General features: G+C 64.2%; 52 protein-coding genes (2 of these 52 only partly in view). 36 read left to right on the top strand and 16 right to left on the bottom strand.

Annotated features, from left to right (window positions below; genetic code table 11):
* The 3 genes in view from NLN62_RS28350 to uxuA are tightly spaced (at most 15 nt apart) and all read left to right on the top strand, a layout consistent with a single transcriptional unit that may run on beyond the window.
* Positions 1–976 carry the 3' portion of a TRAP transporter large permease gene (locus NLN62_RS28350; RefSeq protein WP_254111070.1) on the top strand. 431 nt of this gene lie to the left of the window's left edge, so the window shows 976 of its 1,407 coding nt (coding positions 432–1,407); its start codon lies beyond the left edge, outside the window; it ends in the stop codon at positions 974–976.
* On the top strand, positions 973–2,022 hold the full coding sequence (locus NLN62_RS28355) for an L-idonate 5-dehydrogenase (protein ID WP_027524736.1): 1,050 nt from the start codon (positions 973–975) through the stop codon (positions 2,020–2,022). The genes NLN62_RS28350 and NLN62_RS28355 overlap by 4 nt, the downstream gene beginning before the upstream one ends.
* A gap of 15 nt (positions 2,023–2,037) precedes the next feature.
* Positions 2,038–3,228, top strand: a complete 1,191-nt coding sequence (gene uxuA / locus NLN62_RS28360) for a mannonate dehydratase (RefSeq protein WP_254111072.1) — start codon at positions 2,038–2,040, stop codon at positions 3,226–3,228.
* Here the strand turns inward: uxuA and NLN62_RS28365 are convergent.
* On the bottom strand, positions 3,222–4,160 hold the full coding sequence (locus NLN62_RS28365) for a LysR family transcriptional regulator (protein WP_254111074.1): 939 nt from the start codon (positions 4,158–4,160) through the stop codon (positions 3,222–3,224). The two genes, uxuA and NLN62_RS28365, sit on opposite strands and share 7 nt — an antisense overlap.
* Positions 4,161–4,371: 211 nt before the next feature.
* Here NLN62_RS28365 and NLN62_RS28370 point away from each other — a divergent pair, with 211 nt between their 5' ends.
* The 6 genes from NLN62_RS28370 to NLN62_RS28395 all read left to right on the top strand — a co-directional run bounded on the left by NLN62_RS28370 (position 4,372) and on the right by NLN62_RS28395 (position 10,317).
* Positions 4,372–5,451 carry an ABC transporter ATP-binding protein gene (locus tag NLN62_RS28370; RefSeq protein ID WP_027524733.1) on the top strand — a complete coding sequence of 360 codons (1,080 nt, stop codon included), beginning with the start codon at positions 4,372–4,374 and terminating at the stop codon, positions 5,449–5,451.
* A 35-nt stretch (positions 5,452–5,486) separates the two neighbouring features.
* Positions 5,487–6,200, top strand: coding sequence for an HAD family hydrolase (locus NLN62_RS28375; RefSeq protein ID WP_254111076.1), 714 nt, complete (start codon positions 5,487–5,489; stop codon positions 6,198–6,200).
* 14 nt (positions 6,201–6,214) lie between these two features.
* Positions 6,215–7,522 carry an FAD-binding oxidoreductase gene (locus tag NLN62_RS28380; protein WP_254111083.1) on the top strand — a complete coding sequence of 436 codons (1,308 nt, stop codon included), beginning with the start codon at positions 6,215–6,217 and terminating at the stop codon, positions 7,520–7,522.
* A gap of 29 nt (positions 7,523–7,551) precedes the next feature.
* Entirely contained in the window at positions 7,552–8,613 is a 1,062-nt protein-coding gene (locus tag NLN62_RS28385; protein WP_371933033.1) for an ABC transporter substrate-binding protein, read from the top strand.
* A gap of 109 nt (positions 8,614–8,722) precedes the next feature.
* Positions 8,723–9,535, top strand: a complete 813-nt coding sequence (locus NLN62_RS28390) for an ABC transporter permease (RefSeq protein ID WP_254111086.1) — start codon at positions 8,723–8,725, stop codon at positions 9,533–9,535.
* Positions 9,532–10,317: an ABC transporter permease gene (locus tag NLN62_RS28395; protein ID WP_027524728.1), complete on the top strand. Its 786-nt coding sequence runs from the start codon at positions 9,532–9,534 to the stop codon at positions 10,315–10,317. The genes NLN62_RS28390 and NLN62_RS28395 overlap by 4 nt, the downstream gene beginning before the upstream one ends.
* Positions 10,318–10,699: 382 nt before the next feature.
* Here the strand turns inward: NLN62_RS28395 and NLN62_RS28400 are convergent, their stop codons facing one another.
* Together NLN62_RS28400 and NLN62_RS28405 are read right to left on the bottom strand one after the other, a co-directional pair.
* Positions 10,700–11,287: a hypothetical protein gene (locus NLN62_RS28400; RefSeq protein ID WP_051389866.1), complete on the bottom strand. Its 588-nt coding sequence runs from the start codon at positions 11,285–11,287 to the stop codon at positions 10,700–10,702.
* Between the two features lie 334 nt (positions 11,288–11,621).
* Positions 11,622–12,278: a TetR/AcrR family transcriptional regulator gene (locus NLN62_RS28405; RefSeq protein ID WP_254111088.1), complete on the bottom strand. Its 657-nt coding sequence runs from the start codon at positions 12,276–12,278 to the stop codon at positions 11,622–11,624.
* Positions 12,279–12,495: 217 nt separating this feature from the next.
* Between NLN62_RS28405 and NLN62_RS28410 the strand changes: the two genes are divergently transcribed.
* Complete coding sequence (locus tag NLN62_RS28410) at positions 12,496–13,836, top strand: MFS transporter (protein WP_027524726.1); 1,341 nt, start codon at positions 12,496–12,498, stop codon at positions 13,834–13,836.
* A gap of 18 nt (positions 13,837–13,854) precedes the next feature.
* Positions 13,855–15,417, top strand: coding sequence for a carboxylesterase/lipase family protein (locus NLN62_RS28415; protein ID WP_254111089.1), 1,563 nt, complete (start codon positions 13,855–13,857; stop codon positions 15,415–15,417).
* Positions 15,418–15,563: 146 nt separating this feature from the next.
* Here NLN62_RS28415 and NLN62_RS28420 read toward each other — a convergent pair whose 3' ends face one another.
* Positions 15,564–16,514: a LysR substrate-binding domain-containing protein gene (locus tag NLN62_RS28420; protein WP_035663188.1), complete on the bottom strand. Its 951-nt coding sequence runs from the start codon at positions 16,512–16,514 to the stop codon at positions 15,564–15,566.
* Positions 16,515–16,566: 52 nt separating this feature from the next.
* Between NLN62_RS28420 and NLN62_RS28425 the strand changes: the two genes are divergently transcribed.
* Entirely contained in the window at positions 16,567–17,970 is a 1,404-nt protein-coding gene (locus tag NLN62_RS28425) for an MFS transporter (RefSeq protein ID WP_254111093.1), read from the top strand.
* Positions 17,971–18,034: 64 nt separating this feature from the next.
* Here NLN62_RS28425 and NLN62_RS28430 read toward each other — a convergent pair whose 3' ends face one another.
* On the bottom strand, positions 18,035–18,241 hold the full coding sequence (locus NLN62_RS28430) for a hypothetical protein (protein ID WP_254111094.1): 207 nt from the start codon (positions 18,239–18,241) through the stop codon (positions 18,035–18,037).
* A gap of 193 nt (positions 18,242–18,434) precedes the next feature.
* Here NLN62_RS28430 and NLN62_RS28435 point away from each other — a divergent pair, with 193 nt between their 5' ends.
* Positions 18,435–18,863: a universal stress protein gene (locus NLN62_RS28435; RefSeq protein WP_027524723.1), complete on the top strand. Its 429-nt coding sequence runs from the start codon at positions 18,435–18,437 to the stop codon at positions 18,861–18,863.
* Between the two features lie 89 nt (positions 18,864–18,952).
* Here the strand turns inward: NLN62_RS28435 and NLN62_RS28440 are convergent, their stop codons facing one another.
* The 3 genes from NLN62_RS28440 to NLN62_RS28450 all read right to left on the bottom strand — a co-directional run bounded on the left by NLN62_RS28440 (position 18,953) and on the right by NLN62_RS28450 (position 21,708).
* Positions 18,953–19,903, bottom strand: coding sequence for an alpha/beta hydrolase (locus tag NLN62_RS28440; RefSeq protein ID WP_051389863.1), 951 nt, complete (start codon positions 19,901–19,903; stop codon positions 18,953–18,955).
* A 135-nt stretch (positions 19,904–20,038) separates the two neighbouring features.
* A complete protein-coding gene (locus NLN62_RS28445; protein ID WP_254111095.1) occupies positions 20,039–20,767 on the bottom strand; it encodes an aspartate/glutamate racemase family protein in 729 nt (242 codons plus the stop codon).
* 104 nt (positions 20,768–20,871) lie between these two features.
* Positions 20,872–21,708, bottom strand: coding sequence for a transporter substrate-binding domain-containing protein (locus NLN62_RS28450; RefSeq protein ID WP_027524721.1), 837 nt, complete (start codon positions 21,706–21,708; stop codon positions 20,872–20,874).
* Between the two features lie 116 nt (positions 21,709–21,824).
* Here NLN62_RS28450 and NLN62_RS28455 point away from each other — a divergent pair, with 116 nt between their 5' ends.
* From NLN62_RS28455 to NLN62_RS28475, 5 genes are all read left to right on the top strand, one after another.
* Complete coding sequence (locus NLN62_RS28455) at positions 21,825–22,742, top strand: NAD(P)-dependent oxidoreductase (RefSeq protein WP_254111096.1); 918 nt, start codon at positions 21,825–21,827, stop codon at positions 22,740–22,742.
* Positions 22,743–22,890: 148 nt separating this feature from the next.
* Entirely contained in the window at positions 22,891–24,555 is a 1,665-nt protein-coding gene (locus tag NLN62_RS28460) for a thiamine pyrophosphate-binding protein (RefSeq protein WP_254111097.1), read from the top strand.
* Complete coding sequence (locus tag NLN62_RS28465) at positions 24,555–25,820, top strand: FAD-binding oxidoreductase (protein ID WP_027524718.1); 1,266 nt, start codon at positions 24,555–24,557, stop codon at positions 25,818–25,820. The genes NLN62_RS28460 and NLN62_RS28465 overlap by 1 nt, the downstream gene beginning before the upstream one ends.
* A gap of 9 nt (positions 25,821–25,829) precedes the next feature.
* Positions 25,830–26,573, top strand: a complete 744-nt coding sequence (locus NLN62_RS28470; RefSeq protein ID WP_027524717.1) for an aspartate/glutamate racemase family protein — start codon at positions 25,830–25,832, stop codon at positions 26,571–26,573.
* Between the two features lie 17 nt (positions 26,574–26,590).
* Complete coding sequence (locus NLN62_RS28475; RefSeq protein WP_027524716.1) at positions 26,591–27,307, top strand: GntR family transcriptional regulator; 717 nt, start codon at positions 26,591–26,593, stop codon at positions 27,305–27,307.
* A gap of 212 nt (positions 27,308–27,519) precedes the next feature.
* Here the strand turns inward: NLN62_RS28475 and NLN62_RS28480 are convergent, their stop codons facing one another.
* On the bottom strand, positions 27,520–29,043 hold the full coding sequence (locus NLN62_RS28480) for a hypothetical protein (RefSeq protein ID WP_254111098.1): 1,524 nt from the start codon (positions 29,041–29,043) through the stop codon (positions 27,520–27,522).
* Between the two features lie 224 nt (positions 29,044–29,267).
* Between NLN62_RS28480 and NLN62_RS28485 the strand changes: the two genes are divergently transcribed.
* The 8 genes from NLN62_RS28485 to NLN62_RS28520 all read left to right on the top strand — a co-directional run bounded on the left by NLN62_RS28485 (position 29,268) and on the right by NLN62_RS28520 (position 38,775).
* On the top strand, positions 29,268–30,617 hold the full coding sequence (locus NLN62_RS28485) for a PotD/PotF family extracellular solute-binding protein (RefSeq protein WP_254111099.1): 1,350 nt from the start codon (positions 29,268–29,270) through the stop codon (positions 30,615–30,617).
* A gap of 76 nt (positions 30,618–30,693) precedes the next feature.
* Positions 30,694–31,572 carry an ABC transporter permease gene (locus tag NLN62_RS28490; protein WP_027524714.1) on the top strand — a complete coding sequence of 293 codons (879 nt, stop codon included), beginning with the start codon at positions 30,694–30,696 and terminating at the stop codon, positions 31,570–31,572.
* The gene (locus NLN62_RS28495) at positions 31,569–32,459 is read left to right on the top strand and encodes an ABC transporter permease (RefSeq protein ID WP_027524713.1); all 891 of its coding nucleotides are present in this window, start codon (positions 31,569–31,571) and stop codon (positions 32,457–32,459) included. Before NLN62_RS28490 ends, NLN62_RS28495 begins: the two co-directional genes overlap by 4 nt.
* Positions 32,460–32,471: 12 nt before the next feature.
* The gene (locus tag NLN62_RS28500) at positions 32,472–33,578 is read left to right on the top strand and encodes an ABC transporter ATP-binding protein (RefSeq protein WP_254111100.1); all 1,107 of its coding nucleotides are present in this window, start codon (positions 32,472–32,474) and stop codon (positions 33,576–33,578) included.
* Positions 33,579–33,607: 29 nt separating this feature from the next.
* Positions 33,608–34,096 (top strand): (2Fe-2S)-binding protein, encoded by a 489-nt coding sequence (locus tag NLN62_RS28505; protein WP_254111101.1) that lies wholly within the window; start codon positions 33,608–33,610, stop codon positions 34,094–34,096.
* A gap of 2 nt (positions 34,097–34,098) precedes the next feature.
* Positions 34,099–36,486, top strand: coding sequence for a xanthine dehydrogenase family protein molybdopterin-binding subunit (locus tag NLN62_RS28510; protein ID WP_254111102.1), 2,388 nt, complete (start codon positions 34,099–34,101; stop codon positions 36,484–36,486).
* A 12-nt stretch (positions 36,487–36,498) separates the two neighbouring features.
* Positions 36,499–37,293: a xanthine dehydrogenase family protein subunit M gene (locus tag NLN62_RS28515; RefSeq protein ID WP_254111103.1), complete on the top strand. Its 795-nt coding sequence runs from the start codon at positions 36,499–36,501 to the stop codon at positions 37,291–37,293.
* A gap of 15 nt (positions 37,294–37,308) precedes the next feature.
* On the top strand, positions 37,309–38,775 hold the full coding sequence (locus NLN62_RS28520) for an amidase (protein WP_254111104.1): 1,467 nt from the start codon (positions 37,309–37,311) through the stop codon (positions 38,773–38,775).
* 33 nt (positions 38,776–38,808) lie between these two features.
* Here the strand turns inward: NLN62_RS28520 and NLN62_RS28525 are convergent, their stop codons facing one another.
* Positions 38,809–39,708: a LysR substrate-binding domain-containing protein gene (locus NLN62_RS28525; RefSeq protein WP_027524707.1), complete on the bottom strand. Its 900-nt coding sequence runs from the start codon at positions 39,706–39,708 to the stop codon at positions 38,809–38,811.
* Positions 39,709–39,896: 188 nt separating this feature from the next.
* Here NLN62_RS28525 and NLN62_RS28530 point away from each other — a divergent pair, with 188 nt between their 5' ends.
* Positions 39,897–40,697, top strand: coding sequence for a fumarylacetoacetate hydrolase family protein (locus NLN62_RS28530; RefSeq protein ID WP_027524706.1), 801 nt, complete (start codon positions 39,897–39,899; stop codon positions 40,695–40,697).
* 151 nt (positions 40,698–40,848) lie between these two features.
* On the top strand, positions 40,849–41,292 hold the full coding sequence (locus NLN62_RS28535) for a hypothetical protein (RefSeq protein WP_084801523.1): 444 nt from the start codon (positions 40,849–40,851) through the stop codon (positions 41,290–41,292).
* Positions 41,293–41,295: 3 nt separating this feature from the next.
* Here NLN62_RS28535 and NLN62_RS28540 read toward each other — a convergent pair whose 3' ends face one another.
* From NLN62_RS28540 to NLN62_RS28550, 3 genes are read right to left on the bottom strand one after another with little or no spacing between them, the layout of a single operon-like run.
* A complete protein-coding gene (locus tag NLN62_RS28540; protein ID WP_027524705.1) occupies positions 41,296–42,036 on the bottom strand; it encodes an IclR family transcriptional regulator in 741 nt (246 codons plus the stop codon).
* Positions 42,037–42,048: 12 nt separating this feature from the next.
* Positions 42,049–42,900, bottom strand: a complete 852-nt coding sequence (locus NLN62_RS28545) for a CoA ester lyase (RefSeq protein ID WP_027524704.1) — start codon at positions 42,898–42,900, stop codon at positions 42,049–42,051.
* Positions 42,900–43,352, bottom strand: a complete 453-nt coding sequence (locus NLN62_RS28550) for a MaoC family dehydratase (protein WP_027524703.1) — start codon at positions 43,350–43,352, stop codon at positions 42,900–42,902. The genes NLN62_RS28545 and NLN62_RS28550 overlap by 1 nt, the downstream gene beginning before the upstream one ends.
* Positions 43,353–43,568: 216 nt before the next feature.
* Between NLN62_RS28550 and dctP the strand changes: the two genes are divergently transcribed.
* From dctP to NLN62_RS28575, 5 genes are read left to right on the top strand one after another with little or no spacing between them, the layout of a single operon-like run.
* On the top strand, positions 43,569–44,591 hold the full coding sequence (gene dctP / locus NLN62_RS28555; protein WP_027524702.1) for a TRAP transporter substrate-binding protein DctP: 1,023 nt from the start codon (positions 43,569–43,571) through the stop codon (positions 44,589–44,591).
* Between the two features lie 29 nt (positions 44,592–44,620).
* The gene (locus tag NLN62_RS28560; RefSeq protein WP_027524701.1) at positions 44,621–45,175 is read left to right on the top strand and encodes a TRAP transporter small permease; all 555 of its coding nucleotides are present in this window, start codon (positions 44,621–44,623) and stop codon (positions 45,173–45,175) included.
* A gap of 11 nt (positions 45,176–45,186) precedes the next feature.
* The gene (locus NLN62_RS28565) at positions 45,187–46,476 is read left to right on the top strand and encodes a TRAP transporter large permease (protein ID WP_254111105.1); all 1,290 of its coding nucleotides are present in this window, start codon (positions 45,187–45,189) and stop codon (positions 46,474–46,476) included.
* A 30-nt stretch (positions 46,477–46,506) separates the two neighbouring features.
* Positions 46,507–47,673, top strand: a complete 1,167-nt coding sequence (locus NLN62_RS28570) for an acyl-CoA dehydrogenase family protein (protein ID WP_027524699.1) — start codon at positions 46,507–46,509, stop codon at positions 47,671–47,673.
* A gap of 3 nt (positions 47,674–47,676) precedes the next feature.
* Positions 47,677–48,927, top strand: a complete 1,251-nt coding sequence (locus NLN62_RS28575) for an acetyl-CoA hydrolase/transferase family protein (protein ID WP_027524698.1) — start codon at positions 47,677–47,679, stop codon at positions 48,925–48,927.
* A 2-nt stretch (positions 48,928–48,929) separates the two neighbouring features.
* Here NLN62_RS28575 and NLN62_RS28580 read toward each other — a convergent pair whose 3' ends face one another.
* From NLN62_RS28580 to NLN62_RS28590, 3 genes are all read right to left on the bottom strand, one after another.
* Entirely contained in the window at positions 48,930–49,460 is a 531-nt protein-coding gene (locus NLN62_RS28580) for a hypothetical protein (RefSeq protein ID WP_254111106.1), read from the bottom strand.
* A gap of 14 nt (positions 49,461–49,474) precedes the next feature.
* The gene (locus tag NLN62_RS28585; protein WP_027524696.1) at positions 49,475–50,785 is read right to left on the bottom strand and encodes a hypothetical protein; all 1,311 of its coding nucleotides are present in this window, start codon (positions 50,783–50,785) and stop codon (positions 49,475–49,477) included.
* 65 nt (positions 50,786–50,850) lie between these two features.
* Entirely contained in the window at positions 50,851–53,283 is a 2,433-nt protein-coding gene (locus tag NLN62_RS28590) for a hypothetical protein (RefSeq protein WP_035663180.1), read from the bottom strand.
* Positions 53,284–53,797: 514 nt separating this feature from the next.
* On the opposite strand from NLN62_RS28590, the gene NLN62_RS28595 reads away from it, so the two are divergent.
* The 3 genes from NLN62_RS28595 to fliD all read left to right on the top strand — a co-directional run.
* Entirely contained in the window at positions 53,798–54,493 is a 696-nt protein-coding gene (locus tag NLN62_RS28595) for an RNA polymerase sigma factor (protein WP_027524695.1), read from the top strand.
* 144 nt (positions 54,494–54,637) lie between these two features.
* A complete protein-coding gene (locus NLN62_RS28600; RefSeq protein ID WP_027524694.1) occupies positions 54,638–55,462 on the top strand; it encodes a flagellin in 825 nt (274 codons plus the stop codon).
* Positions 55,463–55,526: 64 nt separating this feature from the next.
* Positions 55,527–56,873, top strand: the 5' portion of a protein-coding gene (fliD, locus tag NLN62_RS28605) for a flagellar filament capping protein FliD (protein WP_027524693.1). The gene runs 354 nt beyond the window's last position; only the first 1,347 of its 1,701 coding nucleotides appear in the window; it begins with the start codon at positions 55,527–55,529; its stop codon lies beyond the right edge, outside the window.

The raw sequence follows: 56,873 nt of genomic DNA on the forward strand, positions 1-56,873 counted from the left end.
TGGTCCGATCATTCCGCCGTCGCTGCCTTTCGTGATCTACGGCATGATGGCCAACGTCTCGATCGGCGCGCTGTTTCTCGGAGGCGTGATCCCGGGTGTCGTCATGACGCTGTTCATGATGGCGACGGTTGCCTATTTCGCCCACAGGAATCGCTGGGGCAGCGACACGCCATTCTCCTGGCCGCAGCTCGGCTCGGCAGGACTCGAGGTCATCATCGTCTTCAGCTTCCCGCTCGCGATCTGGCTGATGACGCTCGCCGGCGTCTCGACCAACACGGCCGTCGTCATCGGCCTCGGTGCGCTGCTCGCGATCGACTGGTACTTCGACTTCTCGGCGGTGATGGCGCTGATGGCGCCAGTGATCCTGATCGGCGGCATGACGCTCGGCTGGTTCACGCCCACGGAAGCAGCCGTCGCGGCGGTGATCTGGTCGCTGTTCCTTGGCATGGTGCGCTATCGCACCATGACGTTCAAGACGGTGGCGAAGGCGACCTTCGACACCATCGAGACAACGGCCTCGGTGCTGTTCATCGTCACAGCAGCCTCGATATTTGCCTGGTTGTTGACGGTGTCGCAGGCGGCGCAGACGCTCTCCGACTGGATGCTCAGCGTCACCCACAACAAATGGGTGTTTCTGCTGCTGGCCAACATCCTGATCCTGTTCGTCGGCTGCTTCATCGATACCATCGCGGCGATCACCATCCTGGTGCCGATCCTGCTGCCGATTGTGCTCAAGCTCGGCATCGATCCGATCCATTTCGGCTTGATCATGACGCTGAACTTGATGATCGGCCTGTTGCATCCGCCGCTCGGCATGGTGCTGTTCGTGCTTGCGCGGGTGGCAAAACTCTCCGTGGAACGCACCACCATGGCGATCCTGCCCTGGCTGGTGCCGCTGATCCTGGCGCTCATCGCCATCACCTACATTCCGGAGCTGACGCTCTGGCTGCCTAAATATATGGGACTCTCCAAATGACCTCAGTCGCTCTCGCTGCAACCCTGTTCGGACCCGAAGACCTGCGCATGATCGAGCACCCGCTCGAGAAGCTTGGCGAAGGCATGGTGCGCATCCGCTTCGGTGCCGGTGGCATCTGCGGTTCGGACATGCACTACTTCCGCCACGCCCGCACCGGCGATTTCGTCGTGAAGTCGCCGCTGGTGCTGGGACATGAGATCTCCGGCGAGGTCGTGGAGATCGCCGGAGCCGCGCCGAACCTGAAGGTCGGCGACCGTGTCGCCGTCAATCCGTCGCGCTGGTGCGGCCATTGCGTCGCCTGCCGCGAGGGCCGGCCGAACCTCTGCGAAAATATCTTCTTCATGGGCTCGGCGTCGAAAACTCCGCACATGCAGGGCGGCTTTGCCAATTACTTCGATGCGATCCCGGCACAGTGCGTGAGGATCCCGGATCACGTCTCCTATCAGGCCGCGGCGCTCGCCGAGCCGCTCGCGGTCTGCCTCCACGCCGTCGCGCGCGCCGGTGACGTCAAGGGCAAACGCGGTATCATCTTCGGCGCCGGGCCGATCGGACTGCTCACCATGCTCGCGGCGCGCCGCGCCGGCATGGCGGACGTCACGGTCGCCGACATCGCGCCCGCGCCGCTTGCCTTCGCAACCCGGCTCGGCGCATCCCACGTCGAGAACGTCTCGGGCGGCGAGGAAGGCCTGAGGGCGCAGGCCGCTGTGCGTCCCTATGACGTCGCGTTCGAGGTTTCGGGCACGGCTGCGGGCCTTGCCAGCGCCATTGGCATCGTGCGTCGTGGTGGCACGGTGGTGCAGATCGGCAACCTGCCGGGCGGCCAGATTCCGACGCCGGCAAATGCCGTGATGGCCAAGGAGATTGACCTGCGCGGCTCGTTCCGCTTCGGTTTCGAATTCGCAACCGCGGTGGAACTGATTTCCAATGGCAGCGTCGATGTGCTGTCGCTGGTCACGGCCGAGCGCCCCTTGTCGACGGCGCCCGATGCGCTCAGGCTGGCGCTCGACCGCTCGCAGAGCGTCAAGGTCGTGCTGACCGCGAACTGAGCCGGGAGGAATGTCATGATGCTGCAGGGATGGCGCTGGTACGGGCCCGATGATCCCGTGTCGCTCGATGATGTCAGGCAGGCCGGCGCGACGGACATCGTCTCCGCACTGCATCAGGTGCCGATCGGCGAGGCATGGACGCGCAAAGGCGTCGAGGAGCGCAAGAATTTCATCGAAAAGGGCCAGCCCGGCCGCACGCAACTGACCTGGTCGGTCGTGGAATCCATCCCGATCCCCGACGACGTCAAGCGGCTTGGGGCTAAGGCAACCCGCTCCATCGAGGCGTGGATCGCGAGCCTGGAAGCGGTCGCCGCCTCCGGCATCAAGATCATCTGCTACAACTTCATGCCGGTGGTCGACTGGTGCCGCACCGATCTCGAATGGGAATTGCCGAACGGCGCCCGCGCCATGCGCTTCGATCAGGATCGCTTTGCAGCATTCGAGCTGCACATCCTGAAGCGGCCAGCGGCACCTCAGGAATATTCGCCCGAAGCGCAGGCGCGTGCGAAAAAGCTCTTCGAAAAGATGAGCCAGGCGGACATCGATTATCTCATCACGGCCATCGCCAGCGCGCTGCCCGGTTCGACCACCGAGCCGATGACCATCCCGCAATTCCGCGACCGGCTCGAGCAGTATCGCGACATCACGCCCGAGATCCTGCGCCAGCATCTCGCCGAATTCCTCGCGCGCGTCGCGCCGGTGGCGGAGCAGTTGGGCGTGTCGCTGACGCTGCACCCCGACGATCCGCCGCGTCCGTTGTTCGGCCTGCCGCGCGTCGCCTCCACGGCTGACGATTATCAGGCGCTGTTCGATGCCGTGCCGTCAAAGGCCAACGGCATCTGCCTGTGCACGGGCTCGCTCGGCGTGCGCGCCGACAACGACCTGCCGGCGATGGCGGAGCGCTTCGGCCCGCGCATCGCATTCGCGCATCTGCGTGCGACCAAACGCGAGGCCGACGGCCTGTCCTTCTACGAGTCCGATCATCTCGATGGCGACGTCGACATGGTCGCCGTGCTCAAGGCACTCCTGAAGGAGAACGCGCGGCGCGCGCCGGACAAGCAGATCGTCTTTCGCCCCGACCACGGCCATCGCATGCTCGATGATCTCGCCGCGACCAAGCGCACCAATCCCGGCTACACCGCGATCGGCCGCCTGCGCGGCCTCGCCGAGCTGCGCGGTGCGATCCGCGCGATCACGCATCAATAGCAGGCGGTCATCAGATCGAGCTTGGGATACAGCTGGTCGATCGCCGCGATCTCGCTGCGCATCTGGCCGATGATCCAGTCGCGGATTTCGGCGGCAAGGGGCCGCATCGGTCGGTTGCGCGGCGGCAGGAATTCGCAAATGCGGCGCGTGGTGGTGAGCGCGTCGGACGCGGGGACCAGGGCGCCGGTGAGCAGCCAGTGCGAGGTGACGGTCAGCCAGCCGAGCGCGATGCCCTGGCCGAGCAGCGCGGCCTGCACCACGACGGCATAATCGGTGAAGCTCAGCGCCTTGGATGGGCCACGGCGCTTCGTGAGAAACTTTGGATAATCCGCCGCCCAATCGCCCGGCGTCTCGGCGAGACGAATGACGGTATTGCCTTCCGCAGGCTCCACCTCGCTCATGTAAGTGGGGCTGCACACCGGCAACATGACTTCTTTCATGACCAGCGTGCCGCCGGAGTAAGGCTCCTCGCTGTCGCGAAAGCGCATGCCGAGATCGACATTCTCGACGGGCCCGCGCAGCGCCCCCGAGATGAGCTGGAAGCGAAGGTCGACTTGAGGAAAATGCCGCTGCAGCTTGTCGATGCGCGGCATCAGCCAATGCGTGGTGAAGGCGGAAGAGACGGAGAGGGTGACCGTCTCGGTACCCTTGCGCCGTCGCTCGATCTCGATCAGCCCGGTCTCGATGCTGCGAAAGCCCTCGAGCACGCGGCGATACAGCAGTTCGCCTTCCTCGGTGAGCACCGCGCGCCCCGCCTTGCGGTCGAACAGGCGAACGCCGAGATGCTCCTCGAACTGGCCGAGCATGCGGCTCACCGCAGGCTGCGTGACGTTCAACTCCGCCGCCGCAGCAGTGAAGCTGCCGTTGCGCGCCGCTGCGTCGAAGACGAACAGGGCGTTTGAGGAGGGCAGCATTCGGCGGAGCTCGGGCATAACTTGATGTTATGCGGCCGGTAAGAATTTGGCAATTGCCGAGTTTTGCCAACTCTGGTGTCATTGGCATGACAGGCTAAAGACAAGGCTTGGGAGAGAAGATTGCGTGCTCATGAAGCTGCAATCGCAAGCTGATCCTACGGCCAGTCTATAAAACAAGCTTATGGCGTGCAGTGAGGCGCGCCGCCTAGGGTGTGACGAGGATCGATCGTTGGACAAACGAGCGGAAAGCGTCGAGATCAGGTCCGCAAGCAAGGCTTACGGCGCGGTTCGCGCCCTCGATGACGTGTCACTCAATGTCGGCGCCGGGGAGTTCGTCTCGCTGCTCGGCCCGTCCGGTTCCGGCAAGACCACGCTGCTCGGCATCCTCGGCGGCTTCATCCTGCCTTCCTCCGGCTCGATCCATTTCGGCGGCCGCGACGTCACCTACATGCCGCCGCACAAGCGCGAGATCGGCGTCGTCTTCCAGAACTACGCGCTGTTCCCGCATATGAGTGTCGGCGAGAACGTCGCCTTTCCCTTGCGCGCCCGCCGCCTGCCGAAATCGACCTGGCCCGACAGGGTGCGCGCCGCACTCGCCATGGTGGGGCTGTCCGGCTATGAGCATCGCGGCATTGCGCAGCTCTCTGGCGGCCAGCGCCAGCGCGTGGCGCTGGCGCGCGCCATGATTTTCGAGCCGCAACTGATCCTGATGGACGAGCCGCTCTCAGCGCTCGACAAGCAGCTCCGCGAATCCATGCAGATCGAGCTGCGCACGCTGCACAAGCGCATCGGCGCCACCATCATCTACGTCACCCATGACCAGCGCGAGGCGCTGACCATGAGCGACCGCGTCGCCGTGATGAAGGACGGCAAGCTGATACAGATCGACGAGCCCGCGCGCCTGCACGACCATCCAGCGGATTCCTTCGTCGCGAGCTTTATCGGCGAAGCCACGCTCTTGCCCGTCCGCCGCATTGATTCATGCAGCGTCGCGCTCGGCAATTCCGTGCTGCGCAGTGCCCGAGCTATCCCACCGGGCGATGCGCTGATGCTCGCCGTGCACAGCGAGAAGCTTCTGATCGACGATGGCGCGGGCGATGGGGCCTGCAACCGGCTGACCGGTACCGTCACCGACATCGTCTACCAGGGTGAGAGCCTGCGTATCTTCCTCAGCCTTGCCGACGGCTCTGCGCTCAGCCTGCGCCAGCCGACCTATCACGAGGCCTATCGCCGCATTCCGCCGGTCGGCGGCAATCTCATCGTCACCCTCCACCCCGAGGACACCATCGTCGTGCCGAGGGTGGACTAGATCCCACCTCGTTCCAACCAAAGAGAAGAAGCCCAATGTCATCCCAAGCCTCGTTCAACAATTTCAAGGTCCTCACCTTCGACGTCGTCGGCACCTTGATCGATTTCGAGGCCGGTGTGCTATCGGCGGTGCGCAGGATCTCGGGCAAGACGCCGGCCGAGCTCAGCGACGACAAGATCTTCGCCTCCTACAAGCGCGGCCGCGATGCGCATCCCGAACGCTCGAGCGAGGTGATGTTCCACGTCTATCGCTATCTCGCCAAGGAACTGGGCCTGCCGGCCGACGATGCATCCTGCGACGTGTTCCAGCTCGCGGTGCTGCGCTGGGCTCCGTTCGCGGATTCAGTCGAGGCCTTGAAGCGCCTGCGCACGAAATTCCGCCTGGTCGCGATGACCAATGCCGATCGCGTCGCGCTGTCCTGCTACGCGCATGCGCTCGGCAATCCCTTCGACGACACCGTCTGCGCCGACGAGACTGGTGTTGCAAAGCCAAATCCGGAATTCTTCGCCTACAATAAAGGCCGTCAGTCGGCGTTCGGCTACAAGCAGTCGGACATCCTGCACGTCGCGCAGAGCCAATACCACGACATCGGGATCGCGCGGAAACTTGGCTACAAGGTGTGCTGGATCGAGCGGCGCCAGGGGCTCGCCGGCTTCGGCGGAACGCCGGAGGTGCCGACGCTGACCAAGCCCGACTTCCATTTCCCAACCATGAAGGCCTTTGCCGACGCCGCCATCGGCGCAGTGTGAGCATGAGCGGACGCATGACAGGGAATTGGACCGCGCAGCCATCCGCCAACTCGCTCTGGGCGAGCACGGCGGAGCCTGCTCGCGAGTTTCCGGTCCTGTCAGGCGAGCATCAGGCGGATGTGGTGATCATCGGCGCGGGCTACACCGGCCTGTCCGCGGCGCACCACATTGCCAAGAGCGGTCTGTCGCCGGTCGTGCTGGAGGCGAACCGCCCCGGCTGGGGCGCGAGCGGGCGCAACGGCGGGGTGATCACCGCAAAGTTTCGCCTGTCGTTCCGCGAGATCGACGCCGCGCATGGCCGCGCCATGGCCAAGCGAATGTACGAGATCGCGCATGAATCCACCGACATCGTCGAGAAGCTGGTTGCTGAATTCGGCATCACCAGCGCGGCGTTGACGCGGACCGGTCAGGTCAAGGCCGCGCACAACGAGACGACGTTGAAGGCCGCGATCAATGAGGCTGACTGGATGAAGCGCGAGATGGGCGATGCGGAGGTCCGCATCCTCGACGCCAGGGGCGTGCGCGATGAGACCGGCTCGGACATCTTCGTCGGCGGCGTGCTCAATCCCGGCTCCGGCGGCATCCATCCGCTCAACTATGTGCGCGGCCTCGCCGACGGTGTGGCGCGCCGCGGCGTCGCCGTCTTCCAGGACACGCCGGTCCTCAAGCTGCGACGTGAGCAAGGCGGCGTCTTCGCCGAGACGCCGCAAGGCGTGGTGCGCGCAAAGCAGGCGATCATTGCCACCAACAGCTATTCCGATCTGACGGATGCGACGCGGCACTTGCAGCACACGCTGATCCCGTTCCGCAGCGCGATCATCGCAACCGACCAGCTGCCGCGCAATCTCGCGGGACGCCTGATGCCGACGGGCCGCACCTACACCGAGACCAAGCGCATGATGCGCTGGTTCCGCATGGTCGACAATCGCGTGATCTTCGGCGGCCGCGGAGCCTTCGGCAAGCAGGATTCGGAATCCGCCGTCGACGCGCTGCGCAAGGCGATGGTCGGCATTTTCCCTGATCTCGCGGACGTGCGGCTCGCGTTCAAATGGTCGGGCCTCGTCGGCATGACGCTGGACTCGGTGCCGCATATCGGCCGGCTCGACGAGCGCACGCTGTTCGCCATGGGCTACAACGGGGCTGGCGTCGCGATGTCGAGCCTGATGGGCCGCTATCTCGCGGCCTTCGTCCGCGGCGAAAAGCCTGATGTCGGGCTGCTCGATGCGAGCCGCCTCAAGATCATTCCGTTCTATTCGTTCCGCGAACCCGCCGTGCGCATGGTTGCCGGTTGGTACCAGTTCCTGGACGCGATCGGACAGTGAGTTTCTTGTTGACGACAGAGGAGGCGAGGATGACGACGAAACTGGGCTTCAGGTTTGGACATGCGATGTTGGGCGCGTCCCTCGGCGCGTTTGGACTTGCGTGCACGACGGCTGATGCCGCCGAGCAGATCACCTTCGTCTCGCAGGGCGGCGCCTATCAGCAGGCGCAGACGGTGGCGATTCTCGATCCCTCCGCCAAGAAACTCGGCATCACCATCAACCAGGATTCCATTCCCGACGCCTGGCCCGCGATCAAGACGCAGGTCGGCAGCGGCAAGCCGATCTGGGACGTGGTTGACACGCCGACCGGCTATTGCCTGCGCGGCGGCGAGCAGGGGCTGATCGAGAAGCTCGATTTCTCGAAGATCCCGAACGCCGCGGCGATGCCTGAGGCCTATCGCAACCCCTATTCGGTATCCTACGAGTTCTACTCCAGCGTGCTCGCCTTCAGCCAGAAGACGTTCCCGAAGGATGCGCCCAATAGCTGGGCCGATTTCTGGGACGTCAAGAAATTTCCTGGCCGCCGCGCGCTGCGCAACCATCCCATTGCAACGCTTGAGGCTGCGCTGATGGCCGACGGCGTCGCGCCCGACAAGCTCTATCCGCTCGACGTCGACCGCGCCTTCAAGAAGCTGGAAGAGATCAAGCCGAACATCACGGTGTGGTGGACATCGGGCGCGCAGTCGGCGCAGCTCCTCAACGACGGCGAGGTCGACATGGAGATGGCCTGGAACGGCCGCGTCAGCGCGGTGGCGAAGGAGGGAGCCAAGGTCGCTTTCACCTACAACCAGGGCATTTTGCAGAGCACCTCGCTCTGCATTCTCAAAGGTGCGCCGAATCTCGAGACGGCGGTGAAATTCCTCAACGAGGCGGTCGATCCCGTGCATCAGGCCAATTTGCCGCTGAACATCGACTACGGCCCGGGCAACCCGAAGGCGTTCGATACCGGCGTGATCAAGCCGGAGCGCGCCGCGCAATTGCCGAGCGAGCCCGCGAACGCGGCGAAGCAAGCGCTGATGTCCTATGCCTGGTGGTCGTCGCCGGCAGGCGAGGCGGCCGAGAAGCGCTGGGCCGCGTTCATGCAGAAGTGAGCCAACCGGTTCGGCGGCCGCCGAACCGGACCGATCAACCAGCGAGGCAGCGTTGACGACATCAAAACCAGATCCTTCGCTCAGGCATCAGCGCCGTGAGGATGGCCTGATGCTGGCATTGGTGTCGCCGGCGCTGCTTGTCATCCTCCTGCTGATCGTACTGCCGGTCGGCTGGCTCGCGTGGCAGTCGATCTACCACGCCGGCTTCACGCTCGAGCACTATCGCCGCATTCTGAGCGAGGACATCTACTGGCGCAGCTTCGCGCTGACCTTCGAGATCAGCCTTCTGGTGACGGTGCTCGCGCTCGTGCTCGGCTATCCCGTGGCCTATGCCGCGAACGCGGTGCCGAAGGCGTGGAGTGTCGTCATCCTGGCGCTGGTCGTGTTGCCGTTCTGGACCAGCGTGCTGGTGCGTGCCTATGCCTGGCTCGCGCTGCTCCAGCGCACCGGCGTGATCAATCAGTTCCTGCGCTATCTCGACGTGATCGGCGAGCCGCTCGCGCTGGTCCACAACACTTTTGGCACGGTGGTCGCTACCGTGCACATCCTCTTGCCTTTCATGGTGCTGCCGCTCTACGCCACCATGCAGAAGATCCCCAACGATTTGATGCAGGCCGGTGCGAGCCTTGGTGGCAGTCCGGCGTTCACCTTCTTTCGCGTCTTCCTGCCGCTGTCGCTGCCCGGCGTGCTCGCCGGCTCGACCATGGTCTTCGTGCTGTGCCTCGGTTTCTACATCACGCCGGAGCTGCTCGGCGGCGGGCGCACGGTGATGGTGTCGATGCTGGTGAGCCGCAATGTCGAGCTCTACAACCAGTTCGGGGCGGCGAGCGCGGTCGCCGTGGTCCTCCTCCTCAGCGTCCTCCTGATCTTCTTCGTCGTCAGCCGCTTCATCTCGCTCGATCGCGTGTTGGGGCAGAAATGAGAACAATTTCGCCCGCCCGGATCGTCTTGATCGCGGCTACCGCACTGGTGCTGATCTATCTGATCCTGCCGGTGCTGATTATTGTGCCGATCTCGTTTTCCAGCGCGCGCTTCCTGACGTTCCCGCCGCCTTCGCTGTCGCTGCGCTGGTACCAGCAATATTTCTCAAATCCGGCCTGGATGCAGGCGACGCAGGTGACGCTGATCGTCGCGGCCTTCACGGTCGTGATCGCGACGCCGCTCGGCGTCGCCGCGGCCTACGCAATCAGCCAGTCGAAACTGCGCGTCATGCGCGTGATCCACATGGCGCTGCTCTTGCCGCTCGTGGTGCCGATCATCATCACTGCGGTCGGCATCTTCTTCATCTATGCAAGGGTCGGGCTGGTCGCGACCCTGCCGGGCCTCGTGCTCGCCAACGTGATGCTGGGCCTGCCTTACGTCGTCATCTCCGTGCTGGCGGGCCTGCAAAGCTTCGATCCCGCGCAGGAGATGGTCGCGCGCAGCCTCGGCATGAATCGGTTGCGCAGCTTCTTCGCGGTGACGCTACCGCAGATCAAGTCGAGCGTGGTGGCGGGCGCGATCTTCGCCTTCATCTCGGCGATGGACGAGACCATCATCGCGCTGTTCATCTCGGGCGGCCAGTACCAGCCGCTGACCAAGCGCATGTTCACCGCGCTCCGCGACGAGATCGATCCGACCATTGCCGCGATCTCGACGCTGATGACGGCGGCGTCCTTCATGCTGGTCCTACTGGCGAGCGCCCGGCAGCGGAAGAGCGGATGAGGCCGCTCATCGGGACCCTTCCCACCAAACTATCGAAAACAACCCCATGCAAAGTAGAACGGCGATTCGCCGGCGGGGATGCCTTGCGCCGCGTAAGGCATTGGCACGTCGAGTCAATCAGCGAAACAGGCGCATCAGCGCGGACTCGATTGCTCCGCTGCGCTTGCAATGATGAACTTGTGAAAGGCGCTCACCATATTCTCGGTGTCATCGCCCTCCTGGTGCGCAATTACACACTGGAGCGGCGATCCAGTATTCCTACGGGGAGGCCGCGGCGTACAGGGCGTGTACTCATCTGTGGACGCCCCGCGAGATGCAAGCGGTTTTAGTCGACGCTCGCCGCCGTGCCGCTGGTCTCAAGGCACGGCGGCGTTCACTCACGTCACCGCGCGCTGCCCGTGGTAAGCTCTTGCGGGTGCACCGGGATCATGAGGTGTTCGTTGGGCTTGCCAGGGAACATGACGAAGGGCTGCGTCGCGTCTTTGACATCCAGATCGCGTGGATAAGGACTGAGCATCTCGTGTGCTGCGCCGCCGACGATCATCACGTGCGGCCCGGTCTGGACCCAATGCTGGTGCGTGTGCCGTTCGGTGAAATCGTGATTGCTCGTGCCGGTGTCACCGGCAAGCATGAAAATTAGGCCAATCTTATTCGGCGGAGCCTGATTGGCTTGCAGAGCTTTCCGCCATTCCATGGCGTTCTGGTCATCGCATTCGGGCGTTCCGTACTTGTCGATAAAGCACGTGAAACCGTTCGATCCGGTCTGGACGGTCTTAGAAGACCCATCCGGCTGCGGCATGGTGATCGTGGCGTTATTCACCACCGACGGCGGGGCCGCGGTCTTCGCCTTGGCGATATACTCTGGTTCGGTCTTCGGTACTTCCTCCGTCGGAAGAGACGATGCCGACGTAATCAGGGCTGCCGAAGCTACGCAGAACCCAACCGAGGCGAGAGCATAGAGCTTGTTCATGGCTTACCTCCTTCAATGGGGTTGCCTCCATAGTGATGTAAAATGTCCAGCGGGATGCATCGAGAGACGAGAGGAGCGAACCTCAATGCAATCTCGATCAAGGTTTGTCTTCATCGACTTGATCTTGGTTCAGACTTCGCAAGTGACAACAACTCTGCCCTATGTCGGCGGATGGAATCGCATCGTCACTGGCTAAGCAGGTGGGCTAATATCAAGAGCTGAGCTGCTGTCGGTTTTGACGCGCCCTGGATTCCCCGCTTTCGCGGGAATGACAGCTGGGATGTGGAAGCTCTTCCGGCCCCGACGCAAGCCGTCCAAACGGACGGCCCGGCCGCTACCCGGTGCTCTTTGCCCCCAACCAGGCCAAAATCATCTCCACGATCTGCGTCCGGCTCTTCGCCAGCACCTTGGGCTCGCTCAGATCGCGGTCGAACAGGGCGCCGAAGGTGTGGCGGTTGGCGACGCGGAAGAAGCAGTAGGAGCTGATGGCAAGATGCAGGTCGACGGCGTCGACGTCGTTGCGGAAGACGCCTTCCTTGCGGCCGCGCGCGAGGATCCCGTCGAGCGTCGCGATCACGCTGGCGTTGAGCTGGCGCAGTTGCGGATTCTGCTTCAGGTGCTTGCCGTGGTGGATGTTTTCGATGCTGACGAGGCGGATGAAATTCGGATTGCGCTCGTCGTGGTCGAACGTCGCCTCGATCAGCCGCCGCAGGCCCTCGCGCGCGTCGCAGCGCTCGATGTCGAGCTGGTCCTCCAGCGCGCGGATGTTGCGATAGGCCTCCGCCAGCACCGCGAGATAGAGCTGCTCCTTGCCGCCGAAATAGTAGTAGATCATCCGCTTGGAGGTGCGGGTGCGCGCTGCGATCGCGTCGACCCGCGCGCCGGAGTAGCCCTCTGAGGCGAATTCCTGCGTCGCCACTTCGATGATGTCACGCTTGGTGCGCTCGGGGTCGTTGGTGCGCTTGTGGGCAGGGGGCATGCGCTTCAGCATCACGGTTTCTCCCGCCATTTTCTATGGATCACCTTGAAGGTGAAGGCAAATTTCGTAACCCCAGGCACGGCTTCGATGCAACCTTGCATAAACGTACTAGTTCGTACATTATGAGCGAAAGCGAGTGACGGCAAGTCACCGCAAAGCACGGGGCAGCCAAGAAGGTCGCCGCCAACGGACGCGGGATCTGCCGCGCATCACACGGGGAGGAATTTTCATGACGTTGACGTCAACCGCATCGCTGCACGCGCCCGTCACAACGGAAGCCGCGCAGAACAAGCTGCCGAAGCGCGCGGCGCTCGTCAGCTTCGTCGGCAGCATGCTCGAATACTACGACTTCTTCATCTACGGTACTGCGGCCGCGCTGATCTTTCCAAAAGTGTTCTTCGCCAATGTCGATCCCGCGACCGCGACGCTGCTCGCGCTGCTCTCCTTCGGCATCGGCTATATCGCGCGCCCCGTAGGCGCCGTCATCCTTGGCCATTTCGGCGACCGTATCGGGCGGAAGACCGTGCTCTTGTTCACGCTCGTGCTGATGGGCGGCTCGACGCTCGCGATCGGCTTGTTGCCGGATGCGAAGGCGATCGGCAATGCCGCACCGATCATTCTGACGCTGCTGCGGCTGCTGCAGGGCCTGTCGGCCGCCGGCGAGCAGAGCGGGGCGAACTCGCTGACGCTCGAGCATTCCGCCAACTCCAACCGCGCCTTCTTCACGAGCTGGACGTTGAGCGGTACGCAGGCGGGCGCGATCCTGGCGACGCTGGTGTTCATCCCGGTTTCGAGCCTGCCGGAGGATCAGCTTCTGAGCTGGGGCTGGCGCATTCCGTTCCTGCTCTCGGCACTGGTGCTGCTGGTCGCTTATCTCGTGCGGCGGACGATGCCGGAGACGCCGGTCTTCGAAGAGATCAAGGACAGGGCGCAGGTCGCGCGCTTCCCTGTGGTCGCGCTGCTGCGCGACTACTGGCCGGACGTACTGCGCGTCATCGTCTGCGCGCTGATCGCAACCGTCAGCACCATGACCGCCGTGTTCGCGCTCGGCTACGCCACCAGCAAGTTCGGCGTGGCGCGCCCGACCATGCTGTGGGCCGGCGTGCTCGGCAACGTCACGGCGCTGATCACCCAGCCGCTCTGGGCGCTGCTCGCCGACAGGATCGGCCGCAAGCCGGTGTTCATCGGCGGCGTGCTCGGCTGCGCGGTGCTGCTGTTCCCGTACTTCATGTTGATTACCTCGGGCAACGCGATCGCGATCTTCGCCGCCGCGACGATCCTCTCGGGCGTCGTCTATGCCGCGCCGAACGCGATCTGGCCGTCCTTCTATGCAGAAATGTTCGAGGCGCGCGTGCGTTATTCCGGCACCGCGATCGGGACGCAACTCGGCTTCCTCGCCGCCGGTTTCACGCCGCTGGTGAGCGCGAGCCTGGTCGGCGAGGGGCCGAACGGCTGGATTCCGGTCGCGATCTTCGTCGCCGCCTGTTGCGTGATCTCGGCCGCGGCCGCCGCGACGGCGCGCGAGACGCATACGGTCGACATCGCCGATCTCGGTCGGCGGCGCGGTTAGAGCAGAGGCGACGTTCGCATGTTGACGCAGACAGTTTCGACCACGAACGGGCCGGTCCGCGGCCTCGAGCAGAAGGGCGTGCGCGCCTTCAAGGGCGTGCCCTATGCGACCGCACGGCGCTTTGCGAGAGCGGTGCCGCCGCGCGCGTGGTCCGAGCCGATCGCCTGCACGGCCCACGGCGCCTACGCGCCGCAGCCCGGCCATCTCGATCAGGCGAATGAGCCCGCCTGCCTCACCCTGAACATCTTTGCACCGGCCGCGGTCGATCGGCCATTGCCGGTGCTGTTCTTCGTTCATGGCGGCGCCTTCGTCACCGGCGGCGGCGCCGACTATGACGGCAGCTTCCTCGCCGCGCAGGGGCCGGCCGTCATCGTCACCATCAACTACCGGCTCGGGCCGCTCGGCTTCCTGCAACTGCATCGCCTCGGCGGTAGGCTGGCGGAGGCCAACAATCTTGCGATGTCGGATGCGCTCACCGCGCTCGACTGGGTGCGCGCCAACATCGCGGGTTTCGGCGGCGATCCCGATGCGCTGACGCTGTTCGGCCAATCGGCGGGCGCGTCCATGGTGATCGCGCTGGCAACCCTGCCTCAGGCGAAGCACAAGTTCGCGCGCGCCATCGCCTTCAGCGCGCCGGGCCGCGGCATCATGAACCCCGCGCATGCCCATGAGGTGGCGCGGCGCGTGATTGCGGAGCTCAGGCTGGAAAACGATGCGAGCGCCATCGCGGCCGTGCCGCTGCCGCAGCTCTTCGCGGCGGTGGAAAGCGTCGGTCGCAGGCTGGCGGATGAAACGGAATCCGGCACCGTGTTCGGCCCGGTGCTGGACGGTGTGGTGATCCCCCGCGATCCGATCGACGCCATTGCCGGCGGCGCACTCCGCGACGTACCGCTTTGGCTCGGCTCCTGCCGCGACGAGATGGTGATGTTCCTGAAGAGCACGCCGCCTGCCGCGATGATCCGCGTCACCGAGCGGCACATCCGCGCGTCCTTCGGCGACGCCGGCTTCGAGCGCCTGCTCGCCTGCTATAGTGCGACCGCGCGTGCGGATGAGGATCCCTACGAGGCGCTGCTGTCGGATGCCTTCTGGCATCGGCCGCTAGCCGCGATTGCACGCCATCAGAGTGCGGCCGGCGGTGCCGTTTGGCTGAACCGGTTCGATCATCGTCCGGCGCTGGAGCCTTTCCTGTCGCAAGGGCCGACGCACGGCGCGGACAATGCCTGCGTCTGGGCGCACCTGCCTTACTTCATCCATCGCCCCATCCTTCGGCGCAAGGGCGGCCCGATGACACCTGGCGATATTGAAGTTGCCATGCGCCTCCAGGCCAGCATGCTGCGCTTCGTCGCGACCGGTTCACCTGATACGGCCGACGCCTGGCCGCGCTTCGAGCTCGGCAAGGAACCTCTCGCCATCTTCGACCGTCCCTTCCATATTGGTAGCCTCAACGAAGGCAAGCGCTTCCGCCTGTGGGCGGAGCTGCTGGCGCAATTTGTAGTACCGCAGACAGCCAAGCGGAAAGTTCACGGCCAGCCAGAGCGTGACCATTCGTGCGGCCAAGCGGGCCACACGACAATGTCCTAAAGCGCGATGAGTATGGGATGAATCGCCATCGCGCTATAGGTTGTTGGTTGAACATGATCTCCGCGCAAACCGCGTTCCGCGTTTGTCGCGAGGGAAAACCGCTCCACCTTTTGCGCTAACGCGGCCCTTCGGGTCCGGATCATGCTCTAGGTGTCGGTTGATGTGCGATCCGCCTCGTTGGCAATCCAGTTGGCAAACCGATTCACGCGCTTGTCGCCGGTCAAGACGGCCTGCCAGCGGATAATATGTGTCTTGCTGGACGGCATGTCCCACTTCGGCGGCAGCAAACGGCACAGCCTGCGCTCAGCCATTGCGTCCTGAACGAGCAAGGAGCGCGCAAGGACAACGCCCGCGCCCTCGATCGCCGCCGCGAGCGCCAAACTCAGAGAGCTGAAGCGCATGCCCTCTGGCACCTGCGTTTTTATCCCGAGCCTCTCAAACCACACCGGCCATGACCACTCGGCACCGTCGTTCCGGCCAAATGGTCCCTTGTGGATGATCGGCAGGCCGGCAAACTTGAGCGGGTTCGACAGCGGTCGAGCTCGTCGAACAAGGCGCGGCGCTGCAACCGGAAAGACCCGCTCATTGAAGAGCAAGCGCTGCGTGGAGTTGGATCGCGCTGTGGATTTGGGCAGCCACAGGATGAGAACGTCAACATCTGCGGCACGCATCTGCGCTTCGCTTTCAAGGACGACGAGTTCGAGCCCAATGTCCGGGTTCGACGCCGCGAATCCTGGCAATCGACGCGCCAGCCAATAGTGCGACAGCGCTGCTCCGACACCGATTTTCAGGTTCGCCGGCCGAGCCGCAGCTCTGAATCGAGCCCGGAGACTCGCCATGTCATCCAGCAGTCTAACAATATTCTCCAGCAACGAGATGCCGGCTGGCGTCGGCGCCAGCCCGGTGCCAGTGCGATTGAACAACGGCGCGCCGACAAAAGCTTCGAGCTTTTTCAGGCGATGACTGATCGCACTCTGTGTGAGACGGAGCTCGCCGGCTGCGAGCGTCATGCTGCGATGGCGCGCGGCCGCTTCAAAGGCGACGAGGCCGTCAAAGGGAGGAAGAGTTCGCATCCTGTAACTATGAACCAGATTCATGATGATGTGAACGGGTGATCATGCTTTCTCTCGGCCATCACTCTTGATCGAGATGAATGTCGAGATGTCGCCGAGCCAACCACAAGCCAGATCGATGGAAACTGCGCAGCCGATTTCCATGTGGCCGGCGCTTGCTTTGGGCTTGGCCGGTTTCTTGAGCAATTTCGACGTCACAGCGGTCGTCGTCGCCTTACCGGCAATTTCGCGCGAACTGGAGCTCGGAATCGCCGGCTATGCGTGGCTCATGGATGCCTACAGCCTTGCGTTCACAGGCTCGCTCTTGGTCGCCGGAGCGCTGTCCGACCGATACGGCCGTCGCAAGGCGATGCTGCGCGGCAACCTCGTATTCGCTGCGGCATCTCTGATGTGCGCCCTGGCATGGGATGGCCTGTCGCTGTCGCTTGCACGCGCGGCCCAGGGTGTTGGGGCCGCCTTCGTGATCACTGGTGGCATCGCTCTGATCGCCACGACATATCCGCAGGCGGTGTCGCGGACACGTGCCTTTTCCTGGCTTGGCGTCATGTCCGGAATAGCGATGGCATTGGGGCCAACGCTCGGCGGCATCGTCGCGTCCTGGTTCGGATGGCGATGGATATTCCTGGCAAACATTCCTGCGTGCGCCCTTGTCGCATGGAGCGTCCCGCGTGTCGTGAACGACGCGCGTGAAGCTTTGCCGCGCCCCGTCGACGTTTCCGGAATGGCCATCCTCACCGGCGCCCTCTTCATGCTGATCGAGTCTCTGCTGCATGGTCGATCTTCGCCGATGGCGTTTTGGTCGGGGTCTGGCTTTGCCATTTTGCTGCTCGGTGCCTTCGTCCTCCAGCAACGTAGGCGCGCCCAACCCATCTTCGATCCGGCTGTGTTCTTGAACAGGGCGATGGCGGGGATAGCACTGCTCCTCACATCGGTCTCGATTGGGTATTGGGCTTTGCTCGTCTACCTGCCGCCGTTTCTCGCCACCGCTTTCGGCCTAAGTGTCGATGCAGGCGGAATAGTCATGCTCGCGGCAACCCTTCCAATGTTGTTGTTGCCACCGGTCGGCGGCCGGAGCGTCACCGCGCTTGGATGGCGACGGCATTTCGTATTGGCCCTTTCCCTCATGACCACGGGGAGCGCGACCTTCATTGCAGCGCTGATTTCAAACGATCCGCCGCCATCATGGTTGGTCGTGGCAGCAATGTTCCTGAGCGGCACTGGAGCCGCCCTGGCCCATCCTCAGCTATCCGGCGCCGTGGTCGCGTTGGCACCAATCGAGCAGGCGGGCATGGCGTCGGCTGCCACCGTCGTCGTGCGACAAGCGAGCTTTGCCATCGGCATTGCCGCACTGGGTGCCTTGCTCAGTACTGCGGATCGGGCCGACGCCTACATGTTGCTCTTCGCGGGCGCGGCCATGGTCTGTGGATTGGGAACCCTCTCGGCCGTCATGCTGCTTCCTTCGAAGCCGCTGCCACTGTAGGGCAATGACGGGAGCAATGTCGTATGTGGCCTAGCGGTTCGCGGCCGTATCCACCTGGTTCACACTAGCCGCCCCAACGACAGTAGGGCGTGCACCGATAGCTTCCGCCGTGCCAATGGCCCCAGTGCCAGCGCACTTGGACCACGTCACTCTCCTGCACCACCGGCTTGGCGCTCGAAGACAAAGGAGTGATCGGGGCAGCCATCGCAGGTGCGCCGAGTGATATCGCACCAATCACGAGAACCGCTGCAGGAATTCTGGCCATAGACATGACGTTGCTCCAATCCGCAACTTCCAACCATCATCAACTTGGCTGACCGCAATTCGTTGCACTCCGAGGAAGGTGGCCGGCCGTTCAGCCGTCGGCGTCGCGCAAAAAGATTGATTTATCTCAAGACGGTATCTGGAACGCGGGCTCAACCTTCGGAGGGCAGGGATAAGTCCGGACAATCGGGAGGTGATGCATGTACCGGCATATTCTCATTCCGACGGATGGGTCGGAGCTAGCGGAACATGGGGTGGCGCATGGGCTGGCGCTGGCGAAATCCCTTGGAGCCAAGGTATCCGTGATCTTCGTCGTGGAACCGTTTTCCGAATTGACGGGGCGGTTCCTTGAAGCCGTCGCAACATATGCCGAGCTGCGCAAGGAACAGGCCAGGAGCGTGCTGGATCGCGCGGCAAATGCGGCCAAGGCGGCTGGTGTTTCCTGCGAGACGATTCAGGTGGAGAGCGGACACCCCCATCAAGCCATCATCGCAGCAGCCGAGGACAAGGGCTGCGATCTCATCGTCATGTCATCGCATGGGCGCAGCGGGCTTTCCATGCTTCTCATCGGCAGCGTGACAAACAAGGTGCTGACGCAGGCGAGAATCCCCGTACTCGTTTGTCAGTGAGTGTGCAGACGGCTCGGTCAGTCAAATAAGCCCGCCCGATTTTCGCTTGGTCGCCGGAAGCTGACATCGACGGCTTTCCCCGAGTGAGCTCAGGGCTTGCCCTTCAGCGTGCGGTCGAAGAAGGCGAGCACTTCGGCCATCACCTCCGGATTGCTGCTGATCTGGCCAAAGCTGTGGCCGGAGCCTTCGACCCGGACGAAGGTGACGGGACGTTTGGTCGCCGTCAGCGCCGCGTAAAGGTCCTCGCTCTCGCTGATGGGAACGACGATGTCCTTGGTGCCGTGCACGATCAGCATCGGCGGCGTCATGTCGGAGATCTGCGCGATCGGATTGGCCTTCTTCACCTTTTCGGCGTTGGCGGGATCCTTGGCGTCGAAGCCGAGGAAGGCGCTCTCCACCGACATACCCGGGCTGCCGTTGACGGCGCTGGCGTCCATGCGATGGGAGAGGTCCATCGGGCCGTAGAAGATCACCGCCGCCTGCACGGCGCTGGACTGGCCGGCCCAGCGGTCGCTGTCATACTCCTTCATCTCGCCGGTGGTCGCCGCCATCGCCGACAGATGGCCGCCGGCGGAATTGCCCCAGACGGCGATATGATCGGGATCGATGTTGTAGGTCTTGGCATTGGCGCGCAGGAAGCGGATCGCGGTCTTCACGTCTTCGAGCGGCTTCGGGAAGTTCGCTTCGCCGATGATGCGGTAGTCGATCGCGGCGACGAGGTACCCGGCCTTGGCGATCGGGGAGAGTTGCGGGACCAGCGCCGCGCGGTCGATGCTGCGCCAGCCATTGCCGGAGACGAAGACGATCGCCGGCACCGGCTTGTCGCTGACCGGCTTGATGATGTCCATCATCAGATGGGGCCGCGCAAAGCCGTTCGGGATGTCGGTATAGGTGACGCCTGGCTGCAAGGTAGCGAGGTTGATCGGCACGCCGCCCTTGATCGTCTTCTCCTCGGCCCCGGCCGGGCTGACGATAGCAAAATGAGCGAGCGCTGCCGCTACGGCTGCGCCGACGATGACGCGCGGATGCCGCGTGATCATGAGATCCTCCCTTGGGAATATTTGTGCAGCGAACGTCGGCGATGCCGGCTTTTGCTGTCAATGACCAAGAGATTCCGCAGGCTGAACATGATGTTCAGCGCGCTGACAGGTGATGAGTTCGGGAGCGGTCGAGGCCTAGCGCAGGAAAGCGACCGGATTGGCGGCACGGTAGAAGAAATGGATCAGCGTGTTGATGTCGAACACCGGAAGGCCCGACACCTCGGCGACGTCCTTCGAGAACGGACACATGTTGGTGCATTCGAACAGAATTGCGCCGGGATTCTTGCAGGACGCCATGAAGGCTTCCGTCATCTCGATCATCTCGGCCCGCAGCACATCGGTGTCCAATTCCTCCCGGCCCAGAATGTAGGTTGCGGGGAACTGCGCGTCAGCCTTCATGCCCTGGACTTGAACGGAAATCTCGTCCTGCGACCAGCCGACGCCGCGGAAATGCCCCTCGTTCATGTGATGACCGCGCTCGGTGAAGAGGCCGATGACCTTGCCGGGTGGCAGCATGGCGTGGATCAGAGGCGCCTGGATCAGGCTCGACGTGAAGACCGGAATGTTCACCGCGGCGGTGATTTGTTTCTGGAATGGCGCAAGAAAGCCGCAACTCGTCGTGATCGCCTTCACGCCTTCTGCCTCCAGCTCGCGAGCGGCTGCGATGAACGGCTCGATCAGCGTCGGGTCGGGATGGTCGCCCATGATCCTGGTGGCATGGGCGCCGCGCACGATCTTGTAGCGCACCGGAAAATCATAGGAGAGCGCGTTGCCGATGTCGCCGCGTGGACGCGGGAAGCGGGTGTCGAGCATCAGAATGCCGATCGTCTCGCCGTAGTTCGTGTAGCCGCCACGCAGCTTCATGGTTCTTCTCCTCCGAAAAACCGGACCTCATGACGAGAGGTCGAGCCGGCATGGAGCGACTGCGGCTCGAGCGCCGCGAACTCCCGGACACGCATAGGTGGCGATCAGAATTGAATTTCGCCGGGGATGTCCTCGGCGCTGAGGCCGACGGTTTCAAAAGCCTTGAGCAGCCACTCGCGGGTCTGGCCGAGTGCGCGGTTGTAGTCGGCCCAGGCGCTGAGGAAATCCTTGTAGCGCCGATCGCCTTCGGCGCGGATGCCGAGATTGGTTGGCAGCGTGAGCAGCGGCCGCGGCACCGCGAGCTCGCCGAGCGTCGGATTCTTCTTCAAGGTCGCGACCGAAAGCACGGCGAGCGATATGTTGCAGTCCGCCCGTCCGGTGGACACGGCGAGGATCGCCTCGTTGCGTTCCTTGAAGCCGAGGATCGTCGCCTTCGGGCAATAGCGCCGCGCGATCGTCTCATGCGTCGAGCCGATGTCGACGGCGATCTTGACCTCTGGCTTGTTGATCTCGGCCCAGGTCTGCGGCTTGGCAAAACCCTTCTTGGTGATGACGGTGAAGGAGTGCACCAGGATGGGCGAAGAGAAGTCGATGACCAGCGCGCGCTCGGGCGTCGGGTTCACGGCAAAGGCGAGGTCGATCTTCTCGGCCTGGAGGTCGAGGATCTGGTTGCCCCAGGTGGACTCCAGCGTCTCGACTTTGGCACCGAGCTTGCCGGCGATGTCATTCGCCATGTCGATGCAGGCGCCCGACCATTGATTGGTGGTGAGGTCCTTGTGGAAATAGGGATCCTGGCCGGCGATGACCGCGATCCGCAACACGCCACTCTTCTTGATCCGGTCGAGAGTGGAGCCTGGTGCGGTGTCAGCTTTGGCCGAGGTGGCTGCGGCCATCGCAGCGCCGGCGAGGGCGACGGTGGTGAGTGCGTCCCTGCGATTCATGGCAGTTCTCCTGGGCAGTTACCCCTTGAACATCCAACCCGGCTTCTGGACTATTTCTGTATTCAGATTAAAATGCAATACGGTATTTTTAGTCGGGAAGAGGAAAGATCAGTCCCATGCGTGCCCTGTTCGTCGATGCCAACGACACGCTTGCCGCCGTCACCGAAAAGCTGCTGCGTGCGGACAGCCTCCCGGTCGGCATCAACCGCAACCCGGCAATCTCGCCTGACGACCTGCCGCGTCTCCTGGACGGCGTGGAGATCATGATCGTCGACCACACCGCGGTGCCGACGGCGGTTGCCGCGAAGTGCGCGGCTCTGAAGCACGTCGTCTTCCTCGGCACCGGCGCGCGCAGCTACATGAATCCGGACGAGCTTGGCCAGCACGGCATCGCTGTCCACACCATCAAGGGCTATGGCGACACCGCGGTCGCCGAATGTGCGATCGCGCTGATGTGGGCCTCCGCAAAAGGTTTTGGCGAGATGGATCGCGGTATGCGCGAGGGCAACTGGCTGCGCCGCGACGCTGTCCAGCTCACCGGCAAGACGCTCGGCCTGATCGGTTTTGGCGGCATCGCGGCGGAAGCCGCGCGCATGGCGCTCGGCTGCGGCATGAAGGTGATCGCCTGGAACCGGACGCCGAAGACGCATCCGGGCGTTGAATTCGTTCCGCTGGAAAAGCTGCTGGCGGAGAGCCACGTCATCTCGCTGCATCTGCTGCTCGATGACGAGACCAAAAACTTCCTCTCCCGCGAGCGCATCGCGATGATGCGTCCAGGCAGCATCCTCATCAACACGGCGCGCGGCGCCGTCGTCGATGAAGACGCCATGATCGAGGCGCTGCGCTCAGGCCACATCGGGCATGCCGGCCTCGACGTCTTCACCGTCGAGCCGCTGCCGGCAGGCCATCCGCTGACCAAGCTTGCGAACGTGACGCTGTCGGCGCATTCGGCATTCCGCACGCCGGAGGCGAGCGACAATCTGATCGGTGCGGCGCTGGATCATTGCCGCCGCATCATCGCGAGCGGCCGGTAGTTGCAAACTTCGGGGACGGGCATGATGCCCGCGCAGGATACGGGAAGCCCTTCGATCTTGCGTGCTCTGTCCGCCTGTCCTACGCCACCTCGGAACAAACTTGCGCGACGCGCTCAAGCGCATCGCCAAAGCCTTTTAGGGAGCTGTCATGACCATTCGTAACGCCCGCACCGGGGGCCAGATCCTGATCGACCAGCTGGTCGCGCAAGGCGTCGAGCGCGTCACCTGCGTGCCGGGCGAGAGCTATCTCGCCGCGCTGGATGCGCTGCATGACAGCCCGATCGACGTGATGATCTGTCGCGCCGAAGGCGGCGCCGCGATGATGGCGGAAGCCTACGGCAAGCTCACGGGACGGCCAGGCGTCTGCTTCGTCACCCGTGGTCCGGGCGCGACCAATGCCAGCCACGGCGTCCACATCGCGATGCAGGATTCCACTCCGATGATCCTGTTCGTCGGCCAGGTTGACACCGGCATGCGCGAGCGCGAGGCGTTCCAGGAGCTTGACTACAAGGCGGTGTTCGGCACCATGGCGAAGTGGGCGGTCGAGATCGATCGTCCCGATCGGATTCCCGAGCTCGTCGCGCGCGCGTTCCGCGTCGCGATGCAGGGCCGCCCCGGTCCCGTCGTGATCGCGCTGCCCGAGAACATGCTGACCGAGACGGCGGCGGTTGCCGATGCGCCGCGCGTCGAGCCGGCCGTGAGCTGGCCGGCGCCGGCCGATCTCGAACGTCTGACTGCGATGCTTGCCGGCGCAAAATCCCCGCTCGTCGTTCTCGGTGGCTCCGGCTGGACCGCAGAAGCAGCCAAGGGCATCGCGCGCTTCGCCGAGCGGTTCGATCTGCCGGTAGCGACCTCGTTCCGCCGGGCATCGCTGATCGACGCCGATCATTCGCACTATGCCGGCGATCTCGGCATCGGGCCGAGCCCTGGCCTGAAGGCACGCATCACCGGCGCGGATGTCATTCTGCTGATCGGTGGCCGCATGTCGGAAATGCCATCATCATCCTACACGCTGTTCGACATCCCTGTGCCGAGCCAGAAGCTGATCCATGTCCATCCGGGCTCGGAAGAGCTCGGGCGCGTCTATCAGCCGACGCTCGCGATCCAGGCCACGCCTGCTGCGTTCGCAGCCGCCGTCGAGACGCTGAAGCCTGCGGCGGCGCCGGCCTGGAAAGGCGAAGCAGCCAAGGCGCATGCGGATTATCTTGCCTGGGCCGAGACCGCGCGCGAGCTGCCGGGCTCGTTCCAGTATGGACAAGTCATGACCTGGCTGCGCGATCGGCTGCCGAAGGATGCGATCGTCTGCAACGGCGCCGGCAACTATGCCGGTTGGCTGCATCGCCATCACCGCTTCCACGCCTTCGCCGCGCAGCTCGCACCGACGTCGGGCTCGATGGGCTACGGCGTGCCGGCGGGCGTGCTTGCCAAGCGGCAATATCCGGGCCGCGTCGTCGTCGCGTTTGCCGGTGACGGCTGCTTCCTGATGAACGGCCAGGAGTTCGCGACCGCCGTGCAGTATGACGCGGCCCTGATCGTCGTCGTGATCGACAATGCGCAATACGGCACCATCCGCATGCACCAGGAGCGCGACTATCCCGGCCGCGTGGTCGGCACGCAGCTCAAGAACCCGGACTTTGCGATGTACGCAAAGGCGTTCGGCGGCCATGGCGAGCGGGTCGAGCGCACGGAAGAGTTTGCGCCGGCCTTCGAGCGCGCGTTGGCGTCGGGCAAGCCGTCGATCCTGCATTGCCTGATCGATCCGCGCGCGATGACGGTGGGCAAGGACTTTGTGCCGCAGGAGAAGTCGCGCTGATGCCGGAAGGCCGCCAAATTGCCATCATCGGCGCCGGCGCGGTCGGCGTGATCAGTGCCATCGAGGCGCTGCGCGAGGGCCATCGCGTGACGCTGATCGATCCAGGCGAGCCCGGTGGCGAGCAGGCGGCAAGCTATGGTAATGCCGGCTGGCTGTCGTCGCATTCGGTGATCCCACCGGCCGAGCCCGGCGTCTGGAGGAAGGTGCCGGGCTATCTGCTGGACCCGCTCGGTCCGCTCGCGATACGCTGGTCGTACTTGCCGAAGGCCTTGCCCTGGCTGATCAAATACCTGCTGTCCGGCCGGACAGAGGCGCGCGTCGAGAAAACGGCTGTCGCGCTGCGCGATCTCCTGAAGGACGCGCCGCTCCTGCACAAGAAGCTCGCGGAAGAAGCCGGCGTTTCCGAGCTGATCGAGCGCAACGGAGTGATGCACGTCTTCCCCGCGCGCGGCAATTTCGACGGCGACCTCGGCTGGCGCATCCGCAAGCGCGTCGGCGTCGAATGGCTGGAGCTCTCCGCGGACGAGATGCGCCAGCGTGAGCCTGAGCTTGATCCGCGCTACACCTTCGGTGTCGTGGTCGAGGAGGCCGGACGCTGTCGCGATCCCGGCGCTTACGTCGCGGCGCTTGCCAATCATGCGCTCGCCAGCGGTGCGAAGCTTGTGCGCGCCAAGGCGACAGGCCTCAAGCTCGACGGTGGCAAGCTTGTTGCCGTCTTCACCGAGACCGGCGAAATTCCTTGCGATGCCGCCGTGGTTGCCGCAGGCGCGCGCTCGAAGCTGCTGACGCAGTCCGTTGGTGATCCGCTGCCGCTCGAGACCGAGCGCGGCTATCACGTCATGATCGAGCATCCGGAGACGGGGCCACGCAGCTCGATGATGGCCTCCGACGCCAAGATGGTCGTGAACTGGACCAACAAAGGTCTTCGCGCCGCCGGCACGGTCGAGATTGCGGGGCTCGACGCCGAGCCGAACTGGAAGCGCGCCGAGATTTTGCGCGACAATCTCTTCAGCATGTTTCCCAAGCTGCCGAAGGACATTCCGGCCTCGCGCATCAAGATGTGGTTCGGCCACCGCCCGAGCATGCCGGACGGCCGCCCGTGCATCGGCTATGCCCGCGCCTCGCGCGATATCGTCTACGCGTTCGGCCATGGCCATATCGGCCTCGTCGGCTCCGCGCGCACCGGCCGCCTCGTCGCGCAGCTTGTCAGCGGCAAGACGCCGGAGATTCCGCTTGAACCGTTCGCACCCAGCCGCTTCCTCTGAGATCGCATCATGACCTATCCGCAAAATTCCTCCTCCCGTATCGCCCGTGGCGGCAAGGCGCTCTATGGCGCGCCGCTCGGCATTTTGATGCTGGAAGCGCGCTTTCCCCGCATCCCCGGCGACATGGGCAACGGCACCACCTGGCCGTTCCCGGTGCTCTATCGCGTGGTGAGCGGAGCGAGCCCGGAGAAGGTCGTGCTGAAGGGCGCGGCCGGGCTGCTGCCGGACTTCATCGACGCGGCGAAGGAGCTGGTGCGGCTTGGCGCCGAAGCCATCACCACCAATTGCGGCTTCCTCGCGCTGTTTCAGAAGGAGCTTGCCGCCGCCGTCGGCGTGCCGGTGGCGACATCATCGTTGATGCAGGTGCCGTGGGTGCAGGCAACCTTGCCGCCCGGCAAGCGCGTCGGCCTCGTCACGGTGTCGGGTTCGACCCTGTCGCCGGCTCATCTGGAAGGTGCCGGCGTGCCGCTCGACACGCCGCTGGTCGGCACCGAGAACGGCAAGGAGTTCTTCCGCGTCCTGATCAAGGCCGAGAAGGACGACATGGATATCGCTGAGGCCGAGCGTGACGTGGTCGAGGCCGGCAAGGCGCTCGTCGCAAAGCATCCGGATGTCGGTGCCATCGTGCTTGAATGCACCAATATGCCGCCTTACGCTGCCGCATTGCAGGCGGAGGTGGGCCTGCCTGTTTATGATATTTATTCCATGATCAATTGGTTTCATGCCGGACTGCGGCCGCGCCGGTTTGGTTAGAGCTCGAGAAGCTGCCCATGAACAAGCCCATGAACAAGCACCTGGAACTCGCCTCGGACAGCATCGTCGATCGCGTCTATGAACAGCTCAAGGCGATGGCCATCAGCTACGAGTTCAAGCCGGGCGAGCGGCTCAACGAGGGTGAGCTGGCCAAGCGCCTCGGCGTCAGCCGCACGCCGCTGCGTGAAGCGCTCAATCGCCTGAACACCGAGGGGTTTCTGCGCTTCACGCCCGGCAAGGGCTTCTTCTGCCGCGAGCTCGATGCGCACGAGATCTTCGATCTCTACGAACTGCGCAAGTCGATCGAGGTCGCCTCGGTCCGCCTCGCCATCAAGCGCGCCAGGGATGAGGACATCGACGCGTTGCTCATATTCCTCGAAGCCACGGGACCCGATCCCGGCGAGCGTTCGTCGGTCGAGCTGGTCGAGCTGGATGAGACCTTTCACGAGCGGCTGATGGCGATGTCTGATAACGCCGAGATGCTGCGCGTACTGCGCAACGTCAACGCCCGCATTCGCTTCGTGCGCTGGATCGACATGGACCGCGTCAACCGCTCCAACACGCAGGCCGAACACCGCGCCGTCGTCGAGGGCCTCAAGGCGCGCGACGAAGCGACATGCGTTTCCGTGCTGGAAAAGCACATCGACCGGCGCCTTGATCGCATCACCTCGGCGATCAAGGAAGGCTACGCGCAGATCTACATGCCGGCGGCGAACATGCTTGGACAACGCTGACCGGGTTATGGGGTCCCGGCCACGGTGCGCAATTGCGCACTAGGCCGGGATGACCTCAGGGGGTATTGTGCGCGCTCTCTCCACAAACTCGTCATTGCGAGCGCAGCGAAGCAATCCAGAATCTTTCCGCGGGACGATTCTGGATTGCTTCGTCGCTTCGCTCCTCGCGATGACGGAGCGACAGGCGACCTTACGTCCGATCAACTCGCACTTCACGCGTGTAACCGGCAGGCTGGGTTGGCGGCGTCCGGGATCACCAGGAAGGTGATGGTTTTCGGTGCCAGGGTAATCGTCCCGGCCGGCATCGAGCGCGCTTCGAGCAGTGGAAGCCTGTCGTTGGCGTCGAGTTCGAGTGTCCTTCCGTTCAACCACACGGTCGGGCTTTGCAGCGGTCTCGCATCCAGCGTGTAGCGCTCCGACGCGATCGGCATCTTCAGACTTCGCGACTCGCTTCGCGACGTGTTGATCGCAAGGATGGACACGGCGCCCTTCGTCCTGGGATGGCAATGCGCATACAAGTGAAGGTCGGGCGCGCTGCCAGCACCGGCGTCGAGCACGGTCGTTCCCATCAGCCGATGCCACAGCAACGCGCCCCAGTAGTTCGGCCGTGGGCGAAACGTCGTCTCGTCGAGCAGGCCGTAGTCGCTCGCGGCCAGCGTGTTGTGCATTACCACCTGAACGCCTGCCATCGCGAGTCGCCCGAGCTGGTCGAGATAGCGGAACGTGTCGAGGAAGGTCGCGTCCCAGCGATTGCCGCCGCAGGCGGCATCGGCCGTCTCCGTCAGCCAGATCGGCGTGCCAGGTGCGAATTCGTCGCGCAAGCCGCGATAGACCGAAAGCGCGCGATCGGTGCGCGCGAGCCAATCCGCCGATAGCGCCTGCGCCGGATCATCGTGGACGCCACAGCGCGGCGAGAGCGTGTTGTAGTGATGATAGGAGAGGCGATCGAGACCTCGTCCGGAAGCCTCGAGCAGATCGCGCGTCCGGATGCCATCGGCCGATGGCGAGGACGAGTCGCCGACGGAGCCGGGGCCAACGATCAGCGTGTCAGGGGCATGCTGGCGCATCCACGAATGGAATATCGCGAAGTCGCGGCCATAGGCCTTTGCGTCATAGCCCGGCGGTGCGCCGTTCGTCGCCGCGAGCGTCGGCTCGTTCATGAACTCGGCGGCTGCTATGCGGCTGCCGAGTGACTGCGTGAAAGAGAGAAGCTGTTGCGCCTGACCGGACGTCCAACGGCCATCCGCATTGCGGCTGCCCGCACTGATGGCAAACGACGTCACGATCTGCGCATCTACCGCGCGTGCAAAGTCGACGACACCGCGCCACTGCGCGCGGCTCAGCACGGAGTTGAAACCCGCAGGTGCGGCCGGCGCGTTGTCGGTGTCGGCAAAGAACGTCGCATTCGCCCAGGTGCCGCTGACGCGCATATAGGCCGGGCCCAGAGCTACCGCAAGCATGCGCAGTCGCATGTTGGCGAGGTCGATCGGGGGCCTGTAGCTGTAGCGATCTCGCGAGATCTGCACGTTCGCTCGCAAGCTGCGTGGATACGGCTTCCAGAAGCGCCCGCCCGTTACCTCCACCATCTCGACATTGTACGATTGAAATCGCACGTCGATCGTGCCGATCGCCTTCATGTTCGCAGGCGAGAATGACAACTCGCTCGCGCAAACCGGACGACATGCGATCGCGACCAACAGCGCAACACAGATCGCGCGCGTCGTGCGAGGCCGCATGCTCCGTCGGGTCCGCCGCTTTGTATACACGCTCTGGCGCCTTCTTATGCGCGCTGCCAAATCCACATGCATCGGCGCAAAACATTAGTCCCGTTTATATCGCGAATTTTTACTTCCAATTTTACTTCGCGAAATCCGGTCAATAGCTTCACGCGCAACTGATCACATCCGCGCCGATCACGGACGATCGGTGAGAGAGTTCATCGTAACCAACGAGGGTTGCCATGCTTGACAGGAACAAGGGGAATTCCGGCGCCGACCAGGCCGGAACCAGGAGCGGGGAATCGAAAAAGCTGAGCCGGCGCACGCTGTTGAAGGGTGCCGCAGCGGTCGCGGGCGCGGCCGCAGGTTCGGACGCGATCCGCGGTTTCCCGACCATCTGGGCGCAGGAGATCAAGGACATCGAGCTCCGCCACGTCGGCGTCTCCTATTCGGTGGTGAAGGCGATCGGCGACCAGGCGGCCAAGGATCTCGGCTTCAAGGTGACGATGCAGAACCTCGATACCTCGGCCGCCATCAACCGCTTCATAAGCCAGCCAAATACGGTCGATATCGCCGATCTCGAGGGCTGGCAGGCCAAGCTCGCCGCCAAGCGTGGCGTCATCCAGGGCATCGAGGTGAAGAAGATCAAGGAGTTCGACAATATCCTGCCGATCTTCACCAAGGGCGAGATCGACGGTCACAAGATCCCACGCCAGGGAATTTCGCCCTATGAGGCCATGTACATCGCCAAGCCAGACACCACCGATCTGAACGACGGCGTGACCGAGTGGGCAACGTTCCTGCCGCAGGTCTACAACGCCGACTCCATCGGCTACCGGCCCGACCTCGTCGGCCACGAGGTCACCGAGTGGAAGGACCTGATCGATCCGAAATTCAAGGGCAAGGCCGCGATTCTCGACGTGCCCGCGATCGGCATCATGGACGCCGCGCTCTGCTTCGAGAGCGCGGGCCTGATCAAATACGGCAACAAGGGCAATATGACCAAGGAGGAAATCGACTTCACCTGCAACAAGCTGATCGAGCTGAAGAAGGACGGCCAGTTCCGCGCGACCTGGACCACCTTCGACCAGTCGGTGCAGCTGATGGCGGCGGGCGAGGTGATCATCCAGTCGATGTGGTCGCCGGCGGTCGCCGCGGTACGCGTGAAGGAGATCCCTTGCGTCTACGCGCCGGTCAACGTCAAGAACGGCAAGGAAGGCTATCGCGGCTGGTGCAACGGCATGGGGCTGATGAAGCACCTCTCAGGCAAGAAGCTTGAAGCGGCCTACGAATACCTCAACTGGTATCTCTCGGGCTGGCAGGGCGGCTTCGTCGCGCGTTACGGCTACTACAGCCCGGTGCCGTCGACCGCGAAGAAGTGTTTGACGCCGGCGGAATGGGCATTCTGGTACGAGGGCCAGCCCGCGCCCGAGGTGATCAACGATCCCTACGGCGTGCCGATGGAAAAGTCCGGTACCAAGCGCGACGGCGGCTCGTTCCTCGACCGCGTCAAGAACATCTCCTGCTGGAACACGCTGATGGACGAAGCCGCATACATGAACAAGCGCTGGAACGACTTCAAGGTGGCGTAAATCCTGCTTTTCCCTGAGGTGAGCGAGAGCCGGCGCGGCGACGCGCCGGTAGCAAGGACCGAAGGCATTCGCCGACATGCAGTCCAGTCAGACCCCATCACGCGCCAATCTTGCCGGCTGGCTCTACGTGTCGCCGCTGGTGCTGGTGCTCGTTCCGTTCTTCGTGGCGCCGATCCTGGTGGTGCTGGCGGCGAGCTTCTTTGCCACCGACGGCTTTGGCGGGCTGACCCCGGGCTTCACGTTCTCGAACTACGTCGAGGTGCTGCACTCGGCGCTGACGCTGAAGCTGTATCTGGCGACCATCAAGTTCACGGTGCTGACCTGGATCTTCACCCTGATCATCGGCTTCTTCGTCGCCTATTTCCTGGTTTTCCACGTCCGTAACCAGCTTCTGGCGATCGGCCTGTTCCTGCTCTGCACCGTGCCGTTCTGGACCTCCAACATCATCCGTATGATTTCCTGGATTCCGCTGCTCGGCAAGGAGGGGCTGATCAACCAGGCGCTGCTCGCAACCGGCGCGGTCCATCAGCCGCTCGAAGTGCTGCTGTTCTCCGACCTCGCGGTGGTCATTGCCTATGTCCACCAGCTTACGATCTTCATGATCGTGCCGATCTTCAACTCCATGGCGCGGATCGACAAGAAGCTGATTGAAGCGGCGATCGACGCGGGCGCCAGCCGTTTCGACATCATGCGCCTGATCGTGGTGCCGATGTCCAAGAGCGGCATCGCGCTCGGTACCATCTTCGTGGTCTCGATCGTGATGGGCGACTTCTTCGTGGTGAAGGTGATGTCCGGCGGCGGCTCGGCCTCGGTGGTGAGCGCGTTCTACGAGGACGTCGGCGTTCTGCAATATCCGACCGCGGCGGCGAGCGCCGTGCTGCTGACGCTTGTGCTGGTCGCGATCGTGTCGCTGATCCTGCGCACCGTGGACATCCGCCAGGAGATCACGCGATGAGCGCGGTGCTTGCCAACATGCAAGGCGCAGTCGCGCCCGCGACGACCAAGGCGATTGCGCCGAGCCGGGGTGAGCGTCCCTGGACCTTCTATGTGCTGGCGAGCCTGTTTGCCCTTTACGTTCTCGCGCTCTACGGCCCGATGATCTGCATCTACATCCTGTCGTTCCAAGACATCCGCGGCGGACTTGTCTTCCCCATGAAGGGCCATTCGCTGCACTGGTTCGTCGATCTCTTCACCCAGGTGCGGACCGGGGACGTCAAGGGCTCGTTCGACCGCTCGATCAGGCTCGCCGTCATTGTCACCATCATCACGGTGGTGATCTCCTTCCTCGCGGGGCTCGGCTTTCGCCGGCGCTTTGCAGGCGACGCCGTCGTCTTCTACATGATGATCGGCAGCCTGGTCGCGCCAGGTCTCGTGCTCGGGCTTGGCACAGGGCTTCTGTTCCAGGCGTTCGGCCTCAACGCGAGCTGGTACACCTCCGCGCTCGGCGCGCAGCTTTCGTGGACGCTACCGTTTGGCGTGCTGGTGATGTTCGCGGTGATGTCGCGCTACGACCGTGCATGGGACGAAGCGGCCTACGATCTCGGCGCAAGCCGCTGGCAGACCATTTGGCTGGTGATCGTGCCTGTCCTGGCGCCGGGCATCGTCGCAGTGGCGCTGTTCGGCTTCACGCTGTCCTACGACGAATTCGCCCGCAGCCTCCAGACCGCCGGCTCGCTCAATACGTTGCCGCTGGAGATCTGGAGCATGACGCTGAACGTCACCTCGCCCTCGCTCTATGCGCTCGGCACGGTGACAACCATCATCTCCTTCATCGTGATCGGTGCGAGCCTCGGTACCATCGTGCTGATCCAGAAGAAGCGCGGCCGAGGGGCGAAAGACTAGAGGTTTTTTGGAATGGCGATCGAACGCGGCGATATCGAACTGGCGGGCGTCTGCAAGAGTTTCGACGGCCTGACCAATGTGGTCGACGGCGTCAACTTGAAGATCGCCGACGGCGCCTATTGCTGCTTCATCGGCCCGTCGGGCTGCGGAAAGACCACGATTTTGCGCATGATCGCGGGCCATGAGGACCCCACGGCGGGCGAGATCGTGATCGGCGGCCAGAACGTCGTTGGCCTCGCGCCGGTGCAGCGGCGCACGGCGATGATGTTCCAGTCCTACGCGCTGTTTCCGCATCTGACCGTGCGCGAGAATATCGCCTTCGCGCTGCGTGTCCGCGGCATGTCCAAGATAGATCGCCTGCGCGCAGCGGATGCGATGATCGAGAAGGTGCGGCTGACGAGCTTTGCCGATCGCCTGCCGGCCCAGCTCTCCGGCGGCCAGCAGCAACGCGTCGCGCTGGCGCGCGCTGCGATCACCGAGCCGCGGGTGCTGCTGCTCGACGAGCCGCTGTCCGCGCTGGACGAGCAGCTCCGCGTGCAGATGCGTCAGGAGCTGCGGCGGATGCAGCAGGAGCTCGGCATCACCTTTATCCACGTCACCCACACCCAGCTCGAGGCGATCGCGCTCGCCGATCTCGTGGTGGTGATGGAGCAGGGCCGGATCAAGCAGGCGGGGCCGGCGCGCGACGTCTACGCCCATCCGCACGACCGCTACGTCGCGGAGTTCATGGGCGGGCAGAACGTGCTGTCGGGCCGGGTCGAGAAGGTGAACGGTGCGAGCTTCGTGCTGGCGCAGGCCGCGCCCGATGGCATCGAGGTGCCGCTGCAGGCGCGGGCCAAGATCAGCGTCGGCGACACGGTCGATATCGCGGTGCGCCGTGACGATGTCACTCTCGTTCGGCCCGGACAAACACTCCCCGCAGGCTGCTCGACCTCGCTGCCGAGCCGCGTGCTCGCGATCGAATACCAGGGTTACTTCGTCAAGGTTATGCTCGACACTGTCCCCGACGACGAGTTCGTGGCCTACGTGCCGGAAAAGACGTTCTTCGCAGATCCTCTCAATGTCGGCGATGTCGTGTTGGCCACCTGGGCCACCGACCGCGCCCGTCCACTCGCTTGAAAGCCCGTCGCGCACAGGGAGTTTTGATCGTGCAGATATCCTTCACACTCAATGGCCGGCCGACCACGGTCGAGGTCGAACCGGCAACGCTCGTCGCCGAACTGCTGCGCGAGCAGCTCAACCTGACGGGCACCCATATCGGCTGCGACACCAGCCAGTGCGGCGCCTGCGTCGTGCATCTCAACGGCCTGCCGGTGAAGAGCTGCACGTTGCTCGCACCCGCGCTCGACGGCGCGACGCTTCTCACCATCGAAGGCTTGCAGGGTGCGCCGGGTTCGAACCGGCTGCATCCGATGCAGGAGGCCTTTCGCGAGAACCACGGCCTGCAATGCGGCTTCTGCACGCCGGGCATGGTGATGACGGCGGTTGCTCTCGCCAAGGACAAGCCGTCGCTGACCGAGGCGGAGGTCCGTCACGGTCTCGAAGGCAATATCTGCCGCTGCACCGGTTACCAGAACATCGTCCTGTCGGTGATGTCCGGTGTAGCCGCCATGCATGCTGCGGCCAAGGGAGAGTGATCATGGGCAATGTGATCGGCATCGGCGCGGCACCGAAGCGGAAGGAGGACCAGCGCTTCCTCACCGGCCGCGGCAACTATGTCTCCGACATCAAGCGCCCCGGCATGGCGGCCGGCGTGTTCGTCCGCTCGCCGCATGGACATGCGATCCTGCGCGACATCGACAAGAGCGCGGCACTCGGCGCGCCAGGCATCATCGCGGTGCTGACCGGCGACGACGTCGCGGCCGACGGTTTGGGCTCACTGCCCTGCGGCTGGGGCATCACGGATGCCAAGGGCGTGCCGATGAAGGAGCCGCCGTTTCCGATGCTGGCGCAAGGCAAGGTGCGCTTCGTCGGCGACATGGTGGCGTTCGTCGTCGCGGAAACGGTGGAGCAGGCCAATTCGGCGGCGGAGCTGCTAGCGATCGACTACGAAGTGCTGCCCTCGGTCGTCGGCGTGCTCGATGCGGTTCACCCGGGCGCGCCGCAATTGTTCGACGACGTGCCGAACAACATCTGCTGCGATTGGGAGCTTGGCGACAAGGGCGCGGTCGAGACCGCGTTCCGCAAAGCTGCGCATGTCGCAAAGCTCAGCCTGGTCAACAACCGCCTGATCGGCAATCCGATGGAGCCGCGCGCGGCGATCGCCGAATACGAGCCCGGCACCGACCGTTACACGCTGTGGAGCACCAGCCAGTTTCCGCACGTCGTGCGCTTCCTGATGGGCGCGCTGGTGCTGAAGATCCCGCAGCACAAGCTGCGCGTGGTGGCGCCCGACGTCGGTGGCGGCTTTGGCGTCAAACAGTTCCACTATGGCGAGGAGGCCGTGATCACCTGGGCCGCCAGACGCGTGATGCGGCCGATCAAATGGGTTGCGAGCCGCTCGGAAGGCTACGTCTCGGACCGCCACGGCCGCGACCATGTCACCGAGGCCGAGCTGGCGCTGGACGAGACCGGCAAGTTTCTGGCCTTCCGCGTCAAGACGCTCGCCAATATGGGCGGCTATCTCTCGACCTTCGGGCCGAACATCCCGACCAATCTCTATGGTCCGTTGCTGAGCGGCGTCTACACCATGCCCGCGATCTACTGCAACGTGAAGGTGGTGTTCACCAACACCGTGCCGGTCGATGCCTATCGCGGCGCAGGCCGCCCCGAGGCGACCTTCGTGCTTGAGCGCATCGTCGACGTCGCGGCCGCCGAGATGGGGATCGACCGCGTCGAGATCCGCCGCCGCAACATGATCCCGAAGGAGGCCTATCCCTATCAGACGCCCGTGCTGGTGCAGTACGATTCCGGCGATCCGATGGGATGTCTCGACGGCGCGCTGGTCGCGGCCGACGTCAAGAATTTTGGCGCGCGCAAGGCGGCCTCGCAGCGTAAAGGCAAGTTCCGCGGGCTCGGCTACTCGACCTATGTCGAGGCCTGCGGCCTCGCGCCGTCGCGCTTCGCCGGCCGGCTGGGCGCGCGCGGCGGCCTCTATGAGGGCGCGACGGTGCGCGTGCATCCGACCGGCCAGGTGACGGTCATGATCGGCACCCACAATCACGGCCAGGGCCACGAGACGACGTTCGCGCAGATCGTCTCGGACAAGTTGGGGGTGCCGTTCGAGAATGTCGACATCGTGTTCGGCGATACCGATCGCGTGCAGTTCGGCATGGGCACCTATGGCTCGCGCTCCCTCGTCGTCGGCGGCGCCGCGCTGTCGAAGGCCGCAGACAAGGTGATCGTGAAGGGCAAGAAGATCGCGGCCCATCTGCTCGAGGCTGCCGAAGTCGATATCCAGTTCGAGGCCGGCAAGTTCTCGGTGGCCGGCACGGACCGCACCAAGACGTTCGAGGAGATCGCGGGCGCCGCTTACGTGCCGCATGACTATCCGCTCGAGGTGCTGGAGCCGGGGTTGGAGGAGCAGGCCTATTACGATCCCGTGAACTTCACCTATCCCGGCGGCTGTCACATCGCGGAAGTCGAGGTCGATCCGGAGACGGGGACCGTCACGCTCGTCAACTACACCGCGGTCGACGACGTCGGCACCGTCATCAATCCGATGATCGTCGAGGGGCAGTTGCACGGCGGCATCGTGCAGGGCGTGGGGCAGGCGCTCTACGAGAACGCCGTCTATGACGACGGCTCCGGCCAGCTCCTGTCGGGCTCGCTGATGGACTACTGCATGCCGCGCGCCGATCATCTGCCGATGATGAAGGTTGCGACCCATTCGACGCTGTGCACGCACACGCCGATGGGCGTGAAGGGCTGCGGCGAGGTCGGCACCATCGGCTCGCCGGCGGCCGTCATCAATGCCGTGGTCGATGCGTTGTCCCATCTCGGCGTCACCCATGTCGACATGCCAGCAACGCCGAACCGGATCTGGCGCCTGCTGCAAAACGCGTCGCTGCCGGTCGCTGCGGAATAGGGAGGACAAGCAATGAAACCGTTTGCGTATCACCAGCCGGACCAGATTCCCGACGCCGCGAAGCTTTTGACCTCGATCGAGGACAGCAAGCTCGTCGCCGGCGGCATGACGCTGATCCCGACGCTGAAGCAGCGGCTGGCCAATCCTGCGGCGCTGATCGATCTTTCCAAGCTGCCGGGCCTCAAGGGCATCAGCGACGGCGCCGCGATCACGATCGGTGCGATGACGCCGCATGCGGAGGTCGCGGCATCGAAGCTGGTGCAAGCCAAGATCCCCGCGCTTGCGGCGCTGGCCTCGATGATCGGTGATCCCGCGGTGCGCAGCCGCGGCACCATCGGCGGCTCGGTCGCGAACAACGACCCGGCGGCGGACTATCCGGCGAGCGTGCTCGGGCTCGGCGCGACCATCGTCACCAGCGCGCGCGAGATTTTGGCCGACAAGTTCTTCCTCGGCCTGTTCGAGACCGCGCTTCAGTCCGGCGAGATCATTACCGCGATTCGCTTTCCCCTGCCGCTCAAGGCCGGTTACGCTAAATTCAAGGCGCCGGCCTCGCGCTATGCGCTGGTCGGCGTGTTCGTCGCAAAATTCGCCGATGGGGTGCGCGTCGCCGTGACCGGCGCCGGACCCGGCGTGTTCCGCGTTCCGCCGATGGAGCAAGCGCTGTCGCAAAATTTCGATCCGTCCGCGATCGCGGCGATCAAGATCGATACCGATGGTCTCACCTCCGACATTCACGCCGAGGCTGACTACCGTGCGCATCTCGTCACGGTGATGGCCAAGCGCGCCGTCGACGCGGCGCTCGGATAAGTTTTGGGTTTGATGATGACTGATGGTTCCGGCCCAACGGCCTCCTTGCCGGCGCCGACTGGCCTCGGCGCGCTCTCCGCAACCGAGATCCTCGCCGGCTACAAGCGCAAGGCATTCACCCCGCGCGACGTCGTCGACGAGACCATCGCGGCGCTGGAGGCAACGAATGCCTCCTGCAACGCGGTGGTGACACCGATGTACGAGCAGGCGAGAGCGGACGCCGATCGCCTCACGAAGGAGATGCGCAACGGTGGAGCCAAGGGCCCGTTCGCCGGCATCCCGGTCACCATCAAGGATCTGGTGTTCGTCGCCGGCGTTCCCGCCTATGGCGGCTCGCCGCTGAACAAGGCGTTCGTGCCCGACGTCGATGCCGCCGTGGTGTCGGCGCTGAAAGCATCCGGCGCGATCATCACCTGCAAGACGACGACATGCGAGTCGGGCTACAAGCTCACCGCCGACAGTCCTGTCACCGGCACCACGCGAAATCCCTGGAATCTCGATCGTACCAGCGGTGGATCGAGCGGCGGCGCCGCGGCAGCGATTGCCGCCGGCTGCGGTCCGATCGCGATCGGCACCGACGGCGTCGGCTCGATCCGGGTGCCCTCGTCGTTCTGTGGCGTGTTCGGGCTCAAGCCGACCTTTGGCCTGGTGCCGCGCTCGCCCGGATTCTCGCCGCCGTCCTGGGCCTCGCTCGCGCATACCGGACCGATCACGCGCACGGTCGCGGATGGCGCGCTCGTGCTGGAGATCATCGCCGGTTACGATTTGCGCGACCCGGCGAGCCTTCCGGTGTCGCCACGCCGCTTCGATACCAGAGCCGTTCCGTTGAACGGCGTGCGCATCGGCGCCAGCGTCGATCTCGGCTACGCCGCAGTCAGCCCGGACGTCCGCACCGCCTTCAACAAGGCACTCGCCATCCTGGAATCCTGCGGCGGACGGATCAGCATGGACGGTCCCGGCCTGGACCCGGGCATCCTGGAGCACACGCTGAAGCCGATCGCCTTCACCGAGCAGGCGGCAGCGGTTGCAAGCAAAACATCGGCCGATCTTGCAGGCTCCGAAACCGACTACCGCGACGTCGTCAGCGCCGGCCGCCACTATAGCGGCACCGACTACATCGAGGCCGGCTATCGCCGCGGCCAGGCGCGCACCGCGTTCCTGAAACTGTTCGAACGGGTCGACGCGCTGGTGACGCCGACGGTCGCGGTGACGGCGTTCGAGGCCGGCCAGCTCGGTGTCGATCGGATCGACGGCGTTGCGGTTGATCCGCATCTCGGCTGGTCGCCGTTCACCTGGCCGATCAATCTTGCAGGGCTTCCGGCGGCGACGCTGCCCTGCGGCTTCGATCGCGACGGCATGCCGATCGGTCTGCAGATCGTGGCGCACTGGCTCGACGAACCGACGATCTTCCGCATCGCCGCCGCGTTCGAACAGGCGCAGCCATGGTCAAAGTTCTGGCCGCCGCTGGCGCTGCGCGAGTAAGGTCGTGCGCGAGCGAAGGCGTGAGCGAGAAGATCAGGACAGCTCGATCGGAACGCCGCGGCCGCTGAGCTCTTCGTCGAGGCGCAGGTAGTGCGCGAGATAGTCGTGCAGCGCGGTGGCCGCCTTCGAGGTGGCGCCGCTCGACTTGTAGAGCAGCAGCTCGACCTTCGGCAGCGGCGGCAATCCCTCGTTCGGGCCGATCTCCCGCATCGCCGGCACCAGCGCGCTGCGGCCGAGCACCGTCACCGCCATGCCGGCGAAAGCGGCCGCCTGCAAGCCGCCGACGCTTTCGCTGACGCAGGCGATGCGCCAGCGCAGGTTCGCGCGCTCGAGCGTGTCGATCGCATAGTCGCGATAGATGTTGCCGGGCGGCAGCAACGCCAGCGGGATGGGCCGCTCCTGATGCGCGGCAGATTGCTCGCCGGTCATCCAGACGAGCTGCTCGCGCCGCACCACCTGGCCGCCGGTGAAATCGTTCATGCGGGTGACGAGCGCGATGTCGACGTCGCCGCGCTTGACGAGACCGACGAGCGGCGTCGACAGCGCGCAATTGAGCTCGACCTGGATGCGCGGAAAGGACTTTCGGAACACGCTGAGGATCGAGGGCAGCATGAAGGCGGCGTAGAGATCGGGCGTGCCGAGCACGACCTGGCCTTCGATCTCCTGCGACGCCAGCTGCGAGATCAGCTCGTCATGCAATCGCAGGATGGATTTTGCGTAGGTCAGCACCGTCGTGCCGTCCTCGGTCAGCGTCAGCCTTCGGCCGCCATGCTCGAACAGCTGCTTGCCGGTCAGCTCCTCCAGCCGCTGCAATTGCAGGGTGATCGCCGGCTGGGTGCGGCCGAGCCGGCGCGCGGTCTCGGTGATGCTACCGGTCTCGACGACCGAGATCAGCGACCGGAGCATGCGGATATCGAGACTGATGAGGTTCATGCGATGTCCATATCGCCCAGAATTTATGCAAGTTCCATGCTAGAGGGGAAGGCAAATCGGGGCGGGAGATGCGCCGCAGCACCCCTTCGCACTCGGCAAATAGGACGACCCCGACGGACATTGCCGCGACCGGCCACATCCATTATCAGCCGGACGGGCAGCAGAGCTGCCCCACAGGAGCATAAAACATGAAAAAGACCTCCTCCCCCTCCCGACGCGACCTGCTTGCGACCGCTGCCGCGGCAACGGCGGCCACCATGGCCGAAGCGGCGCCGGCCTCCGCGCAGGCTGGACCGAAGCCGATCTTCCCGGTGCCGATGACCGCCATTCCGATCGTCGGCGAGACCAGCGTGTTCCAGGTCCGCCGCATCTACTGCATCGGCCGCAACTATGCCGCGCATGCAATCGAGCGCGGCTCCGACCCGAACCGCGAGCCTCCGTTCTTCTTCCAGAAGCCGACGGACGCGATCCAGAACGTCGCGGTCGGCGAGATCGCCGAGCATCCCTATCCGTCGCTGACAAAGAACTATCATCACGAGGTCGAACTCGTTGCCGCGCTGAAATCCGGCGGCAGCAACATCCCGCCGGAGAAGGCGCTCGATCACGTCTATGGCTACGCGCTCGGCCTCGACATGACGCGGCGCGATCTTCAGAACGGCATGGCCGCGGAGAAGAAGCCGTGGGAGATCGGCAAGAGCTTCGACCATGCCGCGGTGATCGGCCCGATCCATGCGGCGAGCAAGACCGGCCATTTCGAGAAGGGCGCAATTTCGCTGGCGGTGAACGGGACCGTGCGGCAGAACTCGGATCTGAGCAAGATGATCTGGAGCGTAGCCGAGCAGATCGCGAAGCTCTCGGAAGCCTTCGAGCTCAAGGCCGGCGACATCATCTATTCCGGTACGCCTGAGAATGTCGGACCGGTCGTGAAGGGCGACGTGCTCCTGTGCAAGCTCGAAGGCTTGCCGGATATGTCGATCAAGATCGTCTAAGAGTTGAGCTGCTTCCGTCGGGACAACTATCCCGGCGGTAGTTTCCTGACTGCCGGAGTTCCATCGGCCGATTGCCCTGTGTTGGGCGATAAACAAACGTCCTGCTGCCATATTTTCGTAAGAGTGAACTTCCTGTGAGGGAGGCGCTTCGATGAATAGATCTTTGATGGCCGCAGTCGTGATGCTGGTATTGGTTCCGGCAGGTGCCGTTGCGCAGGAGCGCGCCGGTGATGCTGCTCTTGGAGCCGTCTCCGGCGCTATCGTGCTGGGGCCGGTCGGTGCTGTAGCCGGTGCCTTTGTTGGCTACGCCGCCGGCCCTTCCATCGCGCGCTCATGGGGCTTGCGCGGTTCTCGGTCGGCGACGAGCCGTCAGAGGCCACGCAGAGAAGCGAATCGCGTCCCGAACTCGGCGCCTCCAGGGCCCGCTCCAGTGGCGCCGACGCCCGCCTCAGCCGCCCCGGGTCCCACCAGCAGTAGGGCGATGGAAGCCAACGGCCGTGTCGCTCAAATGGGGCCGGCTAACAGTCCGCCGGCTCAGGCAGCTCCGGCTGCGCCGGCGCCGACCACGGCGCCGCCCGTTCAAGCATTCGAGTAAAGTTCAGGCCGCCGTCTTCGGCCGCAGCCGATCGACCGTCCTTGCGATCAGCGACGCAACATCGGACACCTTGGGGCCGATGCGAAATTCTGGTCCGGCGACGACGACGGAGAGCCGCCGATCGCCGATCGGCAGCGGGATTGCGGCGCCTGCGAGGTCGCGGCTGTAGTCGCCAAAGCTCTGGCAGTAGCCGCGGGCAATCGAATTGCGGAGCTCCGCCTCGACTGCCTCGATGCTGATCGGCGTCGACATGCCATACTGCCTGAACTCGATCTTGCGATAGAGCTGGTCGCGCTCTTCCTTGGAATATTGCAGCAGCAGCGCGCGGCCGCTTGCGCTGGCATGAATGGGAATGCGATGGCCGACTGTCGCGAAGTAGCGGATCGGCGCCTGCGATTCCACGACGTCGATGAAAACGGCCATGACCCCCGATGGCGCAACGATGGACGCGGTCTCACCCGTCTCCGCCGAAAGCTCCGAGATCAGCGCATGCACCCATGGCGGCAGCGGCTCGACCTCCGACACCATCCGCGCCAGCGTCAGCCAGCGCGGCGTCGGGTAGTAGCCGCCACGGCGCCGCGGCTCGTAGAGATAACCCTTCTCCGACAGCGTTGCGAGCAGGTTGAAGGTCGACGAGCGTGGCCAGCCGAAATGATCGGCGATCTCCGCGAGCGTTGCCGGCTTCCTCGCCTGCGCGAAGAATTCCATGATCTCCAGGACGTTGGCGGCTTGGCGAACGATCATTGGGATCAGGTCCTAAGGCAGGCCGAGGATCTTCTTCGCGGCGCGAAGATGCGGCTTGTCGATCATCATGCCGTCGAGGCGCAGCGTGCCGGAATTGGGATTGTCGGCGAAGGCTGCGATCACCTTTTCCGCCCAGGTACGCTCCGCGTCGGTCGGCGCGAAGGCGGCGTTGACGATATCGACATGTTTTGGGTGGATCAGCGCCTTTGCGGAAAATCCATCGCGCCGGGCGGCGCGCGTCTCCTGCTCGAGGCCGGCGAGGTTGTCGATATCGGTATAGACAGTATCGATCGGCGCGACCTCAGCTGCGGCCGCGGCCATCAGGCAGAGATCGCGTGCCAGGCGATAGGGGCTGTGGAACACGCCGCCGCTCGCTTTCTCCGTGGCGCCAAGCGAAGCGGAGAGATCTTCGGCGCCCCACATCAAGCCGGCGAGGCGAGGGGAACAATCCTTGTAGGTGCCGAGGCCGAAGATCGATCCGGCGGTTTCGGTAGCGACGCAGACGATGCGGGTCGCGCCCACCGCGATGCCGGCAGCTGCCTCGAACGCGTCGAGCCAGAGTGCGACCTGCCGGACGTCGTCGCCGCCGCGCGATTTCGGCAGCACGATGCCGTCGGGCGCGCCCGGCATGACTGCGGCGAGATCGGCGAGCGTCATGCCGGTGTCGAGCGCGTTGACGCGGACATAGAGCTGGTGTGGGCCGCGACGGCCCTTCAGCATCGCAAGCGTGAGCTTGCGCGCCTCGTCCTTCTTCTCGGTGACGACGGAGTCTTCGAGATCAATGATCAGGGCGTCGGCCTTGCCTTCGCTCGCCTTCTCGAATTTGCGCGGGGAGTCGCCCGGCACGAACAGCATGGAGCGCATCAGACCGGCCTCTTGTGCATCATCGCCATGCGGCGGCATTTGCCGACAATCTCGTCGTTCTGGTTGTAGGCATGGTGCTCGAATTCGACGATGCCTGCCTTCGGGCGCGATTTGGATTCGCGCACCGACAGCACCTTCGTCGTCGCCCGCAGCGTGTCGCCATGGAACACCGGTTTCGGGAAGGTCACGTCGGTCATGCCGAGATTGGCGACGGTGGTGCCGAGTGTCGTGTCATAGACCGTCATGCCGATCATGATGCCGAGCGTGTAGAGGCTGTTGAAGATGCGCTGGCCGAACTCGGTCTGCGCGGAAAAGTGCGCATCGATGTGCAGGGGCTGCGGGTTGAGCGTCAGCAGGCTGAACAACGTGTTGTCCATCTCGGTGACCGTGCGCGTCAGCGGGTGCCTGAACTCCTGGCCTACCGAAAAATCCTCGAAGTAAAGCCCGGCCATCCTGTCTCTCCGTTCCAAGCCGATGGTTCAGATGCGGGAACGCCGGGGGCGAAATCCCAGCCTTTCCGGCCCCAACCACGCATAGCCCCATGCATTGTTCATAACCTTGACAGATAAATTCACATATATGTACGTTTGGCTCAAGCAAGAAATCGGTGCGAGGGGCCAGCCGCTTGAGCTGCGGCGCCGGCGTTACCTCGCGTCAGGGAGAAACGAATGAACAGGAAGCTGGTGTGGGCTCTCGCGGCTCTGGGGCTGCCGATCGTGACCGGCCCGGCTCGGGCGCTGGAGCTGAAGGTCGCCGACTCCTTTCCCGCCGGCCATTACCTCGTCCGCCTGATGCTGAAGCCGTGGATGGACGACGTCACCAAGCGGACCAACGGCGCGGTCACCTTCACCTATTATCCGAACCAGCAGATCGGCAAAGCTGCCGACATGCTACGCCTGACGCAATCCGGCGTCGTCGACATCGGCTACATCGGGCCGTCCTACGTCTCGGATAAGATGCCGCTGTCGGAGGTCGCGCAATTGCCGGGCGCGTTCCAGACGAGCTGCCAGGGCACGCTCGCCTACTGGAAGACCGCGCGCGAAGGCCTGCTCGCCAAGCAGGAATATGCACCCAACAAGATCAAGCTGCTGTTCGAGGTGGTGTTGCCGCCCTATCAGGTGTGGACCGCCAAGGCGAAGGTCGAGACGCCGAAGGACATGCAGGGCCTGAAGCTGCGCACCACCGGCGGCGCGCAGGATCTGACGCTGCGCGCGCTTGGCGCCGTGCCGGTGCGCATGGCCGCGCCCGATGCCTATGAATCGCTGTCGCGCGGCACGATGGACGGCCTTTTGTTCCCGATGGAAAGCGTCGTCGCCTACGGTCTCGACAAGCTCGTCAAGCACGCCACCGAAGGCGTCAGCTTCGGCAGCTTCATCGTCGCCTATTCCATCAACCAGTCAGTCTGGGACAAGCTGCCCGAGGACGTGAAGAAGGCGATGGACCAGGCCTCCGAGGCGATCGAGCCGAAGGCCTGCGCCGACGTCGACAAGGAGCAGGACACGACGAAGCAGCACCTTACCGAGAGCGGCGTCAGCTTTGAGCCGCTGCCGGAGGCAACCCGCGCCGAGATCAAGGACAAGCTCAAGGGCGTCGGCCAGGAATGGGCGTCCGGTCTCGACAGCCGCGGCAAGCAGGCCTCGGCCGCGCTGAAGGAATTCGAGGCTTTACTCGCCGCAGGCAGCACGAAGTAGCGCAGGCAGGGACAAAGGGGACGCCGGACGTGATCGAGAAGCTCGGCAATGCGCTTTCCGCGCTGGAGCGCGCGCTGACGGTGATCGCGGTGGTATTCCTGTTCGTGATCATGGTGCTTGTCGTGACCGACGTGTTCATGCGCTACGTCATGAACCGGCCGTTCTCCTTCACCTACGACCTGATCGGGCTCTATCTCCTCGCCGGTGTGTTCTTCCTCACGCTGTCGGACGGCTTGCGCGAGCATGCCCATGTCGGCGTCGATATTTTGTTGTCGCGTTTCTCGCCGGCGGGACGGCGGCTGTCGGAGATCATCACCGCGCTGGCGGGTTTGTTCGTCTTCGTCCTAATTTGCAAGGTCGGCTTCGAGCGGGCCCTTGAGAATTACGAGCAGCATGACGTGCTCGCGGGCGCTATTCCCTGGCCGACCTGGATCTCGGCAGCGCTGGTGCCGTTCGGCTGCGGCGTGCTGGTGCTGCGACTGATGCTGCAGCTCATCGGCAATGTGCTGAGCCTCATCAGCGGGCGCGACCTCTATCCTTTGCCACCGGTGACCGGGATCGGCGAAGCGAGATCCTTCGAGTAGCGGCAGCGTCCATGACACCTCTCATCGTTCTCGGACTTCTGTTCTGCCTGCTCGCGCTCGGCACGCCCGTCGGCTTTGCAATGGCCTTTTCCGGTTCGGTGGGGCTCGTGATGGTCGGCGGCTTTGCGACGCTGTCGGGCATCCTGCAAACGGCACCGCTCTCGACCGTCTCGTCCTACGAGCTGATCACCATCCCGATGTTCCTGCTGATGGCCGATCTCGTGCTGCTGTCGGGCGTCGCGGACGATCTGTTCAAGACGGCCTCGGCCTGGGTCGGCCGCATCCCCGGCGGGCTCGGCATGGCAACGGCGCTCGCGGGCGCCGGCTTCGGCGCGATCTGCGGCACGTCGACAGCATCCGCCGCGACGCTGTCCTCGACCAGCCTGCCGGCGATGATCCGCCAGGGCTATGAGCCGAAGATGGCGGCAGGCGTGGTCGCGATCTCCGGTACCCTATCCATGCTGCTGCCGACCAGCGTCGCACTCGTGATCTTCGGCCTGCTTGCGGAAGTGAACATCGGCAAGCTGCTGATCAGCGGCATCATTCCGGCGATCCTCGTCACCATCACCATCATGGCCACGATCTATTTTCTGGTCTGGCAGGACCCGTCGCGCGCGCCGGGCGCAAAATCGGTGCCGTGGCGCGACAAGTTCGCTCTGCTCTGGCAGGTCTCGCCGATGGTGGTGCTGTTCTCGATCGTGACCGGCACGATCTATCTCGGCGTCGCGACGCCGACGGAAGCCTCGGCCTTCGGTGCATTCGGTGCCTTCCTGCTTGCGATCGTCAAGGGCAAGATCTCGCCGTCCTCGCTCTACAGGACGCTGCTGCGGGCCTGTCATGGCACCTGCATGATCATCATGATCCTGGTGGGCGCCTCGATCTTCGGCTACTTCTTCACGTTGACACATGTGACGCAGGACCTCGTCGCCTGGATCGGCTCGCTGCCGACTTCGCGTTGGGTGATCATCACGCTGATCCTCTGCGGCTATATCGTGCTCGGCTCCTTCATGGACCAGATCGCGATCTTGGTACTGACGGTGCCGATCGTACTGCCGCTGATCAAAACGCTCGGCTTCGATCCGATCTGGTTCGGCGTCATCAAGATCGTCACCGCCGAGGTCGGCATGATCACCCCGCCGGTCGGGCTCAATTGCTTCATCGTCGCCCGCTACGCCAAGCGGCCGGTGGCGGAGGTGTTCCACGGCACCTTCCCGCATTTCATCGCGCACCTGGTCGCGATCGCGATCCTGGTGGCGTTCCCGAGTATCATCCTCTGGCTGCCCTCGCAGATGGGGCGCTAAGCTTACGAGCCTCCGGCAAAGGAGACCATCATGGATTTCGCGCTCAGTGATCAGCAGGAAGCCATCCGCGACGCCATCGCAAAGATCTGCGAAGGCTTTGACGACGCCTACTGGCTGAACAAGGACCGTGAGGGCGGCTTCCCGCACGATTTCCACAAGGCGCTGGCCGACGCCGGCTGGCTCGGCATCTGCGTTCCGGAGGAGTATGGCGGCTCCGGGCTCGGTATCACCGAGGCCGCGATCATGATGCGAACCATCGCGGAATCCGGCGCCGGCATGTCCGGCGCCTCCGCCGTGCATATCAACGTGTTCGGCCTCAATCCCGTTGTCGTGTTCGGCACTGAAGAGCAGCGCAAGCGCATGCTGCCACCGATGGTGGAGGGTCGCGAGAAGGCCTGTTTCGCGGTAACCGAGCCCAACACTGGCCTCAATACCACGCAGCTCAAGACGCGCGCGGTCGCCAAGAATGACCGCTACATCGTCAACGGCCAGAAGGTCTGGATCTCGACCGCGCAGGTCGCGCACAAGATCCTGCTGCTCGCGCGCACGACGCCCCTTGAGGACGTGCGCTCGCCCACTCATGGCCTCAGTCTGTTCTACACGGATTTCGACCGCAAGCGGATCAAGGTCCACGAGATCGAGAAGATGGGCCGCAAGATCGTCGATTCCAACGAGCTCTTCTTCGAGGATTTCGAGATCCCGATGGAGGATCGGATCGGCGAGGAGGGCCGTGGCTTCGAGTACATTCTCGAAGGCATGAATCCCGAACGTATCCTCATTGCGGCCGAAGCGGTGGGCCTCGGAAAGCTCGCGCTGTCGCGCGCCACCGAATATGCCAAGACGCGTGTCGTGTTCAACCGCCCGATCGGCAAGAACCAGGGCATCCAGCATCCGCTCGCGGTGAACTGGGTCGAGCTCGAAGCCGCCTGGCTGATGGTGATGTCGGCCGCCTGGCAATATGACAAGGGCATGCCGTGCGGCGCCGCCGCCAATGCCGCAAAATATCTCGCGGGCGAGGCCGGCTTTTCGGCGTGCGAGCAGGCCGTGATGACGCATGGCGGCTTCGGCTATGCCAAGGAGTTTCACGTCGAGCGCTATTTGCGCGAGATCCTGATCCCGCGGATTGCGCCGGTCAGCCCGCAGCTCGCGCTCAGCTTCATCGCGGAGAAAGTGCTCGGCCTCGCCAAGTCGTACTAAGCCGTGTCCGGAAATGCGCCAACGATCGACTTCACCGGCCTGATCCAGGACGGCGATCTCGTGGTGTGCGGGCAGGCGACGGCCGAGCCGCGCACGCTCACCGAAGCGCTCGTGGCACAGGCGGATCATCTTCCGCCGTTGCGTCTTCTGGTTGGCCCGCTCTTCTCCGAGACGTTTTCGTCCGAATGCGCGGCGAACATCTCTTTTCTCAGCTATGGCGTGATCGGCAACGCCCGACGCCTCGCCAGGGCCGGCCGGCTTGCCGTGATCCCGAGCAACTACAGCGCCTTCTGCGCTGATTTCGCTGCAGGACGGCACCGGGCGGACGTCGTGCTGGTGCAGCTCGCGCAAGCGAGCGACGGCAGGCTCAGCGCCAGCCTTTCGAACGACTATGTGATCGATGCCGCGCGCCGCGCACGGCTGGTCGTTGCGGAAATCAATCCGGATGCGCCCTGGACCCATGGCGCCGAATGGCCGGATGACGTGCCGATCCATCTGAGAATTGTTGCCCACCATTCGCCTGTTGAATTGCCGTCAGCGCCCCCTGATGATGTGTCGCGCCGCATCGCCGCGCATGCGGCAGGCCTGATCGCCGACGGCAGCACCTTGCAGTTCGGGGTCGGCAGGATTCCGGACGCGATCCTGTCCTCGCTCTCGCATGCACGCGACCTCGGCATTCATTCCGGCCTTATCAACGACGCTGTCGTCGACCTGATCGAGTGCGGCACCGTCACCAACGCGCGCAAGGGGCTGGATGTGGGCATCACCGTCACCAATCAGGTGATCGGCACGCCGCGGCTCTATCGCTTCGTGCATGAGAACAGGGCGGTTGCGGTGCGCCCGGCCTGCTACACGCATAACCAGGGCGTGCTGGCGCAGATTAGCCAGCTGGTCGCGATCAATTCCGCGCTTCAGGTCGGTCTCGACGGCTCGGTCAATTCCGAGAGCTTGAACGGCGTGGCTGTCGGCGCCATCGGCGGGCAGCTCGACTTCGTGCGTGGCGCCAACGCTTCGCCCGGCGGCAGGGCCATCATTGCGCTACCCGCAACCGCCTCGGATGGAACGAGCCGCATCGTGCCCGATGTGGAGACCGTGACGACGCCGCGCGCCGACGTCGACGCCATCGTGACCGAGTGGGGCGTGGCGGAGCTGCGCGGCTGCGATCTTGCCGAACGCGCGCGCCGCCTGATCGCGATCGCGGCGCCGGAGCATCGCGATGCATTGTCCGCGGAGCCGATGAAGCGAGGCCGTTAGCCTCAGTTCATCTGCGCAAAGCTCGGCTTGCTTTCGGTGCTCTCGATGATCCCCGGCAGCTCGGTCGCTTCATTCGCGATCATGCCGGCCATCCGCCAGAAAAGGTGCGCGAGCCGGGTGAAGGTCTGCCGCTCGCGTTCGATCAACGACGCATCTTCCGGAACGGTCAGGGTTTCAAGTCCGACCACGCGGCGGGTGTCCGGCCAGATCGTCATCGATTGCGCGATCGCCGAGAAGCACCGCGGATCATCGCCGTCGTCGGGCGCGGTCGGCAGACCCGGATATTGAACGGGCGCGACATAGAATTTGTAGGCGCCGCACCCGAGCTGGAGCAGGAATTTCTCCGATATCGCGGTGTCGTTGGCAAACGATACGAGCCGCGCATCGCGTAAGGTTTCGGGTGCGATCGCGAGCAGATCGCGCGCCGATAGCGCCGAGCAGAAGGAGAGGCTTGGGTTGTGCTCGCGGAGCAGCGCGGCAAGCGGTAGCTGCTGTTGGCCGGTTTGTGTGAGCAGGATGATGGTCTTCAGCATCGGAGTAGCTCTCGTCAGGGGATCAGGTGGCAGCGCGTGGCTTGCGCCGCGGCGCTGGCGAAGAAGTCGCCGCTAATCTTCTGACCCGGCGCGATCTCGACGACGCGATAGCGCGCGAGGCGCGCAGCTTCCCGTGCCGTGTTGACGTCGTCCCGCCAGCCGCAGAGCGACAGCTCGAACCGTCCATAGCCGCCGCAGTCGCGGGCAAAGGCGCCGGTCACCGCCTCGACGGTAGCGGCGATCGCGCGCGCCTCATTGGCCTCGACATCGCGCAGAATCACGGCCACGCCGTTGTCGGCTGCAGCCTGAGAGGTCATGACCATGAAGGCGTCGCGCGCGCCGGTCCGGCCGGCGCGGCGGGCCGCGCGCACGAGGGATGCGAAGCTGGGATCAGGCCCGAGCTCGGTCGTGGTCGTCGGCTGCGCATGGATGATGGTCGCGCGGCTCGCGGCGAGGTCACCCGTCAGCGCATGATAGGAGCGGGGGAGCCAAACCGTGTCGAGCGGGCCATGCGAGGAGGCGTGGCTCCAGGCCTGGTCGAGCAGATAGCCTTCCCAGATCGTGGGATGGGAGGCGGCAAGGTGGTGCCAGGCTTGCAGCAATTGCTCCGCTCGGGCCGTGCGACCGAGATAGAGAGTTTGAGCCGACATCTCCCAGCGGTTCCACTTGTGGAGAGCGACGTCGCAGCCGAGCGAGGACGGCAGCAGGGGCGCCTCGCGCAGCACCGCGCCCGCTTCGATAAACAGCAGCGGTTCGCGGTAGCGGCTCCACATTCGCGCGATGAACTCGGCCTTCTCGAAACAAAGCACCTCTTCGCCGAACTCGGCTGCGATCGGCTCGATATGGCTGTCGAGCTCGAAGGCCTCGAGCGAGCGCTGCAAGGCACGGATCGCATCGGGGTCGGTGCCGTAAGGGTAGTAGGAGATGACGCGCGGCCGCACCGTGCATTCATCCGCGGCCGCGAGAAACCGCGACCAGCCGATCCCGCCCCACCACATTTCATGCGGACCCTCGGCGCTCGGGCCGACGGTGCCGAACTCGGTCAGCTTTGACTTGAGGAAGTCGAAGCCCGGATTCTCGCTGAGCGGGATGACGACCGCGCAACCCGGAGTCAGGGCGCGGTAGAACAGCTCGGCCGCGGCGCCGCTCGGCGGCTCGGTCAGAATGACCACCCCGCCGCCGCGGCGGCCTTCATGCGCCATCTGCACCGTCGGGGCGCCGTGACGGCCGACCAGCCAGCCGAGGCGATGACGCTGTGCGTCGCCGAGCCGGATGCCGGCCGCGCGCAAAACGCCGTCAAGATCTGTCTGCGTTCCGTCCGTCAACTCCGTGCCCCCTCATTTCGTATCGGCCTTGGGCTTCAACGGGCGAGGGGGCCCGATCAGGCGCATTATTCGAGCGCGGTGGCGAGGATGCGGGCGTGACTGAGCGAGGTGAGCGCGATCGAATAGACCGCGACGTCCCCCGCCATCGGCCCGACCGGGATCAAGAGGCAGCCATCGTCGTTCTCGGCGCAGTAATAGGAGCCGTTTCGCTGGAGCCCGGCATGTACCAGGCTGTCGGCGGAGATCCCCGTCACCTCCTGGCTTTCGGCCGCATCGCGAACGCTGTCGCCGCTCTGGACGGTCACGCCGTGAAGGAGTCCCTCGCGGGCCAGCCTTGCCAGCGGGACGGCAATCGTCGCGACCGCCATCGCCCGCGATAGCGGGATGCGCAGGCGCAGCTCGCCAAGTCCGGTGCGCTGGACGGTCACCGTTTCCATCGAGGCACTGCCGTCGGTCCGGAACAGGCCGATCTGTAGTGCACTGCAGGAGGCTTCCTCGAACACATCGGCCGGCAGGCGATTCGCGCCGAACAGGGTGTAGAGATAGGAATAGGACGGCGACAGGCCGGCAAAGCTGGCGGCCAGCCACATTGGCGGCGCTGCCGAGGTGCAGGCGGCGGAAAGGCCGCGGGCGGTGAGCTGGTTACGGACGAACCCGCCATCGAGCAGCGGCGCCAGCGCATGGGTGCCCAGATTGACGTCGTGCTTCAATCCGCCGAGCAGCGCGATCTCGTCGTCGTCCGGCAGTAGCAACAGGCGCGCCAGCGTCGCCGCACTCCAGCTCGCGGCGACATCGAGCGCAGCATAAGGCAGCAGGTCATATTCGGAGGCGATCCTGTCCGCGCTCGCCGCGAAGGCCAGCGCGCCCGACTGGATCTCGGCGGCCAGCGCGATCTGTTCGGTCGGACGCGGATTGATCTCGCGCAGGACCGCCTCGTCTTGATAGTCGCGTACCGAGCCTTCGGCCGAGCAGCAGATCTGCTCGAGCAGCGCGACATTGCGGATCAGCATGCGCTTGACATGGGGCGTCACCACGAGATCCGAGACGAAGCCTTCCGCGGTGTCGCTCTCGGCGATCTCGTCGAAGGCGTCATCGAGCGAGATCAGGTAGGTGCCGTGCAGGCGGATACTGATGCCTTCCTGGTCGAAGATGCGGCGCAGTGCCTTCTGCACGCTGCCGGAATAGCCGAGATCGGCGAGCACGAGGTCGGTGCAATCGTCGAATCCGGGGATGGTGTGGCGGAGATAAGCGAGCAGGCGGGCGCGCAAGCCGGCGGCAAGCTCAGTGATCTCGCCGGCGTCCATCAGGTCCGGCAGCGCTTCGGCAAGCTCGTCGCCGGGCGCGATCCCGTCCGGATATTTCGCGAAGAAGGCGGCGACCTTCGGCGGCAGGATCTTGATCATGTCGCGCAGTGTCGGCGCGTCGATCTTCATGACCTTGCCGAGGAGGTCGCAGAGCGGCTCCATTGAATCGGCCGAACCGATCAGGCTGACGCGGCGATTGATCTCGATATAGGCCGACATTGCGCCGTGGCGTTCCCGCCAGATCCGGTGGGACAAGAATCCGTCGCGGCCGAGGAAGCCGAGCGCCACGCGTCGGCCGGGCAGCGCCAGCGCCTCGTAGCGCGCCGCGACGAAAGCATCGAACGCGGTCATCACCGGACCGAGCACGGTCAGGCCCAACTGGAACGCCGGTGATTTCTCTGCGCTCCGCGCTGCCACCATTCTCCGCAGCGTGCGCGCGCCGTGGTCGAGCCGCGATGGCTTGCCCTGGCACAGCAAGTCGAACATCGCGGTCTCGCGCTGGAGCTTCGAGGCTAGCTGCGCCGAGGCTTGCGGATAGTAGCGGGGACGGATGCCGTGGCGCCGCGCGCCCCTTATGTCGGCGCTCTCGTTGTCGCCGACGTGAAAGGACGCGGCTGGATCGACGCCCTGATCAGTGATGTATCTGGCAAACAAAGACTCGCTCTTGCTGCTGCCGTGATCGCAGGACGCGTAGAGGAAGTCCCAGGTGAGGTCGGGACTGCAGGCGCGCAGCAGGCGGGCGAGCTGCGCGGAATCCCAATAGGTGTCCGAGATGAATCCGGTGCGATGACCGGCCCGTTTCATGTCGATATATTGCTGAAGCATTTCCGGATTGACGCGACAAAGCTCGAGCTCGGCGGCGAACTCAGCCTCGACAAGACCATCGCGATTGCGGCGATCGAGCCCGAACAGCTTGAACGGAAAATAGGAATAGACCTCGGCGATGTGCACCTCGCTCGCGCCACGTTTGTCCTTCGCGGTTCGTCGTGCGCGCGATTCGGCCTGGATGCGATGCTGAACGAAACTGGCGGAAACGTTCGGACATATTCTTGAAATGCCGGAGAGCTCGTAAGTCCTTTCAAATACGCCATCTGGCGTCGTGCAGGCGCGCATCAGAAACGTATCGAAAACATCGAACGACCAAGCAGAAACAATTCTCGTCCGACGTTTCGCGTCGGCCGTCGCGATCTTCATGCTGCAATTCCCCGCCAATCGAACCGATTAACGCTGCTGTGTTGCAAGTCAGGCGCGCTCGCGACGAAAAAAGTTCGCGCGCGATTCAAAACCGCGCATGTCGCGACTGACAGATTCAAAAAATCCGCTAGGTTCGAAAAAGGTGATTCGGCAAAAATTGCCGAGTGAGAAAATTGTCTCGCGTTCATTCACACTTGGACACAATCGATCGCCGCCTGCCTCGCGCGCAGAGCGCGTGTTCGTTTTAGTGCCGTGTATCTCCTCGAGTTTTTGAAGCTGCATCTGTTCGGGATGAATGATCCGCAAATGACGCGAGACGATGTCGATGATTGCTGGACAGTAGCGCGCGTTACGCGCAACGTCGGCAATTGTTGCCGGTCACTCGGCAAAAGATTCCGGATAAGATCTTGAAAAATAACAAAAATTCTCCGCCTGGATTGGTTCGTCTCCGCGTTCAACGCCTGGAAGCCGTGTGGAATATGCGCCGCCGGCATTGCGGGTTGGAGATTGCGGGATGAGTTACGCGCTTGATGTCTGGGCGCCCGCCGAGGCCGAAGTCACGACGACGGTACCGGTCGACGAGACCTTGCCGGTAATGCCGTCGGCGCCGCTCGCGCCGGATACCGTGCCGGCCGCAGCGATCGTCCTCGATGAAGACAGCGAGCTGCTCGATCGCCTCGCAACCGGTGACGAAGCGGCGTTCCGCATGCTGGTCGAACGTCACATCGACCGCGCCTATGCGATCGCGCTGCGCATCGTCGGCAACGCGGCGGATGCCGAGGACGTGGTGCAGGACACCATGCTCAAGATCTGGAGCCATCGCGGACGCTGGCAGCATGGCCGCGCCAAGTTCTCGACCTGGCTCTATCGCGTCATCTCCAATCGTTGCATCGACCTGCGCCGCAAGCCGCGCACGGAGAACGTCGACACGGTGCCGGAAGTCGCCGATGGTCAGCCGGATGCGGCCGACATCATCGAGCGCAACGAGCTGAACGACATGCTGGAGGTCGCGATGCAGCGGCTGCCCGAGCAGCAGCGCATCGCGGTGATCCTGTCGTATCATGAGAACATGAGCAACGGCGAGATCGCCCAGGTGATGGACACCACGGTCGCCGCGGTGGAGTCGCTTCTCAAGCGCGGCCGCCAGCAGCTCCGTCAGCTGCTGCGGCGGCACGAGCGCGACATCCGCACCGCGTTTACCGATTGCTAACCATAAAATCCTGCATCCGAAATTTTTTTCGCCTGATCTCCTTGCGCTCCGCCGTTTGAGCGAACGGACGGGGCTGCGCCCGCGTCGTCGTCAGTCGCTTAATCACGATGCGGCACGTCATGCCCATCAGCACAGGAGCCTGCAATGCCCGCGATTTCCACCAATACCGCTGCGAACGCCGCAGTCCGCTACCTCAACATCAACTCCTCGCAAGAGACCAGCGCGCTCTCGAAACTGTCTAGCGGCTCGCGCATCACATCGGCCTCCGACGACGCCGCCGGTCTTGCGATTTCGACCCGCATCTCCTCGGACGTCACCACGCTGCAGCAGGCTGCGACCAACGCCTCGCAGGCGACCGCGATCCTCCAGACCGCCGACGGCGGCGCCTCGAACATCTCCGACATTCTCGCCCGCATGAAGTCGCTGGCCTCCGAGTCGGCCTCGGGCACCACGACCGACTCCAGCCGCGCCTACATCCAATCGGAATTCTCGCAGCTCACGAGCGAAATCGATTCGATCTCGACCGGCACCCGTTATTCCAGCCAGAGCCTGCTCGACGGCACCAGCGTGTTTTCGTCGGGCGTCTCGGTCCTGGTCGGCTCGTCCGGATCGGACACCATCACCATCACGCTGGCGAGTCTCACGGCGTCCTCGCTCGCCGTCTCCTCGCTCGACGTCAGCACCCAGTCGGGCGCGACCTCGGCGTTGACGGCGCTCGACACCGCGATCGACACGGTCTCGGCCGCCCGCGCCTCGATCGGTGCGCAGGAATCGCGCTTCAACTTCTCCTCGGATTCGATCTCGACCCAGACCCAGAATCTCGAATCCGCGAACTCGGCGATCAAGGACGTGGATATCGCGGCTGAGCAGGCCACGCTGTCCTCGGCCGAGGTGAAGACCCAGGCCGCGGTCTCGGCCGAATCCGCCGCGAACCAGATGCCGCAGTACCTGCTCAAGCTGCTCGGCTAACGATCGTCTTTCCGGGCCGGCATGAGGCCGGCCCGGCTCTTCCTGCGATAGGTCGGGCATATCAGTGACCAGTGTCAGTTCAAGCACCAGCAGCACGTCGACGAGCTCGACGACGTCGAGCGCTTCATCGGTGACAACGACCGGTACGACCACGTCGACCAGCCTCGACTGGAGCGCGCTGATCACGGCTGCGGTGAATGCCAAGCTCACTGCCGCGACCACGATCTCGACCACGATCACCAACAACGAGGCCAAGGTCTCGGCCTACCAGACCCTTCAGACGGATCTGAAGACGCTCTATTCCGGGCTCGCTTCGCTTGCGACGTCCGTCGTGAACTCGCTGGCGACCAACGTGTTTGCAACGCGCTCGGCGACCATCAGCTCCACCGGCGACGTCAGCGCGTCATCCGCGCTCTCCATGAGCGTCAGCAACGGTGCGGCGACCGGTGACCATACGCTGACGATCAGCCAGATCGCGACCGCGCAAAAGGTGGTCGGCACCGCGCAGTCGAGCCAGACGGACGCGCTTGGCTATTCCGGAACGTTCTCGCTCGGGCTCGGCAGCGGCAGCACCGCCGACGTCACAGTCACCAGCACGATGTCGCTCCAGGACATCGTCGATGCCATCAACGCCCAGACCTCGACGACCAATGTCCAGGCCTCGATCGTCCAGGTATCCAGCGGCTCCTACGAGATGGTGCTGACGGGAACCGAGGACGCGGAAGATATCAGCTATTCCAGCAGCTCCGGTGACGACATCCTGAACGAGTTGGGGGTGACCGACAGCTCGGGATCGTTCTCAGATGTGCTTCAGACCGCGCAGGCGGCCGAGTTCACGCTCGACGGCATCTCGATGACCCGGGATACCAATGACATCACCGATGTGCTGACCGGCGTCACCTTCAACCTGCTACAGGCCACGCCGAGCGGGGCGACGCTGAACATCAGCATCGAGACCGACACCAGCCAGATCGAATCGGCGCTCGAGACCTTCGTCACGAACTACAACGCCTATCGCGATGCTGTCATCGCGCAGCAGGCGACGAACTCGGACGGCACTGCCTCGTCCAGCGCCGTGCTATTCGGCGACGGCACCATGCGCGACATCACGAGCCAGCTCGAATCCGCGCTCAACAGCACGGTGGGCGGGTTGACGATGGCCGACCTCGGCCTGTCGTTCAACGATTCGAACGAGCTCGAGCTCGACACGTCGACGCTCTCGGAGATCCTGAGCACGAACCTCAGCGGCGTGACCACGCTGCTGTCGGCGCAGACCACGACCTCGTCGAGCCAGCTCAGCGTCGTCAATACCGGAACCTCGCCCCAATCCGTCACGCTGGACCTGACGGTGGATTCCTCAGGAAATCTCTCCTCGGCCTCGGTCGGCGGGGACTCCTCGCTGTTCACCGTC

It is taken from the genome of Bradyrhizobium sp. CCGUVB23 (assembly GCF_024199885.1).
Classification (GTDB): domain Bacteria; phylum Pseudomonadota; class Alphaproteobacteria; order Rhizobiales; family Xanthobacteraceae; genus Bradyrhizobium.

Bases quoted from the DNA above. Each gene is read 5' to 3' on its own strand.
- NLN62_RS28355 (WP_027524736.1), top strand. From the start codon at position 973: ATGACCTCAGTCGCTCTCGCTGCAACCCTGTTCGGACCCGAAGACCTG.
- uxuA (WP_254111072.1), top strand. From the start codon at position 2,038: ATGATGCTGCAGGGATGGCGCTGGTACGGGCCCGATGATCCCGTGTCG.
- NLN62_RS28365 (WP_254111074.1), bottom strand. From the start codon at position 4,160: ATGCCCGAGCTCCGCCGAATGCTGCCCTCCTCAAACGCCCTGTTCGTC.
- NLN62_RS28375 (WP_254111076.1), top strand. From the start codon at position 5,487: ATGTCATCCCAAGCCTCGTTCAACAATTTCAAGGTCCTCACCTTCGAC.
- NLN62_RS28380 (WP_254111083.1), top strand. From the start codon at position 6,215: ATGACAGGGAATTGGACCGCGCAGCCATCCGCCAACTCGCTCTGGGCG.
- NLN62_RS28385 (WP_371933033.1), top strand. From the start codon at position 7,552: ATGACGACGAAACTGGGCTTCAGGTTTGGACATGCGATGTTGGGCGCG.
- NLN62_RS28390 (WP_254111086.1), top strand. From the start codon at position 8,723: ATGCTGGCATTGGTGTCGCCGGCGCTGCTTGTCATCCTCCTGCTGATC.
- NLN62_RS28395 (WP_027524728.1), top strand. From the start codon at position 9,532: ATGAGAACAATTTCGCCCGCCCGGATCGTCTTGATCGCGGCTACCGCA.
- NLN62_RS28400 (WP_051389866.1), bottom strand. From the start codon at position 11,287: ATGAACAAGCTCTATGCTCTCGCCTCGGTTGGGTTCTGCGTAGCTTCG.
- NLN62_RS28405 (WP_254111088.1), bottom strand. From the start codon at position 12,278: ATGCTGAAGCGCATGCCCCCTGCCCACAAGCGCACCAACGACCCCGAG.
- NLN62_RS28410 (WP_027524726.1), top strand. From the start codon at position 12,496: ATGACGTTGACGTCAACCGCATCGCTGCACGCGCCCGTCACAACGGAA.
- NLN62_RS28415 (WP_254111089.1), top strand. From the start codon at position 13,855: ATGTTGACGCAGACAGTTTCGACCACGAACGGGCCGGTCCGCGGCCTC.
- NLN62_RS28420 (WP_035663188.1), bottom strand. From the start codon at position 16,514: ATGAATCTGGTTCATAGTTACAGGATGCGAACTCTTCCTCCCTTTGAC.
- NLN62_RS28425 (WP_254111093.1), top strand. From the start codon at position 16,567: ATGAATGTCGAGATGTCGCCGAGCCAACCACAAGCCAGATCGATGGAA.
- NLN62_RS28430 (WP_254111094.1), bottom strand. From the start codon at position 18,241: ATGTCTATGGCCAGAATTCCTGCAGCGGTTCTCGTGATTGGTGCGATA.
- NLN62_RS28435 (WP_027524723.1), top strand. From the start codon at position 18,435: ATGTACCGGCATATTCTCATTCCGACGGATGGGTCGGAGCTAGCGGAA.
- NLN62_RS28440 (WP_051389863.1), bottom strand. From the start codon at position 19,903: ATGATCACGCGGCATCCGCGCGTCATCGTCGGCGCAGCCGTAGCGGCA.
- NLN62_RS28445 (WP_254111095.1), bottom strand. From the start codon at position 20,767: ATGAAGCTGCGTGGCGGCTACACGAACTACGGCGAGACGATCGGCATT.
- NLN62_RS28450 (WP_027524721.1), bottom strand. From the start codon at position 21,708: ATGAATCGCAGGGACGCACTCACCACCGTCGCCCTCGCCGGCGCTGCG.
- NLN62_RS28455 (WP_254111096.1), top strand. From the start codon at position 21,825: ATGCGTGCCCTGTTCGTCGATGCCAACGACACGCTTGCCGCCGTCACC.
- NLN62_RS28460 (WP_254111097.1), top strand. From the start codon at position 22,891: ATGACCATTCGTAACGCCCGCACCGGGGGCCAGATCCTGATCGACCAG.
- NLN62_RS28465 (WP_027524718.1), top strand. From the start codon at position 24,555: ATGCCGGAAGGCCGCCAAATTGCCATCATCGGCGCCGGCGCGGTCGGC.
- NLN62_RS28470 (WP_027524717.1), top strand. From the start codon at position 25,830: ATGACCTATCCGCAAAATTCCTCCTCCCGTATCGCCCGTGGCGGCAAG.
- NLN62_RS28475 (WP_027524716.1), top strand. From the start codon at position 26,591: ATGAACAAGCCCATGAACAAGCACCTGGAACTCGCCTCGGACAGCATC.
- NLN62_RS28480 (WP_254111098.1), bottom strand. From the start codon at position 29,043: ATGCGGCCTCGCACGACGCGCGCGATCTGTGTTGCGCTGTTGGTCGCG.
- NLN62_RS28485 (WP_254111099.1), top strand. From the start codon at position 29,268: ATGCTTGACAGGAACAAGGGGAATTCCGGCGCCGACCAGGCCGGAACC.
- NLN62_RS28490 (WP_027524714.1), top strand. From the start codon at position 30,694: ATGCAGTCCAGTCAGACCCCATCACGCGCCAATCTTGCCGGCTGGCTC.
- NLN62_RS28495 (WP_027524713.1), top strand. From the start codon at position 31,569: ATGAGCGCGGTGCTTGCCAACATGCAAGGCGCAGTCGCGCCCGCGACG.
- NLN62_RS28500 (WP_254111100.1), top strand. From the start codon at position 32,472: ATGGCGATCGAACGCGGCGATATCGAACTGGCGGGCGTCTGCAAGAGT.
- NLN62_RS28510 (WP_254111102.1), top strand. From the start codon at position 34,099: ATGGGCAATGTGATCGGCATCGGCGCGGCACCGAAGCGGAAGGAGGAC.
- NLN62_RS28515 (WP_254111103.1), top strand. From the start codon at position 36,499: ATGAAACCGTTTGCGTATCACCAGCCGGACCAGATTCCCGACGCCGCG.
- NLN62_RS28520 (WP_254111104.1), top strand. From the start codon at position 37,309: ATGACTGATGGTTCCGGCCCAACGGCCTCCTTGCCGGCGCCGACTGGC.
- NLN62_RS28525 (WP_027524707.1), bottom strand. From the start codon at position 39,708: ATGAACCTCATCAGTCTCGATATCCGCATGCTCCGGTCGCTGATCTCG.
- NLN62_RS28530 (WP_027524706.1), top strand. From the start codon at position 39,897: ATGAAAAAGACCTCCTCCCCCTCCCGACGCGACCTGCTTGCGACCGCT.
- NLN62_RS28535 (WP_084801523.1), top strand. From the start codon at position 40,849: ATGAATAGATCTTTGATGGCCGCAGTCGTGATGCTGGTATTGGTTCCG.
- NLN62_RS28540 (WP_027524705.1), bottom strand. From the start codon at position 42,036: ATGATCGTTCGCCAAGCCGCCAACGTCCTGGAGATCATGGAATTCTTC.
- NLN62_RS28545 (WP_027524704.1), bottom strand. From the start codon at position 42,900: ATGCGCTCCATGCTGTTCGTGCCGGGCGACTCCCCGCGCAAATTCGAG.
- NLN62_RS28550 (WP_027524703.1), bottom strand. From the start codon at position 43,352: ATGGCCGGGCTTTACTTCGAGGATTTTTCGGTAGGCCAGGAGTTCAGG.
- dctP (WP_027524702.1), top strand. From the start codon at position 43,569: ATGAACAGGAAGCTGGTGTGGGCTCTCGCGGCTCTGGGGCTGCCGATC.
- NLN62_RS28565 (WP_254111105.1), top strand. From the start codon at position 45,187: ATGACACCTCTCATCGTTCTCGGACTTCTGTTCTGCCTGCTCGCGCTC.
- NLN62_RS28570 (WP_027524699.1), top strand. From the start codon at position 46,507: ATGGATTTCGCGCTCAGTGATCAGCAGGAAGCCATCCGCGACGCCATC.
- NLN62_RS28580 (WP_254111106.1), bottom strand. From the start codon at position 49,460: ATGCTGAAGACCATCATCCTGCTCACACAAACCGGCCAACAGCAGCTA.
- NLN62_RS28590 (WP_035663180.1), bottom strand. From the start codon at position 53,283: ATGAAGATCGCGACGGCCGACGCGAAACGTCGGACGAGAATTGTTTCT.
- NLN62_RS28595 (WP_027524695.1), top strand. From the start codon at position 53,798: ATGAGTTACGCGCTTGATGTCTGGGCGCCCGCCGAGGCCGAAGTCACG.
- NLN62_RS28600 (WP_027524694.1), top strand. From the start codon at position 54,638: ATGCCCGCGATTTCCACCAATACCGCTGCGAACGCCGCAGTCCGCTAC.